The 57671-nt window shown below is 32.8% G+C and carries 56 protein-coding genes and 1 pseudogene (1 of these 57 running past the window's edge); 51 read left to right on the top strand and 6 right to left on the bottom strand.

Going from position 1 to position 57671, the window contains the following annotated elements:
* On the bottom strand, window positions 1-987 hold the 5' portion of the coding sequence (locus KQI38_RS11560) for a sigma-54 interaction domain-containing protein (RefSeq protein WP_216559662.1). 381 nt of this gene lie to the left of the window's left edge; only the first 987 of its 1368 coding nucleotides appear in the window; its start codon is at window positions 985-987; its stop codon lies beyond the left edge, outside the window.
* A gap of 217 nt (window positions 988-1204) precedes the next feature.
* Here KQI38_RS11560 and KQI38_RS11555 point away from each other — a divergent pair, with 217 nt between their 5' ends.
* The 4 genes from KQI38_RS11555 to KQI38_RS11540 all read left to right on the top strand — a co-directional run bounded on the left by KQI38_RS11555 (window position 1205) and on the right by KQI38_RS11540 (window position 6695).
* Window positions 1205-2491, top strand: coding sequence for an aconitase X (locus KQI38_RS11555; RefSeq protein ID WP_216559578.1), 1287 nt, complete (start codon window positions 1205-1207; stop codon window positions 2489-2491).
* An 11-nt stretch (window positions 2492-2502) separates the two neighbouring features.
* Window positions 2503-2946, top strand: coding sequence for an aconitase X swivel domain-containing protein (locus KQI38_RS11550; RefSeq protein WP_094898873.1), 444 nt, complete (start codon window positions 2503-2505; stop codon window positions 2944-2946).
* Between the two features lie 22 nt (window positions 2947-2968).
* The gene (locus tag KQI38_RS11545; protein WP_216559576.1) at window positions 2969-5137 is read left to right on the top strand and encodes an oxidoreductase; all 2169 of its coding nucleotides are present in this window, start codon (window positions 2969-2971) and stop codon (window positions 5135-5137) included.
* An 88-nt stretch (window positions 5138-5225) separates the two neighbouring features.
* A complete protein-coding gene (locus KQI38_RS11540; RefSeq protein ID WP_094898875.1) occupies window positions 5226-6695 on the top strand; it encodes a methyl-accepting chemotaxis protein in 1470 nt (489 codons plus the stop codon).
* A gap of 63 nt (window positions 6696-6758) precedes the next feature.
* On the opposite strand, the gene KQI38_RS11535 is transcribed toward KQI38_RS11540, so the two are convergent.
* Window positions 6759-7430, bottom strand: coding sequence for an RluA family pseudouridine synthase (locus KQI38_RS11535; RefSeq protein WP_216559574.1), 672 nt, complete (start codon window positions 7428-7430; stop codon window positions 6759-6761).
* A gap of 139 nt (window positions 7431-7569) precedes the next feature.
* Here KQI38_RS11535 and KQI38_RS11530 point away from each other — a divergent pair, with 139 nt between their 5' ends.
* The gene (locus KQI38_RS11530; protein ID WP_216559572.1) at window positions 7570-8055 is read left to right on the top strand and encodes an LURP-one-related/scramblase family protein; all 486 of its coding nucleotides are present in this window, start codon (window positions 7570-7572) and stop codon (window positions 8053-8055) included.
* A gap of 148 nt (window positions 8056-8203) precedes the next feature.
* On the opposite strand, the gene KQI38_RS11525 is transcribed toward KQI38_RS11530, so the two are convergent.
* Window positions 8204-8929: a GntR family transcriptional regulator gene (locus KQI38_RS11525; protein WP_094898878.1), complete on the bottom strand. Its 726-nt coding sequence runs from the start codon at window positions 8927-8929 to the stop codon at window positions 8204-8206.
* Window positions 8930-9210: 281 nt separating this feature from the next.
* Here KQI38_RS11525 and KQI38_RS11520 point away from each other — a divergent pair, with 281 nt between their 5' ends.
* The 8 genes from KQI38_RS11520 (at window position 9211) to udp (ending at window position 17290) form a co-directional block, all read left to right on the top strand.
* Complete coding sequence (locus KQI38_RS11520; protein ID WP_094898879.1) at window positions 9211-10317, top strand: BMP family ABC transporter substrate-binding protein; 1107 nt, start codon at window positions 9211-9213, stop codon at window positions 10315-10317.
* Window positions 10318-10351: 34 nt separating this feature from the next.
* Window positions 10352-11872 carry an ABC transporter ATP-binding protein gene (locus KQI38_RS11515; RefSeq protein WP_246565804.1) on the top strand — a complete coding sequence of 507 codons (1521 nt, stop codon included), beginning with the start codon at window positions 10352-10354 and terminating at the stop codon, window positions 11870-11872.
* On the top strand, window positions 11869-12987 hold the full coding sequence (locus KQI38_RS11510; RefSeq protein ID WP_216559568.1) for an ABC transporter permease: 1119 nt from the start codon (window positions 11869-11871) through the stop codon (window positions 12985-12987). Before KQI38_RS11515 ends, KQI38_RS11510 begins: the two co-directional genes overlap by 4 nt.
* Window positions 12988-13011: 24 nt before the next feature.
* Entirely contained in the window at window positions 13012-13932 is a 921-nt protein-coding gene (locus KQI38_RS11505; RefSeq protein WP_216559566.1) for an ABC transporter permease, read from the top strand.
* 19 nt (window positions 13933-13951) lie between these two features.
* Window positions 13952-15007: an S-methyl-5-thioribose-1-phosphate isomerase gene (mtnA, locus tag KQI38_RS11500; protein ID WP_216559564.1), complete on the top strand. Its 1056-nt coding sequence runs from the start codon at window positions 13952-13954 to the stop codon at window positions 15005-15007.
* Window positions 15008-15027: 20 nt separating this feature from the next.
* Window positions 15028-15747, top strand: coding sequence for a purine-nucleoside phosphorylase (gene deoD / locus KQI38_RS11495; protein WP_216559562.1), 720 nt, complete (start codon window positions 15028-15030; stop codon window positions 15745-15747).
* Between the two features lie 79 nt (window positions 15748-15826).
* A complete protein-coding gene (locus tag KQI38_RS11490; protein WP_216559560.1) occupies window positions 15827-16402 on the top strand; it encodes a class II aldolase/adducin family protein in 576 nt (191 codons plus the stop codon).
* 45 nt (window positions 16403-16447) lie between these two features.
* Window positions 16448-17290, top strand: coding sequence for a uridine phosphorylase (udp, locus tag KQI38_RS11485; RefSeq protein WP_216559558.1), 843 nt, complete (start codon window positions 16448-16450; stop codon window positions 17288-17290).
* 165 nt (window positions 17291-17455) lie between these two features.
* On the opposite strand, the gene KQI38_RS11480 is transcribed toward udp, so the two are convergent.
* Window positions 17456-18649 (bottom strand): saccharopine dehydrogenase family protein, encoded by a 1194-nt coding sequence (locus tag KQI38_RS11480; protein WP_216559556.1) that lies wholly within the window; start codon window positions 18647-18649, stop codon window positions 17456-17458.
* A gap of 621 nt (window positions 18650-19270) precedes the next feature.
* Between KQI38_RS11480 and KQI38_RS11475 the strand changes: the two genes are divergently transcribed.
* The 28 genes and pseudogenes from KQI38_RS11475 to KQI38_RS11345 all read left to right on the top strand — a co-directional run bounded on the left by KQI38_RS11475 (window position 19271) and on the right by KQI38_RS11345 (window position 47274).
* Entirely contained in the window at window positions 19271-20572 is a 1302-nt protein-coding gene (locus KQI38_RS11475) for a methyl-accepting chemotaxis protein (RefSeq protein ID WP_216559554.1), read from the top strand.
* 89 nt (window positions 20573-20661) lie between these two features.
* Window positions 20662-21702 (top strand): stalk domain-containing protein, encoded by a 1041-nt coding sequence (locus KQI38_RS11470; RefSeq protein WP_216559552.1) that lies wholly within the window; start codon window positions 20662-20664, stop codon window positions 21700-21702.
* A gap of 179 nt (window positions 21703-21881) precedes the next feature.
* A complete protein-coding gene (locus tag KQI38_RS11465; RefSeq protein WP_216559550.1) occupies window positions 21882-23744 on the top strand; it encodes a sensor histidine kinase in 1863 nt (620 codons plus the stop codon).
* Window positions 23745-23837: 93 nt separating this feature from the next.
* Entirely contained in the window at window positions 23838-24197 is a 360-nt protein-coding gene (locus KQI38_RS11460) for an iron-sulfur cluster assembly scaffold protein (protein ID WP_216559548.1), read from the top strand.
* Window positions 24198-24332: 135 nt separating this feature from the next.
* The gene (locus KQI38_RS11455) at window positions 24333-25496 is read left to right on the top strand and encodes a double-cubane-cluster-containing anaerobic reductase (protein ID WP_216559546.1); all 1164 of its coding nucleotides are present in this window, start codon (window positions 24333-24335) and stop codon (window positions 25494-25496) included.
* A 15-nt stretch (window positions 25497-25511) separates the two neighbouring features.
* Window positions 25512-26267: an acyl-CoA dehydratase activase gene (locus tag KQI38_RS11450; protein ID WP_216559544.1), complete on the top strand. Its 756-nt coding sequence runs from the start codon at window positions 25512-25514 to the stop codon at window positions 26265-26267.
* A gap of 187 nt (window positions 26268-26454) precedes the next feature.
* Window positions 26455-27159: an AzlC family ABC transporter permease gene (locus KQI38_RS11445; RefSeq protein WP_216559542.1), complete on the top strand. Its 705-nt coding sequence runs from the start codon at window positions 26455-26457 to the stop codon at window positions 27157-27159.
* Between the two features lies 1 nt (window position 27160).
* Window positions 27161-27469, top strand: a complete 309-nt coding sequence (locus tag KQI38_RS11440) for an AzlD domain-containing protein (protein WP_094898896.1) — start codon at window positions 27161-27163, stop codon at window positions 27467-27469.
* Window positions 27470-27564: 95 nt separating this feature from the next.
* Window positions 27565-28173 (top strand): NAD(P)H:quinone oxidoreductase, encoded by a 609-nt coding sequence (gene wrbA, locus KQI38_RS11435; RefSeq protein WP_216559540.1) that lies wholly within the window; start codon window positions 27565-27567, stop codon window positions 28171-28173.
* Between the two features lie 287 nt (window positions 28174-28460).
* Window positions 28461-28820, top strand: coding sequence for a CidA/LrgA family protein (locus KQI38_RS11430; RefSeq protein WP_216559538.1), 360 nt, complete (start codon window positions 28461-28463; stop codon window positions 28818-28820).
* A complete protein-coding gene (locus KQI38_RS11425; RefSeq protein WP_246565799.1) occupies window positions 28820-29509 on the top strand; it encodes an LrgB family protein in 690 nt (229 codons plus the stop codon). The genes KQI38_RS11430 and KQI38_RS11425 overlap by 1 nt, the downstream gene beginning before the upstream one ends.
* Before the next feature lie 19 nt (window positions 29510-29528).
* Window positions 29529-29876 carry a cupin domain-containing protein gene (locus tag KQI38_RS11420; RefSeq protein ID WP_216559536.1) on the top strand — a complete coding sequence of 116 codons (348 nt, stop codon included), beginning with the start codon at window positions 29529-29531 and terminating at the stop codon, window positions 29874-29876.
* A gap of 225 nt (window positions 29877-30101) precedes the next feature.
* Window positions 30102-31010 carry an AEC family transporter gene (locus tag KQI38_RS11415; RefSeq protein ID WP_216559534.1) on the top strand — a complete coding sequence of 303 codons (909 nt, stop codon included), beginning with the start codon at window positions 30102-30104 and terminating at the stop codon, window positions 31008-31010.
* A 44-nt stretch (window positions 31011-31054) separates the two neighbouring features.
* Window positions 31055-32671, top strand: a complete 1617-nt coding sequence (locus KQI38_RS11410) for a PucR family transcriptional regulator (RefSeq protein ID WP_216559532.1) — start codon at window positions 31055-31057, stop codon at window positions 32669-32671.
* A 221-nt stretch (window positions 32672-32892) separates the two neighbouring features.
* Window positions 32893-33996 carry a cyanuric acid amidohydrolase gene (atzD, locus tag KQI38_RS11405; RefSeq protein ID WP_216559530.1) on the top strand — a complete coding sequence of 368 codons (1104 nt, stop codon included), beginning with the start codon at window positions 32893-32895 and terminating at the stop codon, window positions 33994-33996.
* Between the two features lie 21 nt (window positions 33997-34017).
* The gene (locus KQI38_RS11400; RefSeq protein WP_216559528.1) at window positions 34018-35232 is read left to right on the top strand and encodes an amidohydrolase family protein; all 1215 of its coding nucleotides are present in this window, start codon (window positions 34018-34020) and stop codon (window positions 35230-35232) included.
* A 14-nt stretch (window positions 35233-35246) separates the two neighbouring features.
* Window positions 35247-36500: a hypothetical protein gene (locus KQI38_RS11395; protein ID WP_216559526.1), complete on the top strand. Its 1254-nt coding sequence runs from the start codon at window positions 35247-35249 to the stop codon at window positions 36498-36500.
* 60 nt (window positions 36501-36560) lie between these two features.
* On the top strand, window positions 36561-37859 hold the full coding sequence (locus tag KQI38_RS11390) for a uracil-xanthine permease family protein (protein WP_216559524.1): 1299 nt from the start codon (window positions 36561-36563) through the stop codon (window positions 37857-37859).
* A gap of 27 nt (window positions 37860-37886) precedes the next feature.
* Entirely contained in the window at window positions 37887-38831 is a 945-nt protein-coding gene (locus tag KQI38_RS11385) for an oxamate carbamoyltransferase subunit AllH family protein (protein WP_216559521.1), read from the top strand.
* A 5-nt stretch (window positions 38832-38836) separates the two neighbouring features.
* On the top strand, window positions 38837-40372 hold the full coding sequence (gene fdrA / locus KQI38_RS11380; RefSeq protein ID WP_216559520.1) for an acyl-CoA synthetase FdrA: 1536 nt from the start codon (window positions 38837-38839) through the stop codon (window positions 40370-40372).
* Between the two features lie 14 nt (window positions 40373-40386).
* Window positions 40387-41802: a YlbE family protein gene (locus KQI38_RS11375; RefSeq protein ID WP_216559518.1), complete on the top strand. Its 1416-nt coding sequence runs from the start codon at window positions 40387-40389 to the stop codon at window positions 41800-41802.
* 9 nt (window positions 41803-41811) lie between these two features.
* Window positions 41812-42723, top strand: a complete 912-nt coding sequence (gene arcC / locus KQI38_RS11370; RefSeq protein ID WP_216559516.1) for a carbamate kinase — start codon at window positions 41812-41814, stop codon at window positions 42721-42723.
* A gap of 123 nt (window positions 42724-42846) precedes the next feature.
* Window positions 42847-44034, top strand: coding sequence for a M20 metallopeptidase family protein (locus KQI38_RS11365; protein WP_216559514.1), 1188 nt, complete (start codon window positions 42847-42849; stop codon window positions 44032-44034).
* 114 nt (window positions 44035-44148) lie between these two features.
* Window positions 44149-44457, top strand: coding sequence for a GyrI-like domain-containing protein (locus KQI38_RS11360; RefSeq protein WP_216559512.1), 309 nt, complete (start codon window positions 44149-44151; stop codon window positions 44455-44457).
* Between the two features lie 71 nt (window positions 44458-44528).
* Entirely contained in the window at window positions 44529-45140 is a 612-nt protein-coding gene (locus KQI38_RS11355; RefSeq protein WP_216559510.1) for a DUF6273 domain-containing protein, read from the top strand.
* A 35-nt stretch (window positions 45141-45175) separates the two neighbouring features.
* A pseudogene (locus KQI38_RS22815) lies at window positions 45176-45439 on the top strand (transposase); the annotation flags it as partial.
* A 313-nt stretch (window positions 45440-45752) separates the two neighbouring features.
* On the top strand, window positions 45753-46853 hold the full coding sequence (locus KQI38_RS11350; protein ID WP_216559508.1) for a sulfurtransferase: 1101 nt from the start codon (window positions 45753-45755) through the stop codon (window positions 46851-46853).
* Window positions 46834-47274 (top strand): hypothetical protein, encoded by a 441-nt coding sequence (locus tag KQI38_RS11345; protein ID WP_216559506.1) that lies wholly within the window; start codon window positions 46834-46836, stop codon window positions 47272-47274. Before KQI38_RS11350 ends, KQI38_RS11345 begins: the two co-directional genes overlap by 20 nt.
* Window positions 47275-47370: 96 nt before the next feature.
* Here the strand turns inward: KQI38_RS11345 and KQI38_RS11340 are convergent, their stop codons facing one another.
* The gene (locus KQI38_RS11340; protein WP_216559504.1) at window positions 47371-47880 is read right to left on the bottom strand and encodes a flavin reductase family protein; all 510 of its coding nucleotides are present in this window, start codon (window positions 47878-47880) and stop codon (window positions 47371-47373) included.
* Window positions 47881-48107: 227 nt separating this feature from the next.
* On the opposite strand from KQI38_RS11340, the gene KQI38_RS11335 reads away from it, so the two are divergent.
* The gene (locus KQI38_RS11335) at window positions 48108-49184 is read left to right on the top strand and encodes a helix-turn-helix domain-containing protein (protein ID WP_216559501.1); all 1077 of its coding nucleotides are present in this window, start codon (window positions 48108-48110) and stop codon (window positions 49182-49184) included.
* A complete protein-coding gene (locus KQI38_RS11330; protein ID WP_216559499.1) occupies window positions 49165-50418 on the top strand; it encodes an FAD-dependent oxidoreductase in 1254 nt (417 codons plus the stop codon). The genes KQI38_RS11335 and KQI38_RS11330 overlap by 20 nt, the downstream gene beginning before the upstream one ends.
* Window positions 50419-50482: 64 nt before the next feature.
* Here KQI38_RS11330 and KQI38_RS11325 read toward each other — a convergent pair whose 3' ends face one another.
* Window positions 50483-51394, bottom strand: a complete 912-nt coding sequence (locus KQI38_RS11325; RefSeq protein WP_216559497.1) for a DUF5692 family protein — start codon at window positions 51392-51394, stop codon at window positions 50483-50485.
* 376 nt (window positions 51395-51770) lie between these two features.
* On the opposite strand from KQI38_RS11325, the gene hypB reads away from it, so the two are divergent.
* The 8 genes from hypB to KQI38_RS11290 all read left to right on the top strand — a co-directional run.
* Window positions 51771-52439, top strand: coding sequence for a hydrogenase nickel incorporation protein HypB (gene hypB / locus KQI38_RS11320; RefSeq protein WP_216559495.1), 669 nt, complete (start codon window positions 51771-51773; stop codon window positions 52437-52439).
* Between the two features lie 21 nt (window positions 52440-52460).
* The gene (locus KQI38_RS11315; RefSeq protein ID WP_216559493.1) at window positions 52461-55148 is read left to right on the top strand and encodes an FAD-dependent oxidoreductase; all 2688 of its coding nucleotides are present in this window, start codon (window positions 52461-52463) and stop codon (window positions 55146-55148) included.
* A gap of 20 nt (window positions 55149-55168) precedes the next feature.
* On the top strand, window positions 55169-55510 hold the full coding sequence (locus KQI38_RS11310) for a hydrogenase maturation nickel metallochaperone HypA/HybF (protein WP_216559491.1): 342 nt from the start codon (window positions 55169-55171) through the stop codon (window positions 55508-55510).
* 13 nt (window positions 55511-55523) lie between these two features.
* The gene (locus tag KQI38_RS11305) at window positions 55524-56063 is read left to right on the top strand and encodes an ECF transporter S component (protein ID WP_216559489.1); all 540 of its coding nucleotides are present in this window, start codon (window positions 55524-55526) and stop codon (window positions 56061-56063) included.
* Between the two features lie 10 nt (window positions 56064-56073).
* A complete protein-coding gene (locus KQI38_RS11300) occupies window positions 56074-56667 on the top strand; it encodes a class I SAM-dependent methyltransferase (protein WP_216559487.1) in 594 nt (197 codons plus the stop codon).
* A 238-nt stretch (window positions 56668-56905) separates the two neighbouring features.
* A complete protein-coding gene (locus KQI38_RS11295; protein WP_216559485.1) occupies window positions 56906-57226 on the top strand; it encodes a nucleoside triphosphate pyrophosphohydrolase in 321 nt (106 codons plus the stop codon).
* A 34-nt stretch (window positions 57227-57260) separates the two neighbouring features.
* Complete coding sequence (locus KQI38_RS22345) at window positions 57261-57389, top strand: hypothetical protein (RefSeq protein WP_276515579.1); 129 nt, start codon at window positions 57261-57263, stop codon at window positions 57387-57389.
* Between the two features lie 35 nt (window positions 57390-57424).
* Window positions 57425-57671, top strand: a 247-nt coding sequence (locus tag KQI38_RS11290) for a hypothetical protein (RefSeq protein WP_216559483.1), incomplete at its 3' end; no start/stop codon positions are given.

Genomic DNA, 57671 nt, shown 5'->3' with positions numbered 1-57671 from the left:
ATCTGATAGAGCAATTATATCTTCTGGCCTTTCCCTCAAAGGTTTTATAGGCAAGTGAATGATACTCAGACGATAAAGCAAATCTTCTCTAAAGGTTTTCTTATTGACCATTTCATAAAGATCCTTATTTGTTGCTGCAATTATTCTAATATCCAACTTCTTAGATTCTATTGAACCAAGACGAGTTACTTCTAATGTATCAAGTAATCTTAATAATTTGACTTGCAATTCAATGGGAATATCTCCTAATTCATCGAGGAATAGAGTTCCATGGTTTGCCAATTCTACTAACCCGGGCTTACCCATGCTATTTGAGCCTGTAAAAGCACCTTTTTCATATCCAAAAATTTCAGATTCAAGTAATGTTGAAGGAATAGAAGGGATGCAAATTGAGATAAAGGGACCTTCTTTTCTTTTGCTGTTTTGATGAATAGTTTTAGCTATCACTTCCTTACCACTACCAGTCTCACCAGTTATAAGAATTGTGGAATCCGTAGGGGCAAATTTTAAAATACTAGCAAATAATTTTTTCATATGATCGCTGGCGAATATAAATTCACTATTAGATAACAGTGTATTTCTTAAATATTCAACCTCTTGTTTATAAACTAAATTAATATCACTTGCTAAGGTTACTTTTTCAAGAAGATTATTAAATCTATCAGGATTTACAGATACAGTTACAACATATTTGATATTCCCATGATGATCGAATATTGGAGTACAGGTTGAAAGAGAGGAGTATCCTTTTTCGGTATAGATTATACCTGATACCTCTTGTTTTGTATTCATTACATCTAGAATATAAGACTTATCATAAATACCTATGGCTAAAATATCTTCTATTCTCTTTCCCGTCCAATCAGATAATGAAGTATTTGTATTATCTCTTACAAATTTATTCACAAATACATATTTAGCATCTTTATCAGTTATTAAAATGGCATATTCAATATGATCTAATATAGAATGAAATAAATTAGTCATGGCAGTCGCTCCCTCTGTAGCAGAATGTATCAAAATGCTTTATAGTTAAATACATTATAGTACAATATGATACAAAAAAATATACCTAAAATCATTCCGATGATAGAATGTGGCAAAAGTCCCAATTTTAGACTTGGCATGTTAATTGCTATAGAAATATACTAAGGAAATTCAATGTTAATATTATAACAATATATTTGATTAAGGGAGTGGTTTTATGGATAGCTACAATATGAAGTTGGCCCCCGAAGAAATTGAAATATTAGATGGAAGGAGAGGGGAAACCTTACAAAAAGCACTTAAATCCGTAGTTCTTTATGGAGAAACCTTTGGAGCGAAGAGATTACTTCCAATTGATGGCTCCATACACTTAGTAACATCCTTTGGCATACCAATGTTAACGCCAGTATTTGATATTATGGATGAATTAATCAAAGAAAATCTTAGGACAAAAGAAAGCTTTACAGTAGATCCAAGACCTTTGGATTATGAAAATGTAAAATGTAATCCTCTGCAAAAAGTTGTATTTAGAATTATGTACGGAAAGCAAGAAATGTATGAGAAGCAATTAAAAGGAGTGGGATTAAAAGATGATAATGCTTTTACATGTACTTGCTATTTGCCAGAGGTTGGTAATACGCCAAAGAAAGGAGATATATTGTCTTGGGCTGAATCTTCAGCAGTAGTATTTGCAAATTCTGTATTAGGAGCAAGAAGCAATAGAAATTCTGGTGTAATAGAACTATTATGTGGCATAGTAGGTAAAGTTCCGGAGTTTGGTCTTTTAACAGATGAGGGTAGAAAGGCAAAATGGCTGATACAACTTAAGACTTCAAAACTTCCTAATGCTCAAATCCTTGGAAGTGCAATAGGTATGAAAGTTATGGAAGATGTTCCGTATATAGTAGGTCTAGATAAACATTTAGGTAAGGGCATTAGTGATACTACTATTAATTATCTTAAAGATATGGGTGCTGCTAGTGCTTCTAATGGAGCTGTTGGACTATATCATGTAGAAAATATTACTCCAGAGGCAATAGATCTAGGAGAATCTCTATTAGTGGATGATTACAAAACATATATTATAGACGATGGAGAATTAAATAGAATATATGACTCTTATCCTATAATGTGGAAAAACCCAAGTCAAACTCCAAAGAAATGCTTTATAGGATGTCCACATTTAAGCCTTAGTCAAATATATGATTGGGTAGAGAGAATAGAAGAAGCAGTTAAAATTAGTGGAAAAAGCAAGGTTTTGATAGATACTATACTGAGTGCTTCACCTGATGTAATCCAAGAATTTAAAAAAGATAAATTAGCACTACAAAGACTTAATAGTATGGGAGTAAAACTAACGTATATCTGTCCGTTAATGTATATGAACAATCCACTTTGTGCTAAGGAGCCAATCATTACAAATTCAAATAAGTTGAGAACATATACAACTGCAAGATTTTATACAGATGAAATCATATTATCTAAGATAACAGGTTTGAAATAGGAGGGATTTGTATGTCTAGGATATTTAAAGGTAGGGTTGTATTAGGTGGAAATTTAAAGGAAGAAGCAGTGGTGACAAAGGAAGGGTTGAATATATTAGCATCTTTTCAAAAAAGCGCTTTAAAGAAATCTAAAAATGTAATATGTTCTGATCAAAATAATAAAGATTTATATAATAAAAATTTGACTAATAAAATAATATGCCTACCGCAAACAATTGGCTCAACAACAGGTGGAATGGTACTTCAAGCTATCGTAGAATTAGGAATAGGACCATCAGCAATGCTTTTCTCTGAGCATATTGATTCCCTTGCAGCGGCAGGAATAATTCTGGCCGAAGTATGGAATGGTAAAAAAATCATTACTATCGATCAGTTGGGAAATGAATTTTTAGAATATGTCAAAACAGGACAAAAAATAGAAATAAAAGATGATGGGACCGTAATAGTCGAATAGAAAATAGGAAAGGTGGATTTTCATGGAATATAATAAAATTTTTGAACCTGGAAATATTGGAAAGCTGAACCTAAAAAATAGAATCGTTATGGCACCTATGGGAAATATTAATATGGCTGATCCTATTGGCAGACCAACTCAAAAGATGATAGACTATTTTGTAGAAAGAGCAAAGGGTGGAACAGGTTTACTTATAACAGGATTAGTTCCTATTTCTCAAGGAATAGACCCTACTACTGAGGAAGATAATGAAACTACTTATTTCCCTAGAATTGACGGATCATCTAGAACTAGAATGTCTGGATGGAGAGATTTGGCATCAGGTGTCCATTCCTATGATGCAAAGATTTTTGTACAACTAACAGCTGGACTTGGGAGGGTTGGTTCACCAGAGCCAGCACTTAAAGGAAAGATATTAAAGTCAGCATCTATTAATAAGAATTTTTATGTACCTGTCTTACCACATATTCCATTATCTGATAGAGCTATTAATAAGATAGTAAAAAGCTTTGGACAAGCCGCGGCTAATGCTAAAATCAGTGGATTTGATGGAATCCAACTTCATGGACATGAAGGCTATCTTATGGATCAGCTTACATCAGCTCCGTGGAATAGAAGACGAATAGGAAGATATAAAAATAAATTTCAATTTGGTATTGATGTAGTCAGAGAAATAAAAAGAAGATGTGGCGAAAACTTTCCAATAATATATAGGATTGATTTGACTCAAGGGCTTCAGGAATCCTATGGAGATGAGGTATTTAAAAAGAACTTTAAAGGGATGGAAAGAACTATAGAGGAAGGTCTAGAATTCTGTAAGGCATTAGCCAATGCTGGAGTAGATGCATTTGATGTGGATAAGGGATGCTATGATAATTGGTTCTTCCCACATCCCCCTGCATATTTCGATGACATGCCATATGTAGAAGAAATAGCAGGAAGGCTCAAAGAATATTTCAAGAAAGAAAATATTGATAAAAGAGTTATAGCTGTAGGAAAGCTGGGTAAACCTGAAATAGCAGAAAAGGTCTTAGAAAATGATTTTGCAGATTTTGTGATGTTAGGAAGACCTCTTCTTGCTGATCCATACTGGCCGCAAAAAGTTAGAGGAGGCAGAGTAAAAGAGATAATACACTGTATGGGAGATCAAGAAGGCTGTATTCAGTCATTTATATTAGGAGGGCATCCATGCTGTACTGCAAATCCTTATACAGGTTTTGAGGATACGAAAAGATTAATGAAAACCGATAAACCAAAAAAAGTAGCAATAATTGGGGCGGGACCTGGAGGATGTGAGTTAGCTAAGACAGCTTTTTTAAGAGGACATGATGTTACTTTGTTTGAAAAAACAGATAAATTAGGAGGGCAATATATCCCCGGTTCTAATATGAAAATAAAACATGATTTAAGCAGATTGCTAGAGAATACAAGGTATACTATGGAATTACTTCAACAAAAAGGATTAAAAATAGAATACAACATTGAGGTTAAAGAAAAAGATTTAAAGGATAAATTTGATGTTATAGTATGTGCCAATGGAATAATACCGTTTATACCAAAAATGAATGGTCTAGATGAAATTAGGCATGTTGAGGCTAGAGATTTTCTAAATAAGAATATGGAATTAGAACCAGATATAAAGAAGGTAACTGTAGTAGGCGGAGGTGTAGTAGGTTGTGAACTGGCTTACTCACTAGCCTATGAAAAGGGTGTGGAAGTTACAGTAGTTGAAATGTTACCTGATTTGATGAGTGGTGTAGTCCACGCAAATCGTTCAATGTTATTATGGATGATGATGGGTAAAGGTTCCCCATCTGGAAAAAAAGCTGATGCTTTAAAGATACCCATAAAAGCATATGTATCTTCTAAGGTAATTGGATTTAACAAAAATCAAGTAATAATTACCGCTAACAAAGGAAGAAAAAATCCTTATGAACCATGGATTACATTAACTCCAGATAATATTCATGTTCCATTCCAAAAGAAGCTAGATCCAAATAATGTAGAGGAAATAAAAATAGATACTGATTTAGTAATACTTTCAATGGGAGGGAAGGCAAATTCGAATCTTTATTTTGAGCTATTGAAAGAAAAGACGGCAAAAGAGATTTATTGTATTGGCGATGCAAGAGAACCTGGTAGAGGCTGGGAGGCCGTAACAGCTGCAAATGATATAGCTAGATTTATATAGTTAGAAGAAATACAAGATAAAAAACCAATTTTAAAATTGGTTTTTTATCTAAGAAATTAAAGTTTATTATAAATGGGGGTTGTTTGTAATGGAGAAAGAAAATCTTATTTATACACGAAACAAATTAATAATAAAGTTAATGTGGATTTCTTTATTATTAGGATTGATAGTTGATATTTTAAATAAAGTTCCTATTAATACTATTATTATTTTAGCATTATCTGGATTGCTATGCGGGGGAATGGCAACGATACTTACTTATAAACATATTTTTGAAACAAAAATTAAATATATTATATTAATAGAGCTGACAATAATTGGTTATCTAATAATAAGCTCAAATCCTCATATCGGCAATTATCTGATGCTATATTATATTTTGGCGATAATTACTTTGTATCATGATTTTAAACCGATAATTATGTCTGGAATTATAAATTTGTCTTTAACTAATTATTTTTTCGTTGCATACAGGGAGACTATGTTTATAGGACTTGATAAGAAACATCTTATTTCAATGAATCTTTTTTTAGTATTGATAACTTTTGTATTGGCATTTCAAAGCAAAATTGGAGTGAATATGAGAAAAAAATTGGAAGATAACAATAAAAAATCTGAAGAAGATAGGTTAAAGATAGCTAATATGTTTGAAAAGATTCAGTATACAGCTAAGGTTTTAAAGGATTTCAGTAAAGGATTAACAGAGAGTGTGAATGCAATAGGAGAAATATCTGGCGAGATAACTAATATATTTTCAGAGATTGCAGCAAGTATTGAATTCCAAGCAAAAAGTGTTGGTGATATAAATAACTCTACAATAAAGTCAAATAAAGAGGTAGAATCTGTTCAGGATGCTTCAACTTCCATGAATGATATAACCGAGTCTACAGCCAAGGTTTCTGATGAAGGAAATATAGAATTAGAATCTTTAAGAAGAGAAATTGACAATGTAAGTGAAAATATAGGTCAAACTTTAACTATTATTGATAACTTAAACAAAGAATCACAACAAATAGGAGTTATATTAAATACAATAAGTGAAATAGCGGAACAAACTAATTTATTAGCACTGAATGCTGCAATCGAAGCTGCTAGGGCTGGAGAAAGCGGTAAAGGTTTTGCAGTTGTAGCTGAGGAAATAAGAAAACTTGCTGAAAACTCAAGAAAATCCACCGATGAAATAGCATCTATTTTGAATGGAATTCAAGATAAGTCGAAACAGACTAAGGAAAAGTTCAATTCGGTTTCTCTTTCTTTTATTTCTAGTAAATCTGCTGCAGAAAAAGTGGATGAAGTTTTTAAACAAATCAATGATAATAATATTAATGTTTTAAATCAAGCTAAGAATATGGACGAAAAAATAAGGACATTAAAAGAAAACTATGAGATAATTGCAAATGAAGTAACTTCCATATCCAGTGTTACAGAGGAAAACTCTGCATCCGTTGAGGAAGTTACTGCAAGTGTAACAGAACAGAATGGAAGAATAAATGACATAGTTGAGAACTTTAGAAAGCTAGAAAAATTGAGTGAGGAATTAGATGGATTGGTAAATTAAAGGAGTTCCAGTTAGATAAAGTAATTATTATATTAAGATGATTCTTAGGATATAAGAATCATCTTAATTGTCTTTCATATCAAAAACATCCCAAGGATATTCATCATAAGGGAGAGAAATAAAAGTAGAATTTGTCTTATTAGTAAAGTGATAAAATCCTATTTTATAAGACCATAGTGAAATTTGAGTCCATTCTTTTTTCTTTACAAAGGTTTTATTATATTTATTATCTCCCCATATAGGAAAGCCAGCATTGGAGAGTTGAACCCTTATTTGATGGTGACGGCCAGTTTTTAAGATAACCTTAAGCAGGCTTAATGTTCCATATTCCTCTGTATCCTTAGACTCTAATAATTCATATTCTAATACAGCTTCCTTAGCACCATTAGTACCCTTATCAACTACCTTACTCATATTTATAGTTCGAAGTTTTTTTAAATAATCTCTTAGTTCTCCCTTCGAAGCTTCAGGTCTACCGCACACCACTACAAGATATTCCTTATATAATCTTCTTGCTGAAACTTCTTTAGAAAGAAAAGAATTGGTTTTTTCATTTTTGGCATATACCATAACTCCTCCTACAGGTCTATCTAATCTGTGTACAAGACCAAGATAGGGTCTATTTAATATGCTCATTATGTCATCGTCAGAAGTTTTATCAGATTGACAGGGAATCTTAGGTGGCTTTTCCACTACTAATATATCTTTATCTTCAAAAATAATTTTAATATCCATTATATCCTCCAAGAAATTTACATTTTACTACATGAAATATATTCTATGGAATTACATATAGAAAATACAAATGTAATAATATATAGTATATTATACAATATAGTATAGAAAGATAATATAGTATTATGGAGGTGCAAATATGAGATATTTAATTAAGGAGAGAATTTTTTCCTTCGCCGATAGATTCACTATTAATGATGAAAATGGAAGTCCTCGTTATGAGGTTGCAGGAAAGATATTATCTATAGGTAATAAATTGGATTTATATGATATCCAAGGTAATCATATGCTTTATATAGAACAAAAGGTATTTAGGTTTTTGCCAGAGTATTCCATCTACAAAGGTGGAAGTCTTGTTGGAAAAGTCTATAAAGAGTTTACCTTATTTAAGCCTAGGTTTACTATAGATAGCAAGTTTGGAAACTTTACTATAGACGGAAATGTTTTTGCACATGATTTTAGTATTATGAAAAACGGTAGACCTGTTGCTTGGATTAGTAAAAAGTGGATTAGTTTTTCAGACACCTATTCCGTTGATATAGCCGATGGAGAAGATCAAGCTTTTGTTTTAGCTTTAGTTATCGTATTAGATCAAGTGCATCATGATAATAGAAATAATCAATAATGTAAAATAAGTAAATGCTCTTTTATGGTTTTTATCATAAAAGAGCATTTATTTTGCCTAAATACAATTTACTCTATAATACAATGATTCATAGTTATTAATTACATTGTATTGTTTTTTATTATTTCTATCCTTAGAAAAGATTTTTTTAATCAATAACTTTTCTTACTAGGTTAAAATCAAATTTATTGCTAAGAAAATAGCTGTCCGAATACATAATTGGGATACCTTTTGTAGAATAGTGTACTTGCTCTAGATGTAACAAGGCTTTAGGCTCTTTTAAAGATAATTTTTTTTGTAGCTTTTCATTACTTATTACAGCATAGATATTACAGCTTGAGAAAGAAATTTTGATATCATAGGATTTTAAAAATTCGAATATGGATTCTGTTTTAATGGAATTAAACCTTTCCATCATTCCATCAATATAAGTAATATAGTCTTCCACATAGATAACTGGCTTACCATCTGCAGTACGAATCCTATCAATATAAAGAACATCTGAATCTTCATTTATATTTAGCTTAGATGCTAAATCCTCAGGGACAGTTCTTCTATCGTGATATAAAGATTTAGTACCTGGTGCATATCCATGATTAGTTATTATCTTAGTGAAACTATCAAGAACAGCTATATTAGATTTAATATTCTTTGAATCTCTAATAATAAAAGTACCTACCCCATGCCGTGGAGCTATGAAGCCTTCATTTTCTAACGACTTTAAAGCTTCTCTTATTGTATTTCGGCTAACGCCTAATCTTTCAGAAAGCTCCTGTTCAGAAGGAAGCTTGGCCATAAATTCTGTACTATTATCAATTATATTAAGAATTGCATCTCTTGCTTGTGAATATAAGGATTTATTTGTTAATTTCATTTGTAACCACCTTAATTATAGAATTATATTCTTTACATATTATATACGATGTATATTTGTATTTGTCAAGTAAGTTTATTAGTAATATATTAGAATAAAAAACGTGTTGACAACGATTTATCACAATGCTATAGTAGTTGTAGGACGACTGACGACGTTGAAATTTTAATAAAAAATGCACTCAGCATAGCAAAAAAATACATAGAAAGGAAGGCTAAAAGTAAACTTTAAAACTTAGGAAACAAGTAAACTTAAGCATGTAAAATCTAGGAGGAAAGAGAATGAACAAAAAAATAATTTCTTTAATGTTAGTATTGACTTTAGTTTTAACTGTTTTAGTTGGATGTGGAGATGGAAAAGGTAAAGATGTAGGAAATACACCTGAAAACGTGACTGAGGATGGAGCAGCTGGATCAGGAGATGAGAAAGTTAAAATTGCAATAGTTCACAAAAACTTAGGAGATTTAGGATTTGTAGATGAATCACATATTGGATTAAATGAAGCTAAGGATAAATTAGGTATAGAATTTGACTATGCTGAAATTGTTGATATTAGTGAAGTAGAGATGCAATTAAGAATGTTTGCTGATTCAGAGGAATATGATCTAATAATTGCTTTAGGTGCTGACTATATAGATCCAATAATAGCGGCAGCAGCTGATTATCCAGAGCAAAAATTTACTTTAGCTGATGGAGTTGTTGAAGGATATGAGAATATACACAGTATAAGGGCTTTAGATCCAGAACAAACATTTTTATCGGGAGTTATTGCAGGTCTTGTTACTAAGGATGAAAGAATGCCTTTAGCGAATAAAGAAAATATTATTGGATTTGTTGGCGGTATGGATACTCCTGTTTCAAGATCAGGGGCAGCAGGATTTATGGCAGGTGCAAAGTATGTTAATCCAGAAGTAGAGTTTATTTATAATATAGTTGGAAGTTATACAGACCCTGGAACTGCTAAAGAAATTGCAATGACGGCATATGGTAGAGGTGCAGACGTTATATCTCACAATGCTGGAGGTTCAGGTCTGGGAGTATTTAATGCAGCAGAAGAATCAAATAAATATGTAATCGGAAGTAGCAAGGCTTCCATTGATCCAGAAAGAAGCTTAGTAACATCACTAAAAAGAATAGATCTATTAATATATCAAGAAATTGAAAGTGTACAGAATGGGACTTGGAAACCAGGAGTTACACTAAAAGGAATTAAAGATGATGTTTGTGGATATGATAGAACTGGAATAAATACGGAAATACCACAAGACATAATAGATATAGCAGAAGAAGTAAAACAACAATATTTCGATGGAAAATTTGAATTACCACAAGATCCAGATCAAATAGATGAATGGACAAAAAATAATAATTATGAAAAAAATAAATAGAAAACATGCCTAGTGGAGGTGGAGTTACGTGGATATGCTTGAAATGAAGAATATAACAAAAACATTTCCAGGGACTGTGGCTCTAAATAATGTAAACTTCACCCTTAAAAAGGGAGAGATAGTATCTTTGTTAGGTGAAAATGGTGCCGGAAAGACTACACTTATGAAAGTTCTTTATGGCATGATTCAGCCTGATTCAGGAGAAATATATTATAAGGGACAAAAGGTCCATATGAACAAACCACTTTATGCCATTAATAAGGGTATTTGCATGGTGCACCAGCATTTTATGCTGGTGCCAGCGTTTACTGTTATGGAAAATATAATAGTTGGCAATGAACCTAAAAATGGTTTATTTATAGACGAAAGAAAATCTCAAGAAAATATAAAAAAACTTATAGAAGATTTTGACTTTAATATAGACCCAAATATTAAAGTAGAGAGGCTTTCAGTAGGAGAGCAGCAAAGAGTTGAAATCCTTAAAGCTTTATATAGACAAGCAGAGGTAATTATATTGGACGAGCCTACAGCAGTATTGACTCCCCATGAAGTAGATGCTCTATTTATTATATTAAAAAAATTACGGGAGCAAGGAAAAAGTATTGTAATCATTACACATAAGCTAAAAGAAACAATGGCCATAGCAGATAGGATAAATGTACTAAGAGATGGAGTAATGATTCATAATAATATAGACCCTAAAGAAGCAACTATAGAGAAATTATCAGAAATGATGGTAGGTAGGCGTGTGGAATTAGGAGTAAAAAGACGGGCAAAAAATATAACGGATATTTGTTTAGAAGTAAAAAATTTAAATATTAAAGAAGATAATAAATATAAAATTAAAGATATAAATTTTCAAATACGTAAAGGGGAAATTCTTGGTATTGCAGGTATAGAAGGAAATGGTCAAACCCAATTACTTGAAGCATTAACAGGACTAAGAGTTCCAGACACTATGGAGCTTATATTAAACGGTAAGCAGATTAGCGGAGATGTTAATAATTTTTTAAGAAGTGGAATCGGTCATATACCAGAAGATAGACTTTCAATGGGTTTAGTAAGCGAGATGAGTGTGAAGGATAATTTAATCTTAGGATATCACAGAGAAAGAAGTTTTACAAATAAAGGGATATTATTAAATAAGAAAATACTGGATTACGCAAATAAAAGCAAGGAAAGCTATTTAATAAAAACACCAACAGTGGATACAGCAGTTAAATCTTTATCCGGAGGAAATCAGCAGAAAATAATCATAGCTAGGACATTCTCTCATGACCCAGACCTTATAATTGCAGCACATCCTACGAGAGGTGTGGATGTAGGGGCTATGGAATATATTCATACTAAATTATTAGATTTGAGAGACGAAGGAAAGGCAGTACTTTTAATTTCGGCAGACTTAGATGAGGTTAGAGCCTTAAGTGACAGAATATTGGTTCTATATGAAGGAGAAATAGTATCCGAAAGCATGCCAGAGGAATATACAGAAGTTCAACTAGGATTACTAATGACTGGAAGCAGTATAGATAGTACTAAAGGAGAAGGGAAATGAAAACAAGTTTAATATCACAAAACAAATATAAACAAGGTTTAAAAACCCTTAAAACATCTTTAATAGCATTATTTTTAACCTTATTAGTAGGTGCTATAGTGATTGAAATCAGTGGTTTCTCTGCCATAGATACGTATATTGCCATATTTACTGGGTCTTTGGGTACAGAAAAGGGAAGAGTACTTTCCCTAAGTCAAGGAACTCCTCTATTACTTACTGGATTATCCTTTGCTATTGCATTTCGTGTAAGAATTATTAATACAGGTGTAGAGGGACAACTTTATATTGGGGCAATTACATCAGCTATTATAGGAGCTTATGTAACCTTTTTACCAGGTCCACTTCATGTAGCGGCAGCGATTCTTGCTGGGATGTTAGCTGGAGGTTTAGTAGGTTTATTTATTGGATATTTAAAAATAAAATTTGATTCATCAGAAGTTATAGTTGGCATCATGCTAAACGAAATTTTAATTTTAGTAACAACTTGGTTGAGTACAGGCCCTCTAAAATCAGAAGGAAGTGCAATATCCCAAACAAATATGATATTAGATTCAGCAAAATTAACTAAAATAGTACCCCGTTCTCAACTGACAACAGCAATTATAATGGCTGTTATAATTGCCATAGTTTTAGAATGGATGCTAAGAAAAACTGCTTTAGGATATGAAATTCAAGTTACTGGTTCAAACCTTCAAGCAGCTAGAACAGCAGGTATACAAGTATCAAAGGTATACTTATTCACCATATTTTTAAGTGGAGCAATTGCAGGATTAGCAGGATGTGCTTTATCTTTAGGTATTCATTATAGATTCATAGAAAACATATCGACAGGACTAGGATTCTCAGGAATTCCAGTAGCTGCCCTTGCAGCCTATAGTCCACTGGGAGTAGTGTTTTCATCCATATTATTTGGAGTATTAAAAGCAGGAGCCATGACTTTAAATAGAACAACATCTATCCCTATAGAATTTGTAAGTATGATACAAGCATTAGTAGTAGTATTTGTTGCTGCACCTAAAATGATTTCTTCTATAGGTTATTTTATTAAAAGTCCATTTACCAAATTAATTAAGAATAAAGGAAATCAGCAGAGCTCTAATGATGAAATTGCATAATGCTAAAGAACAGGAGGAAGATTTATGGGAAACATAAGTAATATTTTATATGTTGTAATAGTATCTACCATACGTATGTCTGTCCCGATGATTTTAGCATCTACAGGAGCTGCATTTTCAGTAAGGTCAGGTATTATGGCAATGGGTTGTGAAGGGATGATGATAGCAGGAGCATTCTTTGGAGTATTCGGCTCTTTCATCAGTGGAAGCCCTTGGATAGGAATATTATTTGGTATAGTATCTGGAGTATTATTTTCATTACTCCATGGATTTTTAAATGTCAAATATAAGGTTAATCAAACTCTAAGTGGAATGAGCGTAAATTTATTAGCAGCTGCTGTAGCTCCCCTTATTCTGCAGATAATGTGGAAATCCAAAGGAATATCACCAAAGGTAGCAAGTTTTGATAAATTAGAAATAGGACTTTTATCAAAGATTCCTTTTATCGGAACAATATTAGCAGAACAAAATATTCTTTTTTATATAACTATTTTAATAGTAATAGTAGGCTGGATTTACATGTTTAAAACTCCCCAAGGTCTTAGAATGAGAATGGTAGGCGAAAATCCAGTTGCAGCCAATACAGTTGGTATAAATGTAGCTTTATATAAATATATAGGAGTTATGATTAGTGGAGCACTGTGTGGTCTAGCTGGTGCATATCTATCATTGGCACAGCTTAATATGTATGTAGATGGCATGACGGCGGGAAGAGGATATATAGCTATGGTAATTGCAACTTTTGGCAAAAACAATCCATTAGGTGCCCTAGGTGCAAGTTTGTTCTTTGGATTCTTTGATTCATTACAGACCATATTCCAAGGTAGCTTTATACCTAGTCATATAGTTAGGACATTACCATATGTGCTAACAATGCTTGTAGTTGTATTTGGATTAAAGAGTTCAAGAAATCCAGCGGGTTTAGGGAAGTATCATGATGAGTAAGACTTTAGGAGGCAGTTAAATGAATAAAATTTATAAATTAACAAATGAATGGAAGGAGCAACAGCTATTACTACCCATATGGTTTGAAGATGGTAAAGTTAGACTTATTGACCAAATTAAACTTCCATTTGTTGAGGAAATATATACTATAAATACGGTTGAAGGATTAGCAAAATCAATTAAGGATATGACGATCCGTGGGTCGGGAGCAATTGGGATTGCAGGAGCTTATGGGATTCTTTTGGCAGCAGTAAATTCAAATGGAAACAGAAACTATATTAAAGAGAGTGGGTTGTTATTAAAATCTACTAGACCTACTGCAGTAAATTTAATGAAAACAGTTGATGAGATGATAGAAGCCATAGATAACTACTCTGGTAAAGAGGTTGTTGACTTTATAGAAGAAAAAGCTTCTGAGATCATAGAAAGACAACTTGGATACGAGAAGAAATTAGGTGAATATGGTGCTGAATTAATTGATGATGGGGACACAATTCTAACTCATTGCCATTCAGGAGCCCTTGCAGGAGCTGGGTATGGTGGCAGAGCTCTATCTGTAATTAGAAAAGCATTTGAGCAAGGAAAAAATATTCATGTATTTACAAGTGAGACAAGACCTTATTTACAAGGAGCTAGAATTACTGCTTATGAATTAGAAAGATGGGGAATACCTCATACATTAATTACTGATGGTATGTCCGGGTATTTAATGAAGTTAGGAAGAATTCAAAAAGTAGTAGTTGGATCAGATAGAATTGCAGCTAACGGAGATCTTTTAAACAAAGTAGGCACTTATATGCATGCTTTAGCCGCGAAAAAGAATAATATTCCCTTTTATACAGCAACATCAAGCCATACAATAGATTATGATCTTGCACATGGAATGGATGCACATGTTGAATATAGAAATGAAAAAGAGGTTACACATTTAAATGGGCAATTAATAACAGAAGCAGCAACAAAAGCCCTGTACCCATCATTTGATGTAACACCGAATGAATTAATTAGTGGGATAATAACAGAAAAAGGAGTTATGATATCTCCTTATCTAGAAAGCCTATTAAAAGTAAAATAATAAATTTGGGAGGAATTAAAATGACATTAAAAGCACCAACACATCACATATCAGCACAACCAGGTGAGATAGCAAAAACAGTTTTAATGCCAGGAGATCCTTTAAGAGCTAAGTTTATTGCAGAGAATTTCTTAAAAGACGCAGTTCAAGTAAATAGTATTAGGTGTATGTATGCCTATACAGGAACATATAAAGGGAAAAAGGTGTCTGTAATGGCAAGTGGAATCGGAGCGCCTACAATGGGTGTTCATGCATGGGAGTTATATAATCTTTATGATGTAGAAAATATTATACGAGTAGGTACAACTGGAGCAATTCATGATGAATTAAAAATAGGAGATTTAGTATTTGCTTTGGGAGCTTGTTATAATACACCATACGCTGATCAATATAAGCTATCTGGAACTTTTTCAGCGGTGGCATCCTATCCATTGTTAAGAGATGCTGTAGATAAGGCAGACCAGATAAAAGCTAAATATATGGTAGGAAATGTATATTCAACAGATATATTCTATCCTGAATATGATAGAGAAGAAAATGAACGATGGTCAAAAATGGGAGTATTGTCAGTAGAAATGGAAACAGCGGCTCTCTATATAGTAGCGGCTAGGGCAGGTAAAAAAGCATTATCCATATTGACTGTATCTGATCATGTTATGACTGGTGAAAAAGTATCAGCAGATATAAGAGAGAAAAACTTTACTGATATGATGAAAATTGCATTAGAAATTGCGGAGTAGATAACTAAATTAAACTAGGCTGCCATCCTTTTATGAGGTTGCAGCCTAGTTTAATAACTAAAAATGAGAGGTGATTTAAATGAGTATTGAACAATTAAAAAAGGATTTAGTAGAAATTAGTAGAAGATGTTATGATAGACATTTAATATGTGCTACAGGTGGAAATATTAGTTGTAGAGTTCCTGGTGAAGATGCTATATTGATAAAAAGTTCAGGTAGTGCATTTAGTGATATGACAGAGGAAGATGTTGTGAAAGTAGACTTAGATGGAAATTTACTAGAAGGAACCAAAACATTATCTAAAGAATGGAAGTTCCATGCAGGAATATATAAAGTTAGGTCAGATGTAAATGTAGTAATTCATGTGCATCCACCTTATGCGACAGCAATAGCAGCAAACCATGAGGAATTACCCTTAATAACAAATCATGCAAAAGGTTATTTAAAGCATGTACCAACCATAGATATAGCATCATCAGGATCTGATAAGTTAGCAAATTACGTTATAGAAGAATATAAAAATCCTGAAATAGTTGCTATTTTAATGAAAGAGCATGGTATTATATCTGTTGGAGAAAACTTCAGCAAAGCTTTCTATTTAGCTGAAATGGTGGAAGATACAGCTAAAATTGCCTTATTTAGTAAATTAGAATAATAATTTATAAATCTTCATTAATAATTAGTAAGGGAGATGTTTTTAATGGAAGACAAAAAAAATTGGGAATCCAAAGCCGATAGACCTGAGTTAGATGGAAACATCCAATACCATATAAGATGTAAACCTGGAGATATAGCAGATATTGTTCTATTACCTGGAGACCCTGATAGGGTTCCCAAGATATCTGAAAAATGGGATGAATTTAAGGAAGTAGGAAGAAATAGAGAACATGTGACTCATACTGGAAAGATAAGAGGAATAGATATTTCAGCTTGTTCCACAGGGGCTGGCGGTGGGTCAACAGCCAGTGCAATGGAAGGGCTTGCAACAATTGGTGCAAAAACATTTATTAGAGTAGGAACTACCTCTGCTATTCAGTCTCATATTCGACCTGGAGATTTAATAATCTCATCAGGTGCAGTTAGATATGATGGAACTAGTGAGAATTATGTAAATCTAAATTATCCTGCAGTGGTAGATTATGAAGTAGTTGCTGCTCTAGTGGAAGCATGTGAAAGACTGGGATACACATATCATGTGGGAATAACCGCCACAGCTGCATCCTTTTTCTGTGGACAAAATAGAGATGGATTTGGTGGATATAGACAAAGCTGGTTTGAAACTAGATATGAAGATTTAAAAGCTGCAAATGTGATAAATTATGAAATGGAAGCAGCTACAGTTCTTACTCTATCAAGTTTATTTAAAATAAAAGCAGGAGCAATATTTACTGTAATTGGAAATAGAGAAACAAATGAATTTGCTTATGATGGCATTGAAAAGAGTATAGCGGCATCAACAGAAGCAGCTATAATACTAGCAGAATGGAATAGATTAAAGATGGAAAAAAATAAGAAAAATTGGTATCCATCATTGGTTAAATAGAGACATTTATTTCGATATTGTATAAATAAAAAAATGTAAATTATATTTTTATAAAAGTAATGCTCTTGTCTGATTTTCACCAGACAAGAGCATTTATTTTGCTTAAATACAATTTGTTTTATACTATTATCTAAACATTCTTTTGGAACTAATGTATCAGTTTTATTAATACTCTTCTCTAACGGTAAGGTCTTCTCTAACAGTAAATCCAAATCCATCTTCACGGATTCTCTTTACTGTTTCTTTTACAAACTTGTCTGCATCTTCAATAGCTTCTTCAGCTACCATAATACCTTTTTTAGATACTTCACCTTTAGCTAACATTTCAGCACCTATGATTAATGGTATTGCTGTAAGTGGAGCCATGTTTCCTGCCACTCTTCCGACATAAGATATGTCTTTACCATCTTTTTTGCCATGTAGTTCTGTAGCTGCACATGCAGTAACTCCCTTTAAAAATTCCTTAAGTTCTTCTTCGCTCATTGCTGGTCGGCGTGCCTTTTGTGCTAATAATACAGCTAGTGCAAAGTCACGAGGTGATACAGGATTGCCATTGATGTCAAGTGGGTAATCAGATGTAAGACCTGATAAGCTCATATCTCTAAAGCCTTCATATGCTGAGAATGGCTCAAGACTGAATCTTATAGATACGTTTTGAATTCCTGGTGAATATCTGGGGAAAGTAAATACTTCAGGATGACCTATTCTAGTAACCTTACGAAGGCCATAGGGTTCACCAAAGTCGAAATCCCATTCTTCACGAAATGAAGGTTCATTGAATTTTTTCCCGTCTTTAATATATGGTGCGTTGTGTATACATTCTAACATATGTCCAAGCACTGCAGGGCCACCTGGTTCTTTCTCATCACATGCAAAATAGAATATAGCTTCATTTAGTGAATCAAAATAACGTTGTTCTGCACTACATGCTAGCACTGATAAAAATCCTGGACTTGCGCCAAGACCCATTATCATGCTAAGCCCTTTTTCCTCAGCTTTCTTAGGTAAGTCTGATTCAAATATCTTATTGAATGCTTCGATATCGTCGCAGAAGTCAACATAGTGCTTGCCAGCTTTTATAGTAGTCTCTATAATCTTATATGCAAGAATATGATAAGGGCCTGTACAATTAGCAACTACGTCACAATCCTTTATAAGTTCATATAATGCTTCTTCGTCAGCAACATCAACTTCTGCAGCTTTAACTATTGGTGAATTAAGTTTTTCCACAATTTTCTTATTTTTTTCAAGGTTACGGGATGAAATAATTACCTCATCGAAAATGCTACCATGATTGATTAAATCCCTAATGCCATAAAGTGCTTGAGAACCTGCTCCACCTAATACGACTAGTTTCATAATAATCCTCCTTAAATAGCTTTGACATATTTTACTAACACCTTATTGTTAATATTGTATCACCAGTAATTGGAAAAGTCTAATAAATTCTATCTATGCCATTTTCAGCACACTAGGTCCTTACTGGCGTACTACTGTTTCGACATCTAAGGGTGGTGTTATCCTATTCCCTAACTAGAGCCTGATGTTTCATAGACCTAATGGCATACTGTATTCCTTCTGATACTTTATTGTCCATTGAGCGGTTCTCTTGGAAAGGTATCTTTCATTTTATGTTACGTCTAATTTAGTACATTGGTCAAAAAATATACAATCAATTATGAATATAGTAAATAAGTCCCGAACTGTAAATTTTAAAATAAATTAGGATAGGGTTTGCTCTATACTGCTGATAATATGTGGGTTTTAGAAAAAGACAATAAAGGTATAGATGGTATCTAAGATTATATTATATGTTTATACATAAATATCGTAAATTGTCAAGTATTGCCAGTAATTGTAATAAAATATATAATAAATTTTATGAGAAATACAATCTTTGTCATATATATAACATACCTAAAGAGGAAAGCAACAAATAAATAGATTAAATTATTAGCTAAATTAAACGGAGGTGTCTAAATGAAAAGTATTAAAGTAAAGCTTATTGTTTATTTTTCCATTCTACTTTTAGTGGCAGCTACTTCCACGGGACTTATAACTATAAGAACAGCGGAAAAAATACTTACAGCAGAACTTGGAGAAGCATCACATATAGTTTCAATCCTGCAAGGAAAAATTATAAAAGATACAATAATTAACGTCATATGTGGCATATTCATCGTATATTTCATAGGAAATGCGATTACAAAACCAATTGTTGCAGGAATAAACCATTTACAGAAAATAGCAAGCTATGATATAAGAGAGAATATACCAGAAAAGTATATAAAAAGAAAAGATGAAATTGGAAGACTTGCTAAAGGATTAGAAGATATTACAAATAATCTTAGAGAAATTATAAATGATATAAATAGATCTGCCGAACAAGTCGCAGCTGCATCGGAGGAAATGATGGCTATTACTCAGCAATCGGCTATTGCTATAGAGGAAGTAGCTAGGACTACAGAGGAAATATCAAATGGTGCTTCTGAACAGGCCCAGCATACAGAAGAAGGTTCGACAAAAGCAATTTCATTAGGAGAAATTATCGAGAAGGATATTGCATATATGAAAGATTTAGTTAATGACTCAAGTAGGATAATAGAAGTTATTGATGAAGGTCTGATAGAGATTGAAAAATTAACTAATATAACAGAGGAAAGTAATAGTGCAACAAAAGAAATTTATACTGCAATATTAAAAACAAATGATAGCTCTAATAAGATTGGGGAAGCAAGTAATATAATTTTATCTATAGCAGAACAAACGAACCTACTAGCTCTAAATGCTGCAATAGAAGCAGCTAGAGCAGGGGAAGCAGGGAAAGGATTTGCAGTTGTAGCAGAAGAAATTAGAAAATTAGCAGAGCAATCTTCAAATTCTACGGATTCCATTAATCAAATAGTTAGTGAATTACAAGGCAATGCAAAAAATGCAGTAACAACAATGGAAAGAATAGAAGATATAATTAAAGAGCAGACGGTAAGTGTTGTTAGTAGCAAAGAGAAATATATGTTAATATCAGAGGCAGTGAAAGATACTGAAAGGACTGTAGATGAACTAAATTCTTCAAGTGTAGATATGGAGAATATGAAGGATGAAATACTTAGCGGATTACAAAATCTTTCAGCAATTGCTGAAGAAAATTCAGCTGCCACAGAGGAAGTAACGGCTTCAATGGAAGAACAAACAGCTTCAATGGGAGAAATATCTAAAGGAAGTGAAGATCTGGCGAATTTAGCACAAGATCTACAACTAATTATTGGAAGATTTAAGATTTAATTAATGTAACCATATTGTAAACCTAATGTAACCATTTCGAACTAAATCCTTGATATACTAAGGACGTAGGAGAAAGGAAGTGGATTGAAATGAAGAAAACTAAAAAATATATAATATTATCATTGGCAACTTGTATTACATTGAGCCCAATTGCAGTTAAAGCTGATAATGGATCTGATGGAAAAGAAATAATTCCCATATCCGCGCCAATTGATAAAGTAGATCAGATTGAAGATGTAGTAATGGCAGATTATATCAAATATGAAGGAAAAATTACTGAAGTAAATAATAATGGAAAATATCTATCTATATTAGTAAAAAATGATGAGAGTGATCCATATAATGGAATGGTATTTCATATAAATGAAGAAGTGATTCTTTTGAATGATAAAACTAAGGATTTTATAACCTCAGATACTCTTAAAAAAGGAATGACTGTTTCTGGATACTATGACAAAAATACTATAATGACAATGAGTTTGCCACCACAATTAACACCAGATGTTATTGTAGTGAAAGAAGCTGAAGAACCAGGAACTATACATGTATCAAAGTTTAACGAGGATTTGATAAGTTCTGATGGAACATTGAAGCTAAATGTAGATGCCGAAACAGTTAGAATAGATAGAAATGGTAACCAATTAGAAAAGGGAGCTATAGGGGGTAAAGATTTAATCGTTTTCTATACCATATCAACAAAAAGTATTCCCGCTCAAACAACACCAGAGAAAATAATTGTAATGGGTGAGGATGAAGAAGTAAAAGTAGAACCAGAGATTACCGTTTTAGATAAATTAATTGTCAATGAGAAGGAAATTACTTTAAATAAGTCGCTATATAAAAATGAAAAAGATGTTATGATGATACCTCTCAGGGATATAGCTGAGGCCCTAGAATATGAGATAAAATGGAACAATGAATCAAAAACAGCAGAATTAACAAAAGGGGCACAATGGACAGCTATAACTATCGGAGAAGACAAGTATAATTTTGCAAAGATGCTAATAAAACTTGGTACAGCACCAGAAGTTAAAGATTCATCTACCTATGTACCTTTTAGTTTTTTAGAAGAAGTATTGAAGGTAAGAGTAGAAATAACAGAAAAGGGAATGATAGAAATAGGTCTGTAAAATAGACCTCCTTTAAGATCAAGAGCGCTCATGAGAAATCATGAGGCTCTTGATTTTATTTTACCCCTGGAACAACACCCGTTGCTAATTATTTCAAGAATTGCTATAATGTTATTAAATTAAAGCAACATAGTAGAGATATATTTATTTTAAAAATATGTTATCTAGGGGGATAGATATTGAAAATAAATCGTATCAAACTAAAAATAATATTACTGATTTTTACCACATTAATACCTTTATCTATACTAAAGATTACAGAAATAAAAAGGGGGGTAGAAGCAAGTATTGAAGCGGAATTAGAAGTATGTCAGGATTATGCAGAAGCAATTAATTTAGCCTTCATGAACTTTATAGAGAGAACATGGTCAAGCCAGTATATACTGGGAAGGTCTCTGATTGCACATCCCGAGAGAGGAAACGAATATATAGAAGATCACCTTAAAAGTATTGCTTCAGATAATCAGCTATTTGAGATACACTATTATTGGTCGACTCCTGAAGGAATTGTGAATATAAGTTCACATGAAACGGATATGGTGATAGATATAAGTGGGAGAAACTCTTATAAAGAGATCATTAGTGGAAAAGAGAAGGTCATAGGAAATTTGGAATATAGTGCTATCAATGGTGAATTGATAATTTCTATTTCTAGGGCTATTAGGGTTGATGGGGAATTAAAAGGGATAGTTATCAATACAATAGAAGCTAAGGATATGAAATATATTTTCCCAATAAATAGAATAGGAGCTGGAAGTACATTTGGATTAGTCGATAGAGATGCAAATATTGTATATCAACTTATAGGTGATAACGTTCAGATTGAAAAAAGAAAGGCAGGCGAAGACTCACCTGCAAGACGAGCATTGAAAGGGGAAATTGTTAAAACCCGTGCTAGGTATTCTGAACAAGATGGAGTAGAAAGAATGGGAGTTGACTATCCTATTAAGGAGATTGGATGGAGTAGCTTTGTAACTACTCCTGTGGAACAAGTATTAGCAAGTGGAAGACAGTTATCCATAAAAAATATAGTAATATTTGTTTTAATTTATATAATATCTTTCATTATAGCTATGATGCTATCTAGTGGTTTTGCTGAATCAATAGATAAGTTAAAATTAGCAGCACAAAAAGTTAAAGCAGGAGATTTAAACGTAAAGACAGGTATTAGTGAAGGGGATGACTTAGGTGATGTTGGACAAGCCTTTGATAGTATGGTGGAGGCCCTTAATATAAAGGCTAAAGAAGAAGAGGAGTATAATAATTTAAAATCTGAATTTTTAACTACAATATCACATGAATTTAAAACACCGCTAAATATTATATTAGGAAGTATACAGTTGTTGGAAAGCTCCGATATAACTAATCACGAAGAATTTTATGGTATTTTTAATAAGTATATTAAGCTGCAAAAGCAAAATAGTTATAGATTGTTAAGATTAATTAATAACTTCATTGATATAAATAAGATTGAGGATAATCATATTAAAATTAAATTGTGTAACAATGATATCGTAAAGGTTGTTGAAGATATAACTATGTCTATTGTAGAATATACAAAGTTAAAGGATATAAGTATTATATTTGATACAGATGTAGAGGAAAAGATAATTGCCTTTGATGCGGATATGATAGAGAGAATCATGTTAAATTTATTATCAAACTCAATTAAGTTTACGGAAAGGGGAGGAGAGATAGAAGTCAATATTTATAATGAAGAGGGAAAAGTTAAAATTTCTGTGAAGGATAATGGCATAGGCATTCCAGAAGACAAATTAGAAATGATTTTTGATAGATTTGGTCAAGTTGAGAATTCTCTTAGAAGAAGGACAGAGGGGTCTGGAATTGGTCTATCTCTAGTTAAATCCTTAGTTGAGTTACATGAAGGAACTATATCAGTGCAGAGCGAATTTGGTAGAGGAACTGAGTTTGTAATAGAATTGCCGGATAAGGTTATTGAAAATGATTTTATAGCCAAAAATGAAGAAAATACATTTAATGCGGAGAGAATACATGTAGAGTTTTCAGATATTTATGTTTAAATTATTATATTAAAATATTATTCTGTGGTAAAATAAAGATGATAACCACTATTATATAAACAGGAAGTGATAAAGTTGTATTCAGAGTACTCAATGAAAGTAATAGAGCACTTTATGAGCCCAAGAAATGTAGGTAGTATGAAAGATCCTGACGGAGAAGGTACTTATGGAGATTTAAAATGTGGTGATTCTTTAACCATTTATATTAAAGTTAAGGATAATATAATAACAGATATTAGCTTTTTAGTATTTGGATGTACGGCATCTATAGCTACAAGTAGTATGATAACAGAAATGGCAAAAGGTAAAACTATAGAAGAGGCTCTAGCCATAACGGAAAAAGAACTTATCGATGCCTTAGATGGACTACCACAAAGCAAGATTCACTGCTCAGTCCTAGGAGTTAAAGGACTTCGAGCGGCGATAAATGATTATTTGAAGACAAATAATTAACGGGTATCCATATTGCTTCTTATTAATATTACCTATACAAGACCATCAACCTATTGATAAAAATAATTGGTAGATGGTTTTTTTACATGATAAACTTTAATATGTATGTAATCTTATAAAAGGAGCGTGTGAAATATGAGACCATCGATAATGGAAGAAGTTGAAGGTTTAAGAGGTGTAAATTCAGTAAAAATCAAAGAAGCCCATGAAACGGGTAAAAAAGTTGTAGGGATGTATTGCGTGTTTTCACCTTCAGAAATAGCATTAGCAGCAGATTCAATACCTGTAACTCTATGTGGTACAACCCAAGCACCTATTGAAGATGCAGAAAAGGAATTACCAAGAAATCTATGTCCATTAATTAAATCTAGCTATGGGTTTGCAATTACAGATAAATGTCCATATTTTTATTTCTCAGATGTACTTTTAGCAGAAACTACATGTGATGGAAAGAAAAAAATGTATGAATTAATGGGAAAAATAAAACCAATGCATATTATGAATCTGCCACAAACTGCAAACGATGAAGATTCACTGGATTTATGGAAAAAAGAAATGGTTAAATTTAAAAATTTCATAGAAGAAAAGCTTGGAGTAGAAATAACAGATGAAAAACTAAAAAATGCTATAAAACTTATGAATAGAGAAAGAGATGCAATGAAAAGGTTACATAAACTAAATGCTCATAAACCAGCACCATTATCAGGAATGGATATGATGTTAGCTCAATGGTTAAAAGGTTTTAATGTAGATAAAGAATCAGGAATTAATTTAATTGAAAGATTAATAGCTGAAATAGAAGATAGAATGGAAAAAGGAATATATGCTTTCGATGAAACAGCACCTAGGATATTACTTACAGGCTGTCCAATAGGAGCTGGCTCAGAAAAGGTACTGAAAGCTTTAGAAGAAGCTGGTGCATCTGTAGTAGCCTTAGAAAATTGTACTGGATATAAGGGATTAGATGTTATGGTAGATGAAAATAAAGATCCTATAACTGCTTTAGCAGAAAAATACCTTTCTACTCCTTGTTCATGTATGACAAATAATAATAGAAGATTAGATTTAATCGGAAGATTAGCTAAGGAATATGATGTAGATGGAGTAGTAGATTTAACTTGGCAAGCATGTCACACATATAATATAGAATCATTTACAGTTAAGAAATTTGTTCAAGAAGAATTAAAACTTCCATTTATTCAGATAGAAACTGACTACTCAGATTCAGATACAGGACAAGTAAAAGTAAGAGTTGAAGCTTTTCTAGAAACAATAGAAAGGCCGGCTACTGCAAAATAGTAAAGGATGATAAGAATGCATTACATTGGTATAGACATAGGTTCTACCGCTGCTAAGGTTTCAGTATTTAATGATGATAAATTAATAGAAAATTTCACTATGCCTACAGGGTGGAGCAGTATAGAAACTTCAAAAACAATTAGAGAAAAGTTAGAGAAAGAAAATATAAAAATAGACGAATCAAAGGTTGTAGCTACTGGTTATGGTAGAATATCCGTACCTTATGCAAATAAAACTATTACAGAAATTACTTGTCATGGTAAAGGAACTCATTATCTATTAGGTAGAGACTCTACAGTAATAGATATAGGTGGACAAGATACGAAGATAATTACTTTAGACAAAGGTAAGGTATCTAATTTTACAATGAATGATAAATGCGCTGCAGGTACTGGTAGGTTTTTAGAACTAATGGCAAATACCTTAGGAGTTAGTATAGATGAACTAGTCCAAATGGCATTATCAGGAGAAGATATAAATATAACTAGTATGTGTACGGTATTTGCGGAATCTGAGGTTATAAGTCTTATAGGATCTGGAACTAAAAGAGAAGGTATAGCCAGAGGTATAGTAAACTCAATTACAGGAAGAGTATATGCTCTTCTACACAAACATGGTGCTACAGATACTATATTTTTAACAGGAGGACTATGTGAAGTAGAACCCTTTGTTGAACTTCTCTCAGAGAAACTGGGAACAAAAGTACAAACAAGTCCATTAGCTAGATATGCAGGCTCCATCGGGGCAGCGTTGCTGGCTAGAGATATGTAGGTAAAAACAAACCGTTTTTATCTGATATAAAAAGTTAGACAAATTTACTATTCAATAGAATAAGTATCAAAAATGGTGCCTGGCACCATTTTTGATACTTATTTCATTTTCCTTGAATTTTTGTGAGAATACTAATATAATATTATTAATTTTCTGTTACAGTAAAGTACAAAAGGGGGAAGGACATATGACTAAAGAAAAGATTGAAATAGATAAAATAAAAGAAGGATTTGTAGCTGTATTACCTATAGTAATAGGATACTTTCCCATAGCTATGGCCTTTGGTCTACTATCAAAGAATACTGATGTGACCTTTAGAGATACAAGCCTTTTATCTATGATGGTATATGCAGGTGCTAGTCAATTTATGGCATTAGATTTTATAAGAGCTGGAGTCTCTATAGGCAGTATAATACTTGCAACATTTTTACTAAATTTAAGACATATGATGATGTCAGCATCATTAGCAGTAGAGTTTCAAGATATGAATAAGAAGTTTCTGCCAATAGTAGCCTTTGGAATTACCGATGAGACATTCTCGGTAATATCTTTCAATAAAGATAAGATTAACCTAGCATTTGTATTAGTCATTAATATATTAGCCTATAGTTCTTGGGCATTAGGTACAATGGCTGGATATTTAGTAGGAGAAATACTTCCTGCTTCTTTACAGTCTAGTTTGAGTATAGGATTATATGCAATGTTTGCAGCATTGCTTTTTCCAGAAATAAAGAAATCAAAGAATATTTTATTTTTATCTATAATATCAGCAGTAGTTTATGTAATATTATTTTATTCTAAGATATTCACTTCAGGTTGGGACATAATTTTTGGAATTATTATATCTTCTTCTATGGGAGTGGTTATCTTTAGGAAAAATGAGGAGGAATAAGATGAAAAGCTATTTGCCACTAATAATAGGTATGACTTTAGTTACATATCTACCGAGGTTAATACCATTAGCATTATTGAACAATCGAAATATAAATAAAAATCTGAAGGAATTCCTCTTATATATACCCTATACCTCTCTAAGCATTTTAATTATAAGAGGAGTATTGACTGCTGCTGATGGGATGAAAATAGCAACTGTCATAGGTATTGGAATTGCAGCTATTATATCATATATAAAAGGAAATTTAGTCTTATCAGTTCTAGCTGGAATATTATTATCATTTCTAACAATAAATACCCTGGTATAGTATGAAAGGTGTTTAGTGTCTTTTCTTTAAGGGTATATTATCAATACTTAAGGATAATATCAAATTGACATATATTTTTGAAAGGAGAAATGGTAATGGAAAAAGTTAAACTAGCAGTAATATACTATAGCTCAACAGGAACAAATTATAAATTAGCGAAAATGGTGGAAGAAGGAGCCTTAGAAGCAGGTGCAGAGGTAAGAGTCCGAAAGGTTCAAGAGTTAGCACCAGACGCTGCTATAGACTCCAATCCAGCATGGAGAGCCAATATAGAGGCAACGAAAGATATACCAGTAGCTACATCAGAGGATTTAGACTGGGCTGATGCTATAATCTTCTCAATGCCAACTAGATTTGGGAATTTACCATCACAAATGAAGCAATTTTTAGATATGCAAGGTGGGATATGGTCACAAGGAAAATTAACGAATAAAGTGGTATCAGCTATGTCATCAGCAGGAAATGCTCATGGAGGCCAAGAGGCCACAGTAAAATCATTATATACATCAATGATGCACTGGGGAGCAATAATAGTACCACCAGGCTATACTGACGACTCAATATATAAAGCAGGGGGTAATCCTTACGGTACCTCCGTTACCCTAGATCAAGATGGAAATATGATTGAAGATGTGAAAGATGCGGTAAAACATCAAGCAAAGAGAACAGTAGAAGTAGCTGGTTGGATTAAAAAAGGGAAGTAATAATCAAATAGAGAACTAGGAGATTATCTCCTAGTTCTCTATTTAATATGAAAGTAAAAGAGTTTGAACCATTAATTTGTTAATTGTTATCAATGGATTAATCTTGTATTTTATCTATGATTGTTAGCATTTTATAGAGAAATTATTGTATAAAAATAGGAAACTTCATATAATCAATATGGGGACAATACTCTACTATAATAATATTATCTATTTATCTCTTAGAAATAAATAGATAAGGAAAGATGAAGTTAAATAGATTTTACTAAAATTAAGGGGTGGTATTAATGAAAATTCTTAAAGAACTAGGTATCATACTTGGAATATTGTTTATAGCACATATTATTCAACAAATAGCAAAAATACCTATTCCGGCCACAGTCTTAGGAATGATAATACTATTAATTTGTCTACTTACTGGAATACTAAAATTAGAAAAAATTGAAACTGTATCTGAATTTTTCCTAGATCATTTAACTTTTCTATTCATTCCAGGAGGTGTTGGATTAATAGCATCTTTGGAACTAATAAAGGAGCAATGGCTACCAATTCTAGTAGTTATAATCTTAACAACAGCATTAACAATAGTTGTTACAGGCCTAACTGTCCAACTATTAACAGGCAGAGGAAAGGAGGAAATTAAATAATGGCTTATTTAGATACACCTATATTTGGATTCGTTATTTCAATCATTGCTTTTCAAATAGGACTTTTTATAAATAAGAAAACTAAGAAGGCAATATTCAATCCTTTAATTATAGCAATAGGATTAATAATAATCTTATTAGCATATTTTGATATTGATTATGAGGTTTATAATAAGGGAGGCAGTATAATTACTTTCTTTCTAGGACCTGCAACGGTGGTTCTAGCAGTGCCATTATATAAACAAATAGAAAGACTAAAGAGTAGTGGAGTTCCAGTATTAGTGGGTATAATAGTAGGATGTACCACATCAATAGTTAGTATATTTTACTTAAGTAAGTTATTTGGATTAACTGGACCTGTATCCATATCACTTATACCAAAGTCTGTAACAGCAGCTATTTCTAGCGAGATATCCGCCCAAATAGGAGGGATACCAGCTTTAACTGTGGCCATGACAATACTTACGGGGATTATAGGAAATGTTATAGGATCATATATCTTTAAAGTATTTAGAATCCATGACGAAATTGCTGTTGGAATAGCAATGGGAACAGCAGCTCATGCTGTAGGAACTGCAAAGGCTATAGAATTAGGAGAAGTACAAGGAGCAATGGGTTCGCTGGGTATAAGCGTTGCAGGCTTGATTACTGTATTTTTAGCACCTTGGTTGTTGCAGATATTAACTTAAAAATAGGGGGTAGTTTTAAATGATGAAAAAATCGGATGAATTAAGAACAGATGCAGTTGTAAATTTAATGCAAGGAGAAGGAGAAATTAAAAGGACACATTTATTAGAAGTGGAAGATTTTTGTGGACATGGTAGATTATTTGCAAAGCATATAATAGAACCTGGAAACTCTATAGGATTTCATAAACATGAAGGAGAGCAAGAGGCTTACTATATACTTAAAGGGCGAGCTCTTTATAGTGATAATGGCAATGAAATATCTATAAAAGAAGGAGATTTCACTCTATGTAGAAGTGGCGAAGGTCATTCAATAAAAAATATAGGAAATGAAGATTTGGAGTTCATAGGCTTAATTATGAAGGCTTAAATAATAGATAGGAGAGGATGGTGATAACCATCTTTTTTCTTTTAAGATAAACTTTGTTGCTTTGGAATTAACCAGAGTAAAGGAAAAGATATCTATTAGTCGAAGTAAATTGAATGAATTTAAAGATATAATGAAGATATAGAGTCGAAAACTAGGCGTTCTCCACCTAGTTTTTTAAATAAAATCAATATATAATAGAAGTAATTGAGATTGAGGGGGAACAATATGCAAACATCTTTTGTAATACAGCAAGTCACAGTATTAGCAATATTAATGGCAGTAGGATATATAGCAACAAAGAAAAATATAATAAATGAAGATATATCCAAGGGTATGACCCAAGTACTTACAGCAATAGCCTTACCAGCACTTATAATTTCGTCCTTTAATATGAGTTATTCAAAGGATACATTAAGAGGAGTATTATTAATATTTGTATATTCCGTAGGAATACATGTTATCACCGTGTTAATATCTAAGATTCTTTTTATAAGATATTCTAAAGAGAAAAAAGCTGTTTTAATATTTGGTACAGCATTTCCTAACTCAGGATTTATGGGACTTCCATTGATATTTGAATTATTTGGACAAGAAGCAGTACTTTACGCTTCTGTATTTATGATACCTTATCATACTATATTGTGGACTTATGGAGAAAGAATACTTTCAAAGGAAAAAACACAATCACCATTTAAAATATTAGCGAAAACTCCAGCATTAATTGCAGTATTTCTAGGTACAATAATGTTTATACTAAAAATAGAGATGCATTATGTAGTTAGTAAGCCTCTTTCAATGTTGTCAGCACTTACCTCACCATTATCAATGTTAATATTGGGTGAAAAAATGACTAAGCTGAAATTAAAGGAAATAATAGGAGATAAGGATATATATTATGCTTGTTTTATTAAATTAATTGTAGCTCCAATTGTGGCATTATTATTACTTAAGTTTATAAATGCACCACAGCTCCTTACAAGTATAGTAGTTACAATGCAATCATTGCCAACAGCAATATTACTTGTAGTTTTGACTCAAAAGCACGATTGCGAAATAGAGTTTGCTTTAAAATTCAATATAATAAGCCATATATTATCTATATTGACTATACCAATAATTTCAGTACTGCTATAAAAAGATCAATAGATGATTATCTAAATTAGAAATGGGTGATTAATATGCTTATAACAGTAAAAGATGTACTAGAATTAGATGGATTTAAACATGCCAGAATAGTTGCTGGTAAAAAGGGATTATCCAATATGGTAAATAATGCAACCTTAATGGAGGTTCCAGATATATTTCCCTATGTAGATACCCATAGCCTGCTGATTACTACTTTATATCCAATATATAACAATGAAACCGCTACCAATGAACTTATTCCGAAATCAGTAGAACTAAATTTAGCTGGCATATGTATAAAACCTATTAGATATATAAAGGAAATACCACCAGCTATGATAAAGAAAGCCGATGATTTGGATTTTCCAATTATAGAGTTGCCTCAAGATGCCAATTTATCTAAGTTGGTAACGGAAATACTTGAATTGTCCCTAAATAAACATATAAATATATTAAATTTTAGAAATCATGTCCATGAAAGCCTAATGAAGCTTTTCCTAAAAGGAGAAGATATAGATTCATTAGTAAATAATTTATCTGAAATAGTAAAGTTTCCAGTTCTTTTATTAGATAATGATTTAAATATTACACATATGTCTAAAGATTTGGATGAACAGGAAGTTTCTATAATATCATTTTCTAATAACCATGGAAATAATAGATTTAAAGTTAAAGTAAAAGATATAGAATATGAGGAAGAATCCTATATAAAACATTATATAAATGCAGGAAAGACTAGATTTGGATACATCGTACTGTTAAAAGGAGAAGTTAATAATCAGAGTTTAATAGTGGCTGTCGAGCAAGCTTCTCTATTGATAGCATCTGTGTTCTATAAAAATTATGCCGTATTAGAGAAGGAGAAAAGCTTTCAAGATGCATTTATTAGAGATATTTTACAGGGAAAGATAGATTCCCCTATAGATACTATCAATAAAGCTAAAACCTTTGGATGGAATATGGAATTTCCAGAGGTAATAATGATTGCAAAATTATTAATGGAAGATGATAAAAAGAAAAAGATATTATATGAATATATTTTAGATTCGAAGTATATAGAAAAGATTCTTGAGGAGAAATTATTAATAAATAGCAATAAAATTAAAACTGTGTATATAGATGATTCGATTGTAATTTTTATTAATGTTATATTTATGAATAATATTAAGGAAAATTGCATAGAAGTGGGAAAGCTAATCGTTGAAAGACTAAGAGATAAGGTTAAGATAGGGATAGGGATATCTAATACGGCAAAGGATATGGACGGTTTTTCCTTAGCCTATAAAGAAGCTCAAAGCAGTGTAATTACAGGTTCTATTTTAAATCAAAATTCCTTTGTCAGTCATTATAATGATTATGAGATGTTTAATATTATAAAAGAAGTAAAGGATATAGAGATTCTAAATAGATATGTAAATAATAAGCTAGGGAAAATAATAGAATACGATAAGGTAAATGATATGAGGTTAATGGAAACTTTAAAGGTTTTAATAGAGGAAAACTTTAATGTTAAGAAGTCAGCAGAGAGTTTGTTTATACACTACAATACTTTAAGATATAGAATAGATAGAATAAAAGAATTAGGAATAAAAATAGATAATGGATTTGAAGTTGGAGAATTAGTATTAGCATATAATATCTATCTATGGCTTGCGTCAAATCAAAGATAATTATATATATATAATAATGGAAAGAGTAATAAAATGGGTACAATTGTCAATAGTTGACAATGGGACCCATTTTTTTTGGCTAGATATAATGATGACTATAAAAAAGGTGTATGATATGCTTTTGTCAAGGGAAAAATTAAAATATTTTTTAATTTCAAATAAATTATTAAATTTCAACAAATGAAGGAAAACTAATCAATATGAATAAGGAGGAGAAAGCAATGATGGATGTAAAAGTGTATAAGATTCCTATGGCAGGACCAGATGATGTAGTTGGTTTGAAAAAATTAATAGAAACGGGTGAGATTATACCTGAAGAGATTGTGGCTGTTTTAGGTAAAACGGAAGGTAATGGTTGTGTAAATGACTTTACCAGAGGATTTTGTACAGCTTCCTTCAGAAGTTTTTTAGCTAGAGAGTTAGGAAAAACTGAAAAAGAAGTAGAAGAAAAGGTTGCTTTTGTAATGTCTGGTGGAACTGAAGGGGTAATGACTCCCCATGCTACTATTTTCACTAAAAAAGAAGTAGAAGAAGTAAAAACAGAAGAAAAATCTTTAGCTGTAAGTGTAAGTTTTACTAGAGACTTTTTACCTGAAGAAATGGGTACTTTAACTATGGTTAAAGAAGTAAAAAGAGTAGTTTTAGAGCTTATGGAATCAGCGGGAATTGAAGAAAAGGAAGATGTTCATTTTGTACAAATAAAATGTCCTTTATTGACTTCAGATAGGATTATAGAAGCAAAATCAAGAGGAAAATCTGTTGTTGTGGAAGACACTTATAAATCAATGGGATATACAAGAGGAGCTTCTGCTTTAGGAGTAGCTGTTGCTTTAGATGAAGTAGAAGAAGTAAAAGTTACAGAAGAGACTATATTAAAAGATTGGTCTTTATATTCAAAGGTGGCTTCAACTTCTGCAGGAGTAGAGTTAATGAACTGTGAAATCATATTGATGGGTAATTCTAAAAAATCCATTAGTAAATATAGGATAGGTCATAGTGTCATGAAGGATGCCATAGATCTAGAAGGGGTTATTGAGGCCATGATTAATAGTGGATTAGACATAGATAAATTACCAACTGAAGAAGATAAGAAAAGAATAGTGAATATACTTGCTAAGGCAGAAGCTTCTCCAGATGGATATGTAAGAAATAGAAGAAACACCATGTTAACAGACTCAGATATAAATCATACTCGCCATGCTAGGGCAGTAGTAAATGGTGTTATAGCTTCAATTGTAGGAGATCCTATGGTTTATGTATCAGGTGGTGCAGAACATCAAGGTCCAGCTGGTGGAGGTCCTGTGGCTGTTATTATTGAAAAATAATATAAGAATTGAGGTGGCTAAATGGATTATATCTTGAAAAATGGATATTTCCCTTTCGTTAATGAAATACAAGATGTCTATATTAAAGATGGATTAGTTGAAAAGGTCGAAAAAGATATTGAATCTATAGACTTAGATACTCAGATTATAGACTTAGAAAATAAGATAGTTATAAATGGATTTGTAGATGGTCATATGCACCTTGATAAAGCTTTAATAGGAGAAAAGGTAATAAATAAAAGTGGTACCTTATATGAAGCAATTGAAATCATGAGTAAATATAAACATAGTATGACAAAAGAAGATGTAAAAGAAAGATCTAGGAAGATCTTAGATCTTTCTTTTAGAAATGGAACTAGATTCCTTAGAACTCATATAGATGTGGATGACAAGATTCAACTAAAATCAGTTGAGGCTTTATTAGAATTAAAAGAAGAATATAAAGAATTAATGGATATTCAAATAGTAGCTTTTCCTCAAGATGGGATAATAAAAAATAGTAGGTCCTATTTTTATCTGGAAGAGGCCTTGAAGATGGGAGCTGATATAGTTGGTGGAATACCTGCAATAGAAGAAGACCCAATAAAGCATATGAATATGATATTTGATTTAGCGATGAAATATGATGTAGATATTGATATGCATATAGACGAAACCGATGATGCTGATTCTTTAATAGTCAATGATTTGGCAAGCTTGACTATAGCTAATGGATATATTGGTAGAGTGACAGCAGGTCATTGCTGTAGTCTATCGGCAAATGAAGAAGAAATTATATTACCTATTGTTGAGTTAGTTAAAAAAGCAAAGATAAATATAATTTCATTACCTTCTACTAACCTATATCTACAAGGAAGAGGAGATAAAATAAATATTAGAAGAGGCATAGCACCAGTTAAATATTTATTAGACCATGATATACCTGTAGCAATTGGTTCTGATAACATTAGAGACCCCTTTAATCCTTTTGGAAATGGAAACTTATTGGAAGAAATATTAATAGCTGCTCATGGATGTCATATGGGTGGAGAAAAAGACCTAAATAAATTATTTGATATGGTGTCTATTATTCCTGGAGAAGTCTTAAAATTTGATTATAATATCAAAGAAGGAAATAAAGCAAACTTCATAGTTATAGATGCCAGAACTAAAGTAGATTCAATAATCAGACAAGCTAATATATATGGATATTTTAAAAATGATATTTTTAAAACTAATGTAATAAATAATCAATAAGGAGGCGACCAGGCATGAGTTTGTTAATAAATATAATACCATTAGTTGTAGTATTAGCACTTTTATTTAAAAAGCAGCATATGCTTTTTGCAGGATTAATAGGAGGAATTCTAGCCATTTTAATAGGTGGATTAGAGATGTCAAAAGCAAGCCAAATGTTTGTAGGTGGTATAACTAACATGTTAGGCATTACAGTTCCAATAATCTATGCTGCATCAGCTGCAATGGTTTCAAAAGCTGGAAGTATAGAATCTTTAGTAGAATTAGCTAGAAGAAGTTTAAAGGGAAAGATAGGTATACTAGCAGGAATTATAGTTTTGATACAAGGTTTTGCAACATATATGGCAGGAATGGGTGCAGGGAATACCATGGTCACTGCACCATTAGCGGCTGCTGCAGTAGGGGCAATTCCTGAAGTTATTGTAGCAATGGCAATCGTTTCAGCAGTAGGATTTACTACATCTCCAGCCTCGACAGAAACCGTATTAGCGGCAGAAAGTGTGGGAAGAGATGTAATATCTCATGCAGCGGCTATGAGACCATATACTATAGCTTTTTATTTACTAGCTGCTGGACTAGCTATCTATGGTGTTTATAAAAGAGGCGCTTTAACGAAAGAAAATATTAACAAAGAAAATAGTGATAAGAACAAAAGTAATGGTACTTTACTAAAACAATCTATACCAGCAATTGCCCTATTAGTAATGGTAGTAGGTGGAAATACGTTAAATTCATTAATTGGAATAAATCTATTTACACCTGCAACAGCGGTTATCTTCACAAGTATTTTAACAGTGCTCTTAACTCCTCTTAACATAGATGAAACCTGTGAGGCATTGATTGAGGGTTCCAGATTTATATTAACTACTTTATTTGCAGTAGGAATGTTCCTAGCATTCATAAATATGATTGGAGAACTAGGAACCTTTGAGCAAATAGCAGCTTTAGCAAGTAATGTTCCAGAAGCAATAATACTACCTGTAGCAATGATTATAGCATTTTTAATAGCTATTCCTTCTGGAGCATTTGCGGCTGGAGTTCTAACATTAATACTTCCTACTTTATCAGCATTAGGACTACCTTCAGAAGCCATGGGTTTTGTAGCCATAGCAACGGGACTTGGAACTCAAATAAGCCCAGTTCAGATAAATGTCGCAGCTTTATCAAAAGGTTTTGAAATAGACATAATTGACGTCATAAAGGGAAATCTAAGATATATATTAGGAGCATTAGTCTTACTGATTATAATTGCAGTTGTAGTAATATAAAAAACTATATGAAAGGGATATAGTTATGATATATCCCTTTCATAAAACAGAGGTGATATTATGGAAAATAAAAAAACCGAAATGGATATTGTTTATGGTATTGAAGATAAGCCAGAGCTATCCAAAGCCATACCTTTAGCATTTCAACATATATTAGCTATGTTTGCTGCCAATATTACTGTACCCCTTTTATTATCAGCTTTATTAGATTTACCTCCAAGTGAAACAACATTTTTAATACAATGTGCTTTATTTATGGCTGGAGTAGCAACCTTTATTCAGATAATGAAATATAAAGGAATAGGCTCTGGGCTTCCTATAGTAATGGGGACTAGCAATGCTTTTATATCTACAGTTTTAGCTATAGCTAAAGATTTTGGAATAGGTGGAGTTTTAGGTGCTAGCTTTATCGGAGGGCTATTTGAGATATTTTTAGGGAAAAACCTCCTAAGATTAAAGAAAATATTTACGCCTTTAGTAGCAGGCATAGTAGTACTAACAATAGGAATAACACTTATACCTGTTGGTATAAAGCAAGCAGCAGGTGGAAGTGCCAATATGGGGGATTTAAGAAGCTTACTAATTTCAGCAACAGTTTTAGTCATAATAATTCTATTTAATCAGAGCAAGAACAAATTCTTAAAATCCTCATCAATACTAATAGGATTAGTATCTGGATATTTAATATCTTATTTTCTAGGAATAATAGATATAACTCCAGTGATGGAATCAAGCTGGATTTCACTACCTAAGCCTTTTGCATATAAATGGTCATTTAAACCAACTGCTATTATAGCCATGCTTTTCATGTATATTGCAACAGCAATAGAAACCATAGGAGATATATCTGCTCTTACTGTTGGAGCAGAAGGTAGAGAAGCCACTGACGAAGAAATGAGTGGAGGAGTAATTGCTGATGGATTAGGAAGTAGTATAGCTGCTTTATTTAATGGATTTCCCAATACTTCCTATACTCAGAATATAGGAGTAGTTAACTTGACAGGTGTATTTAGCAGACATGTGGTAAAGATAGGAGCAATTATCTTAATAGTTCTGTCTATATTTCCTAAATTTGGTTCCTTGATAGCCATAATGCCAGAACCAGTATTAGGAGGGGCAGCTATTGCCATGTTTTCTATGGTAGCTGTATCTGGTTTATCTTTATTAAGAAATATAAAAATGAATAGTAGAAACATGCTTATAATAGCAATATCCTTAGGACTTGGTATAGGATTAAATATAGTACCGGAAGCAACTCAAAATTTGCCTAGAGATATACAACTTTTCTTGACATCTGGAGTAGTTCCAGCAGGATTAGTGTCAATAATCTTAGATTTATGTCTACCAAATAGTGAGTAAGGATTAACTAAGAGGAAGGGACGAGCTATGGAGAGAGATGGATATGAAATCATAAGCTTTAGTGCTTGGGCTTATGACAAACACTTCATTGAATTTTTTAATGAGAATAGGAATTTAGAGATAGTAGGCAAAATCCACAGCATCTACTCTAGAACTATAAACTTTTTAGATAATAAAGACAATATGTATACCATAGGATCTAAAAGTATAGATAATAGTCCCTTCACCTTGAGAATAGACAATAGAAATATAAGTTTTGAAGATTTGGATTTAGAAGAAGGAAATAGATTATTTAAAATGGACAACAGCTTGATTATAGAGGATAAAGTAAGGATAAATTTGGGATTTAATTGTATATTGTGGAATCCTAATGTAGAAAAGAGAAGAGATTTAAATAAGGACTTAATAATGAAAAATATAGGATATTTTAATGATTTTATTTTAGAAAAGGGTTCAAATGGTGGATGTAGACATTTTTATTTAGAGAATTATTTAAAAGTAAAAGCTTGTAATCCCGGGTTAATTGAAAAAGAATTATCAAGGAGAATAGAAGTATTCTTAGATGCTTTAAATGATGGAAATATAGATGAAGTTAAGATTAACTCCTTAATCGGATTTGGAATTGGGTTAACACCTTCTGGTGATGATTTTCTAACGGGTTTCTTATCCACATTAAATATAATCTCAACAGATTATTCCAATAAAATAAAAAGAAAATTAATAAATTTAATTCATATAGATAAGATCTCAACTACTGATGTAAGCAAACAAATGCTTTCAATTACTTTAAGAGGTGAATCCAGAGAATACATTTTAAGTTTTATAAATGCATTCTTAGATGGAGATAAAGAACAGTTCCTTTTATTTTTGGAAAGATTACTGAATATTGGGTCTTCTTCCGGGACTGACTTAGCTGTTGGAGTAGTTACTGCATTTATTTTATTAATAAACAATTTCAATATGGAGGAATAACAACTATGAAAAATACAATAATTAGAAAAAATGCTTATTATGACTCTGTTACTTTGATGTCTTTGTCTAGTAAAATACTAGATGTAAACGGGGTAGAAGAGGCAGTAGTATCTATGGCAACAGAAATGAATAAACAATTGCTACAAAATGTTGGACTAGCTACAAAGGAATCAGATAATGCTGGAAATAATGATTTAATAATTGCTATAAAGGCAGAAAATGAGAATAGTTATGAGGAGGCTTTAAGGTTAGTAGAAGAGCTTTTAAGTCCAAAAAATAAAAAGAAGAAAAAAGGAGAATTAGAAAGTCCCAAGACAATCGATGCAGCATTGCAACAAATGGAAGATGCTAATTTAGCAGTGATTTCAGTACCGGGGCGATATGCAGCTAGGGAAGCAAAAAAAGCTTTAGAAAAAGGTCTTCATGTAATGATGTTTAGTGATAATGTAACTCTAGAAGAGGAAAAAGAGTTAAAGGAAATAGGTAGAGAAAAAGGACTTTTAGTAATGGGACCTGATTGCGGCACTGCTAGTATAAACAATGTTGGATTGTGTTTTGCTAATGAAGTAAGAAATGGAAATATAGGAATAGTTGGAGCTTCAGGCACAGGACTTCAAGAGGTCATGGTTCAAATTCATAGACTTGGAGGTGGAATCTCTCAAGGAATAGGAACAGGAGGAAGAGACCTTAAAGAAGAAATTGGTGGAATTATGATGATAGAAGGGCTAAAGGCTTTAAGTAGAGATAAGGATACTGAAGTAATAGTTTTGATCTCTAAGCCGCCAGCAAAATCTGTAGAAAAGAAAATACTGGAGGAAGTAAAGAAGGTAGATAAACCAGTAGTTATATGTTTTATAGATGGAGATAAAGAAGATGAAAAGGATTCAAAGGCCGCATTTGTTTATGGACTTTATGAAGCAGCAAAGAAAGCTGTGGAGCTATCAAGTGGATGTGAAGAGGAAATTGGAAAAGAGAATAATTTATTTATAGATGTTAAAGAGTTGAAGAAGTCATTAAATCCAGGACAAAGGTATTTTAGAGGATTATTCTGTGGAGGTACATTATGTGCTGAAGCACTATCTATTTTAAGGGGAAGCTTTGATTCTGTTAGAAGCAATGTAGCTAAAAATGAAAACGAAAAGCTTGAGAACATAAATGATTATCATGGGAATGTACTATTAGATTTAGGAGAAGATGAATTCACTGTAGGAAAACCTCATCCGATGATAGAGCCTACTTTAAGGCTTGATAGGATAATAAAAGAAGCAAAGGATGAAGAAGTAGGAGTTATACTCATGGATTTTGAACTAGGATATGGGTCTCATGAAGATCCTGTAGGAGTTACTATAAAATCTATTAAAGAGGCAAAAAATATTGCTAATTCCTATGGAAGAAATTTAATATTTGTAGCTTATATTTGTGGTACAGATATTGATAAACAAAATTATGAAAATCAAAGAAAAATGTTAGAGCAGGAAGGAGTATTAATTGCAGAAAGTAATATTGAAGCAGCCAATATAGTAATAGAAATATTATCATAATAGGAGGGTTTGACATGAGTGGTATTAATAATTTGTTTTCACAAGAATTAAAGATATTAAATATAGGGACAAGCAAATTTAAAGATGATCTAGAACTTCAGGGGCAAGATGTATTGCAATTAGACTGGGTACCTGCTGCTGGTGGAGATATAGAATTATTAAATATAATTGATAAATTATCTGGTAGAGAAGACATAAAAGAAGCTAATAAAAAGGCAGTAGAAAGAATGATGAATTCTCATCCTATGCTCATAGATATAGATAAGGCAATAAATGTAATCCCAGGGATGAAGGAAAATATGATACTTCATTCGGGACCACCTATAGAATGGGAAAGAATGGCTGGACCAATGAAGGGAGCAGTAATAGGAGCTTTAATTTATGAAGGCAGAGCTAAAAATGAAGAAGAAGCAATAAAGATAGCATCGTCGGGAGAAATTGAGTTTTCACCTTGTAATGAACACTGTACTGTAGGACCTATGGCAGGTATAGTATCTCCTTCTATGCCGGTACATGTAGTATATAACAAGACATATGGAAATTATGGTTATTGTACAATTAATGAGGGATTAGGAAAGGTTCTAAGATATGGTGCATTTAATGATGAAGTTATAGAAAGGCTTAAATGGATAGAGGAAGAGTTTGGGCCTACTATGAAAAAGGCTTTAAAGAGTATTGATGGAGGAATAGATATAAAGTCTATAATTTCTCAAGCAGTTCATATGGGAGATGAATGTCATAATAGGAACAAGGCTGCTACTAGTTTATTCTTTAGGGAAATAACTTCTTATATCATAGATACTGATGTAGATATAGACATAAAAAAGAGAGTGTTAAATTTCATAAAGATGAATGAACATTATTTTCTAAATTTGTCTATGCCATCCTGTAAGGTTGCAACAGATGCAGCTCATGGAGTAGAAAATTCTACTGTGGTAACTACAATGGCCAGAAATGGTGTAGATTTTGGAATAAGAGTAAGTGGTCTTGGTGAAGACCAATGGTTTACTGCTCCTGCAAATATGATAAAAGGACTGATGTTCCCAGGGTTTAAAGAGGAAGATGCTAACCCAGACATAGGAGATAGTGCTATTACAGAAACTATGGGAATAGGAGGATTTGCCATGGGTGGCTCTCCAGCTATAGTTCAGTTTGTAGGAGGAACTGTAGAAGATGCCATTGGATATAGTGAAAAAATGTATGAAATAACTGTAGGTGAAAATACAAATTATTCTATTCCAACTTTAGATTTTCGTGGTTCTGCCATAGGAATAGATATAGTTAAAGTAATTGAAAAAGATATTTTACCTATAATCAATACTGGAATGGCTCATAAGGTTGCAGGTATAGGACAAGTTGGTGCAGGTTTAGTAAGTCCACCAATGGAATGTTTTAAGAAGGCAATTATTGAGTTTAATAAAAATAACTAGGAGGGAAATATGAGCAGGATATTAATTGCTTTAGGAGGAAATGCTTTAGGAGATACTCCGAAGGAACAATTTGAGCTAGTAAAGGAAACGGCAAAACCAATAGTAGACCTTATAGAGAAAGGGCACGAAGTAATAATTGCTCATGGAAATGGGCCCCAAGTAGGTATGATTAACCTAGCTATGGAAGAAATATCCATGCCTTTTCCAGAATGCATTGCAATGAGTCAGGGATATATTGGATACCATCTCCAAAATAGAATATATGAAGAATTAAATAGAAGAAATATAAATAAAGATGTGGTAACTATAGTAACTCAAGTTGTAGTAGATGAAAATGATGAAGATTTACAGAATCCTACAAAGCCTATAGGAAGATTTTATTCTAAAGAAGAAGCAGAAAAACTAGTAATAGCAAAGGGCTATAAAATGATGGAGGATTCTGGAAGAGGATATAGAAGAGTTGTAGCTTCACCAAAACCTATAGATATTGTTGAAAAAGAATGTATAAAAACTCTAGTGAAGGATGGACATATAGTAATAACAGTTGGTGGCGGTGGAATTCCAGTAGTTAAAAAAGACTTTGGTTATGAAGGGGTTAATGGTGTAATAGATAAAGATTTCGCTAGCGGCAAAATTGCAGAATTAGTTGATGCAGATTATTTATTTGTCCTAACAGCTGTAGATAGAATAGCCATCAACTTTGGAAAGGAAGATCAAATTAATTTAGATAAGATGTCTATAGAAGAGGCTTATAGATATATAGAAGAAGGACAATTTGCACCGGGAAGTATGCTTCCAAAGGTAATAGCAGCAGTAAATTTTGCTAAATCAAGAAAAGGAAGACAAGCGATAATAGCTTCATTAGAAAAAGCAAAGGAAGCATTGGTTGGAGAAAGCGGAACAATAATATATAATAGTTAGAGTAATACTAAGATGGATTATATGATATAATTAGAGACATTACAGATATAAGAGATATAATGAAATGAAGATAGCTTTATATACGGTATAGTTTGCTAAATTAATCATTGAGGTGATGTAGATATGCTCAATATAATCCAAGAAGTAAATAGAATAGAAGAAGATATAATTAGCTGGAGAAGAGAACTTCATCAAATACCAGAAATAGGACTGGATTTACCAAGGACCACAAAATTTATAATGGATGAGTTAGATAATATGAATATAGAATACCATACCTTAGTAAATGGAAATGCTATCGTAGGATTAATAAAAGGTAAAGAAGAAGGAAAGACCATAGGATTAAGAGCGGACACCGATGCTCTTCCTGTTAAAGAGAAAACGGGATTAGAATTTGCGTCAAATAATGGATGTATGCATGCCTGTGGACATGATGGACATACTGCCATCTTGCTAGGAGTAGCTAAGGTATTGAATGAAAATAAAGATAAATTTAAAGGTAATGTAAAGTTATTATTTCAACCTGGAGAGGAATATCCAGGTGGTGCAAAACCTATGATAGAAGAAGGTGCTTTGGAAAATCCTAAGGTAGATGTTGTAATGGGACTGCACTTAGGAAATCTAGGAAAGGAAATTCCTAAAGGAAAAATAGGAGTATCTTATGGAGCAATGATGGCAGCAGTAGATGTAATGTATATTAAAATAAATGGGAAGGGTTCTCATGGTGCATACCCTCATCAATCTATAGACCCTATTGTTACAGCTTCAGAAATTGTTTTAGCATTACAGACAATAATCAGCCGCGAAGTAGATCCAGTGGAACCAGCAGTAGTATCTGTTACTAGAATAGACGGGGGATTTAACCATAATATAATTCCAGATTCAGTTGAAATTCAAGGAACAATAAGGACAGTAAATGAAGAGACTAGGCAGAGAATCTCCAGAAGAATAGAAGAAATAGTAAAGGGAATAACCCTAGCCCATGGAGCTAGTTATGAGATTGATTATGAATTCTGTTATCCGGCACTTATAAACTCAGAGGAGTTTACTAAGGGATTTGTAGAATCGGCTAAGAAGATAATCCCAGAAGAAGATATAATAGAGATGAAATCGCCTGTAATGGGTGCAGAGGATATGTCCTTTTTCTTACAAGAAGTTCCGGGAACCTTTTTCTATCTTAGTAACATGGCAGAAATAGACGGAGAATTTCATCCACATCATAATCCTAAGTTTGATATTGACGAAGGAGAAATGTGGAAGGGTGCAGCCCTTATTATACAGAATACAATAGATTGGTTAAATAAAAACTAGGCTTATGCCTAGTTTCAGGCCATCGACATTTTATATGTTGATGGCTTTTTAATATCTATGATTAGTAAAAGAATTATGCTATACTAATTATTAGTCGGATAATATACACATTACTTGCCCGAATTTTTTGGTTTTGACTGCTCTAAGGAGGCAATAGTACTTGGAGAACCTTCTCACATATATGAAGGTTGGGTATCTGTTCCAGATGACATAGAAATACCCATGCCTTTAGTAAAGCGAACCTTTAGTGGTGGGTTATATGCCGCACATGTATTGAGGACATGGGATTTTGAGGATTGGCGTTTATTAAGAGAATGGGTCAACGCCAGCGATAAATATGATAACGACTGCGATTCCCCACGCTGGACATCGCCTGAAACTGTTGCGGGGCAGGGATTTGAAGAAACGTTGAATTTTTTATAATTTTATACAAAAAGGCAGTAAAATGGAAGATTTACAACTTGATTTATTATTCCCTATTAAGGAGAAGGACAATGGAAGATTATAAAATTGGCTCGATAATATCATTCGGTGACTACAACTGGCGTGTGCTTGACATACAAAATAACTCGGCTTTGGTTATAACTGAAGAAATAATAGAACAACGTGCTTACCATGATGCTTATAAAGATATAACATGGGCTGACTGCGCGTTAAGAAAATATCTTAATGGTGAATTTTATGACAAATTCAACGCAACTGATAAATCAAGGATAATTCCGGTAATAAATAAAAATCCTGATAATCAGTGGTATGGTTCAAAGGGCGGAGCAGATACGCAAGACAGTATATTTTTATTAAGCCTTGAGGAAGTGTGCAAATATTTCGGTGATAGCCGTTCAAAACTGCAAAACCGAGGAAAAAATCAAAGATATTGGTTTGAAAGAAAAGATGAAAACAACAGTAAGCGAATAGCAAGACTTCAGGGTAAAGAATGGAGTTGGTGGTGGTGGCTTCGGTCGCCCGGCCGCGTTAATGTAAAAGCCGTGTACATCTTTGGGACTGACGGTAATATAGGTATCCAAGGCAACAATATATTGAAAGGCAACATCAGCGATGGCAAATGTACAGGCGGCGTTCGTCCCGCTTTATGGTTAAATATATAATTTGAATTATGGCTAATGAGCATAATACTGTAGGAAGCAAGGAACTCTATGCACTCCCAAGCCAAACCATTGAACGAGTCTTTGCAGATGCTAAGGAGCTTCATGGTATGCGTTATGTCAAGCATAGAGGTTTAGACTGAGTGAAAATGGAACTAAACCTCTTATTTGCCTGCATGAATCTCAAAAAATTGGCGAATAGGTTGTGGAAGAACGGCTTAACCCCTTTGCTTTTTGGCTTGTTTGTGTCAATATTTGAAGTTTTTGAAAAAAAATTTTGCGAACTTGAAATTGCTTCTTGATTTTTGCAAACCAAGAAGCAATAAGTCAACAATCTGAAACTAGGCTTATGCCTAGTTTTTTTAATAGTAGATATAGACTTAGAGATAATCGATATAATTATATCTACATTACTATTATTGAGACTTCCATATTAATAGCTAGAATTATTAACTATACTAGAAACTTTTTCTATAGATTTTATCTATATCCTTAATTTTATTTATAGATTTTATTAATTAGACTTTATAAAATAGAAATGCTACACTTTTAAAGATATTTAACTTTATATAGATATAAGGATATTATAATAAGATACTAGTAGGAGGCTTTTAAATGAACAAGAAATTTTTTACTTTGTTACTTGTAGCTGCATTAATGATAACAGTATTTACAGGATGTAAACAACAACCTAAGAAATCAGATAGTAATCTGGTAAATAAAGAATCAGTAGCTAAGGATGAAGATACACAGAAGTCAGAAGTTGAAAAGGTTGAAGCTGTGGATGTAAAGAAAGTATTTGTTTCTCCACAGTGGGTTAAAAGTGTTATTGATGGGAAGCAGGAAGAATCAAAGAAATATATAATTTTGGAAGCTTCTTGGGGATCAGCTGATGATAGTCCGGATTATAATACTGGTCACATACCAGGTGCTGTGCATGTAGATATTGCAAGCATCGAGGGAGAACCTTATTGGAATCTAAAATCTCCAGAAGAAGTTGAACAAGCAATGCTTGAACTTGGAGTTACAAAGGATACTGCTGTTATTCTATATGGATCTGATGTTTCTGGTACTGCCAGAGTTGCATATGCATATTTATGGGCAGGAGTTGAGAATGTTAAGGTGCTTAATGGAAGTCTTGATGCGTGGACAAAAGCAGGATATGAATTAGAAACTACTGCAAATGCCGCAACACCTGCAACGGAATTTGGTGCAAAGGTTCCGGTGAATCCGCAGTTTTGGATATCAGTTGAAGATGTGGATAAGAAATTAAAAGATGATTCTAATTTCCGTTTAGTAAGTATTCGTTCATATAAGGAGTTCAATGGTGAAACAAGCGGTTATTCTTACATTGATAAAGCTGGAGAGCCTAAGGGGGCTGTATGGGGTAAAGCAGGTAGTGATCCATACCATATGGAAGACTATACCCATGAAGATGGAACCTATATTACAATGGATGAAATGAAAGAGCTTTGGAAAGGACTTAACTTTACCTTGGATAATGAGCTTTCTTTCTATTGTGGAACAGGTTGGCGTGCATCAATTCCGTTTTTAATTATGTACGAAAATGGATATACCAATATGAGTATGTATGACGGTGGATGGTATCAATGGCAAATGAATGATGATCATCCTGTTCAGGTGGGAGATCCAAATACTGGTGAAGTCGTTTATACGACAGTAGGTGAACTTTCAAATGACAAGGCGGCAAAATAGAAGTAAATATATATGCGCAATTTTGTGTGGCATCTTAGAGTTTTTAGCAATAATCGGAGCCTATGCAGCTCATTATTTTACTAAAACTCGAATGGGAATGCTTCGTCATGTGATATATCTTAACGGTAAATGGCAGAAGACATTTCCTATTCCAACGATGAAATGGATTGCTATAAGTATTATCATTGCTCTTGGAATCATTGCATATCTGCGTTACCGTAAGGGAAATACAGGCTATAATATTAATATTCCTATAATGCTATTGACTATTATCATGAGTATATGGACAGTATATTTTTTGCTTGTCTATAGTACAGAAAAGAATCGTGCTTATTATATTTTAAGTATTTGTTTCCTATTGGCAACAGTATTTCAAAATATTTTATATCATTGTATTTTTTCAATTAAATCAAAAAGATAAATTTAAAAGAGAGACTGAAATTATTTCAGTCTCTCTTAGTTATATAATCCATTATAATTAAACCTATATTTTCATGATGTGTATGCTAGATATTTATTATTCTCTCACCAATATCTTAGTTACTTCTCCAATATATAATGTATGATGGTCAGAATTAGGATAGATTTTTTCATTAAGTTCCTGATCAATGAATGACTCAGGTTTATATTCCTGAGCAAATAATTTCTTACAGAAGATTGCTATATTTGCTTCTTCAAAATAAGGAATATTATTATCATGTAAAACTGTAAAATTAGATTTTTTGATTTTATCTTCATCTCTACCAGATTTTGTTCCAAGATAAGATAATGTTTCTCTAAAACTATCATCAAAGTAGGTCAATGAGAATGAATCTGAATTATCTATAAACTCCTTAGTATAGCGTTGTGGACGAATAACTATATATGCCACATTCTTATTCCACATAACACCTAAACCACCCCAAGAAGCAGTCATTGTATTAGTTTTTCCATCCTTTTCTGCAGTAATTAGCATCCAATCCTTGCCAATTAATTTAAATGGGCTATAGTTAAATTCTTCAGGTCTAATTTCTTTAAATTTAGTCATATATAATCCCTCCATATTTATCATTATACTTATTATTATATAATAGATGAAAGTAAATTCATATTATGATAGGTACATTTAACAAGAAATAAATAGAGAAAATAAGGAAAAAATTGGGAAATTCTTGAGAATATAGTATAATGATGGTGATATGATAATGTGAAGTAAATTAGTAGACATGAAGGCTATATCATTGAAATGCTCATTAAAGGAAAGGAGGTACTGTTATGAAATCCAAAGGATTTAATGCACATAATAAATATATGATATTGAAACATGCATTGAAGGAGAATAACGTTTCCCGGACCTGTGAGCTGTTTGGTATTTCTAGGACAACCTTTTATAATTGGCAAAGGGCTTATCAGAAGTATGGCATGGTTGGACTGGAAATAAAGGAACCACAAAAGCCACAAATGCCTAATAAAGTCAATAAGACTATTGAGCAGGAAATATTAGCATATGTAAGCAGTTATCCTGCCGATGGACCTAAAAGAATTTATTATGAACTAAGAGCTGAAGGAATTGATATTGGAGAGACAGGTATTTATAATGTCTTAAGGCGAAATAATTTGACAAGAAAGGCTCAGAGAGTGCAATATTCTAAGAATAAAGCATTTCATATGAAAACTAATCGAAAGGATAGTAAGGAAATACTTGGATTTTTTAATAAACAGGAGATTTATCCAGGGTATTTAGTTATCCAGCGGATTAACTTTATGGGAACTTTTGATGGTATTGGAAAAATATATCAATATAGTTTCTACGATGCTGCTTCAAAATGGATAGCGGTAAAACTATACAATAAAAAACAGGATATTGATATATGGAATTATTTTGAGCGTAAATTAGTTTATTTATTGAAGCTATTCAATATAAATATTACAAATTTAGCTACTGACAGAAAAAAGGAGTTTTTACCTTACTTTGTAAAGGGTAATAAGTATAAAGAAGTTATAGAAGAGCTTCATATAAATCATATATTTATTTCTCCTGAGGATAATACGGCATTAGAAGATATGATGTCATTAAATAAGTTTTTGGTTACAGAGTTCTATGATAAAATTGGTTTGAATCATGAACTTGATTCATTTGCAAAGGTTGAAGGTGCACTTAATAAATTTATAAGGGAATATAATTTTTACAATATAATCCTAAATGGTCATAATATAGGTAGGACACCTGTTGAGGCAGTACTTGAAAGGGCATCACAAAATAATGTAGATTTAGATACATTGCCACTTTGGATTCTGGCATTGATAAATTATTCAAGGCGGGGTGAGAAAAGTGAACAAGGAAGACTGTAAAATTGCAGTAGTTGGTGGAGGACTTTCAGGACTTGTTATAGCCGAAGGTCTGCAAAAAAGGGGATATAAAAATATCACTATTTTTGAAAAAGATGAACGGATAGGTGGTAAATTGTATACCATCTGGCATAAGGGAAAATCTCACGAACTTGGGGCCATATTTGGCCTACCTTCTCAACCATATCTTAAGGCTTTGATGAAACGGCTAAATATCAAAGCAGATGGACCAAAATTATCTCGTACTAATTATAATACTAATGGTCAAAAAACTATACCAATACCGAAGGAAAAATTGGAAGACTTTGTGGATGAACTGGATCGATTGCCAGATGTATTAGAGATGTATAAGTCACTTAAAAAATCAAATATTGAAAATGTTGAGCCTGTATTAATGCTTCCATTTTCAAAATGGTGCGATATACATGAATTTCGGATTTTAAAGACCATCTACACCCAATATTTTACTATCTTTGGATTAGGCAATATTGATGAAGTACCAGCCCTATATGTACTTAGAATCTTAAACTACGACCATTTAATGTCCTTTATGGAGTTACCAGAGTTTGCTACCTGGAAGAATGGGGTTTCTTCATTGACAGAACGACTAAGAAAGGAAATCAAAGATATCCGGCTAGGTCAAAAGGTAATAGATATTTCTTTGTCTCAGCGAGAAACTCTATTGGTACAAACTCAATTTGAAATTCTTGAATTTAATCGAGTTATCATTGCCGCTCCCTTGGATCAATTTTCAAATCTTCATTTTTGGGATCAAGATATGAAGCGACACCTAAGCAGTATAAGATATCAATCATTTAATGTTTATGCATTCATAGCTGATAAAATCCCCAAGGGCTGTGGATGCGTATTAGAAAACTTATCACCCAATCGGCAAGGACATATTACCATATGGAACTCTAGGTGGGATGAAGAGGATAATGAAGGGATGGTGATGCTTTATGCATATAATCCTAATGATAGCTCTAAAATTTCTGCTTTAGATATTATTAAGGAGGACTTGTTAAAATTAGGTATACAGAATCCAAGGCTTTATCAGGCTAAAAATTGGCAGCATTGCCCCTATGTAGATACTTATGCCTTAGAAAATGGATTTTATGATAAAATGGAATCCATGCAAGGTAAACACAATGTATTTTTAGCAGGTGAAATTATGAGCACACTTTCAATGGAAAACTGTATACGGTATTCTATAGATTTATTAAATCGTTTTTTCTAGCCAATTGATTAATTATATTAAAAATCTCCTTAAATCAATAGCGATTAAGGAGATTTTCTTTAATTTATATAGATTCTAGCTTTGAACTTATTTTTGAATCCTTCCAAATCTGGTCCTTTAAAGGATTGAGACCATATTTAGCGATTCGGTAGAACTGCCAAACTCCCAATATTATATTAAGACTTAAAGATAGTATTGCCAGAGTCCAGTTAGCTTGAGGATTGTAGCTTACCTTTACATTAAAAATACTGCCTGTAGCAAAGAAATATGGGAATGTCATGACCCATGACATCCAAAATAACAATGTATGTGCACGGTTTTGCATCCAAGTTCCTTTTGACCATAAAAGTGCAGGAATAGTGGGTGCAAGATTTAATGCTAATCCTGAATACAAGGCGTTGCCGGGTGCACAGGAATATACATAGGATATATTCCAAACTCCATAAGCTATAATATAAAGGAGATTTTGGTCAGGCCATATCATATCTCTACGTTTACCTGAAGTAGAGTAGATACCAAACCAACCGCAAATCACCAAAATATTTAGAATTCCGGCTATTGCATTTAAATAGTTCCACCCTCCGGATATATAATACATACCGTCAACCATTCCATTAAAGCCAGCTATACCAACTTGAAATTCTCGTGCTACAGCTTCCAAGATATTGATAGCTAAGATAGATGGAATAAGTATTAGATACCATCTGTGTTTCTTATGGTAGTCTGTAAATCGAACGACCATATAAATAAGGCAACCTGCTAGTGCTGAATAAACCTTGACCCAAGTAAACCAAGATGTAATTTCATTAGGGCCTCTGGTGACCCAAACTATAGTAAGGATTATCGGTAAAACCATAAACATAAAAATACTTACTCTTTCACTTGTGCGCGAAAGCTCATTCAATCCTATGAGAATGCCAAGAACAACAAACCACATAATTATGTTATACCAGGGAAGCGTTTCAAAAAAGAACATAACCAAAACCCCTTTCATATAAATATAATGATTTGATACTTTCAAAATATTACGTTAAAAAAATAACGTAAATTCAACTATAGTTTATCATTAATTTAATTCCTAATCCATAGTATTTCAGCACATTCCAATGACTTTTTTACATTCAAGTAATGTTTACATATTTTTTTATAAGAAGTGCTTAGAATCAGGATTATATAATTTATAAGTGTAAACAATACTTGAAATAGAAAGTCGATAAACATTGAAATCTTACTGTCTCCCCTTTTTTGACAGTAAATTTTATTTTAAATACAATGAAAGTGACAAAATAGTAACGATTTTTATAGAGCTGTATTGTAAATGTAATGAAAATTTGTAGGGAGGCGGGTAATAAATGGAGAAATTTAAAGTTTTAGAAATCAAGGAAAATATTTTCGAAGATAACAATCGACAAGCAGATATTCTTAGGGATGAATTGAAAAACAAGGGAATATTTCTGTTAAATCTCATGTCATCACCAGGATCAGGTAAAACAACTACAGTTTTAAGGACTATTGAAGCCTTGAAATCGGATATGAAAATTGGAGTTATGGAAGCAGATATAGACTCTGATGTGGATGCTCATGCAGTAGCTCAAACAGGTACAAAGGTAATCCAATTGCATACGGGGGGAATGTGTCATCTAGATGCTGATATGACAAGACAGGGGCTAGAAGGATTAGGAACAGAAAATCTTGACTTTATAATACTGGAAAATGTAGGTAATCTTGTATGTCCGGCAGAATTTGATACAGGTTCATCTAAAAATGCTATGATACTAAGTGTGCCAGAGGGTGATGATAAGCCACTTAAATATCCCTTGATGTTTTCAATTGCAGATGTTTTACTTATTAATAAAATAGATGTAATAGATTATTTTAACTTTGATTTAGAGGCAGTAAAGACTCGTGCAAAGAAATTAAATCCAAATATAAAGATCATTCCTATTTCTGCAAGGACTGGAGAAGGAATTGAAGAATGGACTAATTGGATTCGTAATGAGGTAAAAAGCTGGCAGGAATAAAAACATTAAGGAGTGAGATTTATGGGAAAGCCAAAAGTATTGGATTTAGCAAATCATATTGGTAGAAAGAAGCCTAATTCAAAGTCAGCATATAACTATAAAGATCCTGAATATATGATATTAGAACCAGTAGTCACAGATGAAATGGCAGAAGTAGGATTATGCTTAGAATTTCGCAAGCCAAAGAGTGCAAAGGAAGTAGCACCTTTATGCAGCCAATCCCTAGAGGATACAGAAAAACATTTATGGGAATTAGCAGTTGCTGGTGCTTGTTTTGTAAATAAAATAGATGGAGAAGATAAATACTGGCTTGATACTTGGGTGCCAGGAGTTATGGAAATGATGGTTAACAATAAGGAAAATGTAAAGAAATATCCTCAAATAGCAGAAGCTTTCGAGGCTTATGGTAGAGTAAGAGGGCCAAAAACAGCAGGAGCATTTCCGGTGGGGAAAGGTCTGATGCGTGTTATTCCTATTGAAACAGCCATTGATGGTGAAACAAGAAGAGCATCTTATGAGGAAGTATCAAAATATCTAAATGAAAATGAAATATTTTCAGTATCTGATTGCTCCTGTCGTACGGCTAGAGAGGTTATGGGAGAAGGCTGTGGACATTTAAAGGAGGACATGTGTATCCAATTGGGACATGCAGCGGAATATTATATCCGTACAGGAAGAGGTAAGCAAATAACTAAGGAAGAAGCCTTTGAAATCATAAAAAGAGCAGAAGAAAATGGTTTGATGCATCAAATACCAAATTTAGATGGTTTTGGAAAGACTCATGCAATATGTAACTGTTGTGGATGTAGCTGCCTATCTTTAAGAACTGCAGGGATGTTCTTAAATAATGATATGGTCAGATCAAACTATGTATCTCATATTGATAAGGAGAAATGTGTTGCCTGTGGAGAATGTGTCCAAGTTTGTCCTGTAAATGCATTAAAGCTAGGTCAAAAAATATGTGCTAAAACACCAATTAAAGAAAATAAAAGAATAGATTTCCCATCTAATACAGAATGGGGACCAGATAAATGGAATCCTGATTATCGTATAAACAGAGAGAATGTAGTGGATACAGGAACAAGCCCTTGTAAGACTCAGTGCCCGGCTCATATTTCTATCCAAGGTTATATTAAGTTGGCTTCTCAAGGAAAATACAAGGAGGCCCTTGAACTGATAAAAAATGAAAACCCATTCCCTGCAGTATGTGGACGTATATGTCCAAGAAAATGCGAATCTGTATGTACTAGAGGGGATATAGATGACCCAGTAGCTATAGATGATATTAAAAAATTCATAGCGGAACAGGACTTAAACAAGGAAAATCGTTATATACCAAAAGTTAAACATAATTATGGAAAGAAAATAGCCGTTATAGGAGCAGGTCCTTCTGGTTTATCTTGTGCATATTACTTAGCCATCGATGGATACAAGGTGACAGTATTTGAAAAACAACAGGCTCTAGGCGGCATGCTTACTCTCGGAATTCCATCCTATAGATTGGAAAAAAATGTAGTAAATGCTGAAATAGATATTCTAAAAGAATTAGGGGTAGAGTTTAAGACGGGTATTGAAGTAGGAGAAGATATAAGCCTCAAGGAATTAAGACAACAAGGATACAAGGCATTTTATCTTGCAATAGGAGCACAATCAGGAAGAAAATTAGGAATTGAAGGAGAAGAGGGAGAAGGGGTTATTACAGGAGTTGATTTCCTTAGAGATGTAAATTTAGGAAGAGAAGTAAAGCTTGAAGGAAATGTAGTAGTCATAGGTGGAGGGAATGTGGCTATAGACGTAGCCAGAACAGCTACAAGAGTAGGAGCATCAAAGGTAGATATGTTCTGTTTAGAAAGTCGAGAGGAGATGCCCGCTCTAGATGAAGAGGTTGATGAGGCAATGTCAGAAGATATCGTAATAAATAACTCTTGGGGTCCTAAGAGAATTGTCACGGAAAATGGCCGTGTAGTAGCCATAGAATTTAAGAAGTGTACTTCTGTATTTGATGAGAACAAGAGGTTCAATCCTAAGTATGATGAAAACAATACTATTACAGTAAAAGCAGACCATATATTATTATCCATAGGTCAAGGTATTGAATGGGGAAATCTATTAGAGGGCTCAAAGATAGAGCTTAATCCAAATAAGACTATCAAAGCTGATTCCTTTACTCTTCAAACTGCTGAATCAGATGTATTTGCAGGTGGTGATGCTATGACAGGTCCTAAATTTGCCATAGATGCAATTGCTCTAGGAAAAGAAGCTGCAATTTCCATTCATCGTTTTGTTCAACCGGGGCAAAGCTTAGTACTTGGACGTGATAGAAGAGCATATCATGCCTTGGACAAGGAAAATTTGATACTTGAAGGATATGATAATGCTCCAAGACAGAGGACAACTCATGTAGATGGAGCAAAGGCTAAGACTTCCTTTAATGACCTAAGAGAGACTCTTACAGAAGAACAAGTAAAGAAGGAAACAGAGAGATGCCTAAGCTGTGGAGCTACAACAGTAGACGAATATACGTGCATAGGATGTGGGGCATGTACCACAAGATGCAAATTTGATGCTATATCTCTCATAAGAAAGTATGATGAAGAAAATGTATCCTTTGAAGATCTTAAACCAATAATAGTCAAAAATATGATTAAGCGTAAGGGCAGAATGGTTGTCCATAAGGTTAAGAAATCTATAGGTGTTTATACTAAGTAGAATGTGTGGGAGTGAGCTATTTGCACGAATTAGGCGTAGTTATTAAAGTAGTTAAAACAGTAGAAAATTTTGCTAAAAGCAATGGAATAACAAATATAGATACTTTGGTGCTTCAAATAGGACAATTATCATCCATGATACCGAGATATATTGAAGCCTGCTATCCAGCTGCAGTAGATGGAACTATGCTAGAGGATACTAGGCTTGAGATAGAGATTCTACCGGGAAATGGCATGTGTAAATCTTGCCATAAAGTATTTAATCTGATTGAAAATAAATACTGCTGTCCTTATTGCGGAGGAGAAAACATACAGGTATTAAGTGGTAAAGAGTTTATGATTAAAGAGATTATCGCTTATTGAAGGAAGGGATATTATGAAAAATAAAATGATAAAGAGCTTGGTATTATCGGGAGTATTTATAGCCACGGGGCTTGTATTGCCCATGGCATTTCATGCTATAGGAGGGGCAGGTCCAGTGTTTTTGCCTATGCATATTCCTGTACTAATTGCTGGATTTTTTCTAGAATTACCATTTGCAGTTGCAGTAGGTATATTGACTCCCCTTTTGAGCTCATTATTGACGGGGATGCCACCATTTTTTCCAGTATTGCCCTATATGATTCTTGAGCTTGCAACTTATGGAGCAATAGTAAGTCTTCTTTATAGAAAATCAAGGGTGAATGTCTACATGTCCCTTATCATTAGTATGATATGTGGTAGAATTATGGCTGGTGCTGCAGTATGGGTACTGGCAACAATTTTTATGGTACAGCTTCCTAGTCCGGTTGTGTTTGTGCAAGGTGCAATCATTAAAGGGATTCCAGGGATTGTCATACAATTAATCCTAATACCTTCAATTGTATTAGGGGTGAAAAGATTCAATCCAACTAGCGAGTTTCATAAGTTCACATAGGTGAATTTAAATGGAATCGCAAAAAGATTTTTTTAATAGATTAGCAAACACTTGGGACGAAATATGTAACCACGATATGATAAAAGTAGAGTCTATACTGGATTTAGTTGAAATAAAAGCAGGAACCCATATTTTAGATGTTGGAACAGGGACTGGTGTACTGATTCCTAGCTTATTTCAAAGAGTAACCCAGTCAGGTTACATCAAGGCAATTGATGTAGCTGAAAAAATGATTGAGGTTGCTCAGAGAAAAAACAAATATGAGAATGTAATCTTTGAATGTGTAGATGTACTGGAGAGCAAAGATGATGAAGACATCTATGATCATATAATCTGCTATTCCATGTTTCCTCATTTTAAACACAGAAAATCAGAAGTGATTACAAGTCTGGCACAAAAATTAAAAGCTGGCGGAAAACTTACAATTTGCCATTCTCAAAGCAGGGAGTCCATTAACAATCTTCATAAAGGAGCAGATGAAACTGTAAAAGAGGACAATTTACCTCCAATGGCAATACTGAGGCAATACTTTTTAGATGCTGGGTTGGAAGTTCTAAAGGAAGTAGATAATATGGATATGTTCGTAATAATCGGATGTAAATAGTTAATTGAGGATAACCATTCTGATGTGATTCACAGCAGGGTGGTTATTTTTCCTATGAAGAAGTATGGTGGTTGCATATCATTTTTTTATTACCTTAATAAGGTATATATCTAAAATAAGAAATAAAATACTATAATATAGTAAGGAATAAATACAAAATAACAGATAAAAAATTGGGGATTTTTTAATAATATAGTATAATAGGGGTAATATGATAAGGTGAGGTATATTGGTAAGTATGAAATCTATAGAATATAATAAGTTAGTAAGGGATAGAATACCAGAAATAATTGAAAAGGCAGGGAAGCAGGCAATAGTTGAAAAAGTAGGTGAAAGTCAACTTATTAAGCTATTAAATAAAAAGCTTGAGGAAGAATTAATCGAATATCTTGAAAGTGGAAATGTAGAAGAACTTGCAGATTTAGTAGAAGTAGTATATGGAATTCTTGACCATAAAGGAGTATCAATTGAAGAATTTGAAAGAATTAGACAAGAGAAAAATGAGAAAAGAGGAGCTTTTAGAGAAGGACTTGTACTTATAAAGGTAATAGAACAATAATATATTATAAATGAAGGTTTTAGGGAAATAATTCTTGAGATCCAAATCTATAGATTTTTATATAAGAAATGGATTTAAAGTAAATGGAATTGATCTAAGCTGTTATACTAATGATGATATTGGGAAAAATGAAGTAAGGATAGAAATGGTTTGTAGAATGTAATGAGAGGTTGTTAGTAATTTCTAGGAGGGAAAATCATGAAACTTATAAAATTTATATTGATTGGGATTATATTTATCTTGATATTTAATGCTCTAGGTATGTTTAATCCTGAAACAAGTAAAAAAGTAGATAATGCTGTTGAAATAACTAAAATTAAGATAAACGAATTTAAATATAAGGATAAGCCCCTTATTGATATGTCGTTAAAAGAGTTAGCCTCTAATATTTCTTCTGACATTAATTATTTAAAGGAAGAGGTAATTACAGATGAAGGGGTTAAAT

This window comes from Tissierella carlieri (genome assembly GCF_018917285.1).
Classification (GTDB): Bacteria; Bacillota; Clostridia; order Tissierellales; family Tissierellaceae; genus Tissierella; species Tissierella carlieri.
This window is presented reverse-complemented; position numbering and strand designations above follow the sequence as displayed.

Bases quoted from the DNA above. Each gene is read 5' to 3' on its own strand.
- deoD (WP_216559562.1), top strand. From the start codon at position 15,028: ATGACATTAAAAGCACCAACACATCACATATCAGCACAACCAGGTGAG.
- KQI38_RS11355 (WP_216559510.1), top strand. From the start codon at position 44,529: ATGGAAGATTATAAAATTGGCTCGATAATATCATTCGGTGACTACAAC.
- KQI38_RS11525 (WP_094898878.1), bottom strand. From the start codon at position 8,929: ATGAAATTAACAAATAAATCCTTATATTCACAAGCAAGAGATGCAATT.
- udp (WP_216559558.1), top strand. From the start codon at position 16,448: ATGGAAGACAAAAAAAATTGGGAATCCAAAGCCGATAGACCTGAGTTA.
- KQI38_RS11440 (WP_094898896.1), top strand. From the start codon at position 27,161: ATGAAAAGCTATTTGCCACTAATAATAGGTATGACTTTAGTTACATAT.
- KQI38_RS11420 (WP_216559536.1), top strand. From the start codon at position 29,529: ATGATGAAAAAATCGGATGAATTAAGAACAGATGCAGTTGTAAATTTA.
- KQI38_RS11295 (WP_216559485.1), top strand. From the start codon at position 56,906: ATGAAATCTATAGAATATAATAAGTTAGTAAGGGATAGAATACCAGAA.
- KQI38_RS11450 (WP_216559544.1), top strand. From the start codon at position 25,512: ATGCATTACATTGGTATAGACATAGGTTCTACCGCTGCTAAGGTTTCA.
- KQI38_RS11410 (WP_216559532.1), top strand. From the start codon at position 31,055: ATGCTTATAACAGTAAAAGATGTACTAGAATTAGATGGATTTAAACAT.
- KQI38_RS11365 (WP_216559514.1), top strand. From the start codon at position 42,847: ATGCTCAATATAATCCAAGAAGTAAATAGAATAGAAGAAGATATAATT.
- KQI38_RS11305 (WP_216559489.1), top strand. From the start codon at position 55,524: ATGAAAAATAAAATGATAAAGAGCTTGGTATTATCGGGAGTATTTATA.
- KQI38_RS11415 (WP_216559534.1), top strand. From the start codon at position 30,102: ATGCAAACATCTTTTGTAATACAGCAAGTCACAGTATTAGCAATATTA.
- KQI38_RS11490 (WP_216559560.1), top strand. From the start codon at position 15,827: ATGAGTATTGAACAATTAAAAAAGGATTTAGTAGAAATTAGTAGAAGA.
- KQI38_RS11520 (WP_094898879.1), top strand. From the start codon at position 9,211: ATGAACAAAAAAATAATTTCTTTAATGTTAGTATTGACTTTAGTTTTA.
- KQI38_RS11340 (WP_216559504.1), bottom strand. From the start codon at position 47,880: ATGACTAAATTTAAAGAAATTAGACCTGAAGAATTTAACTATAGCCCA.
- KQI38_RS11425 (WP_246565799.1), top strand. From the start codon at position 28,820: ATGGCTTATTTAGATACACCTATATTTGGATTCGTTATTTCAATCATT.
- KQI38_RS11375 (WP_216559518.1), top strand. From the start codon at position 40,387: ATGAGTGGTATTAATAATTTGTTTTCACAAGAATTAAAGATATTAAAT.
- KQI38_RS11395 (WP_216559526.1), top strand. From the start codon at position 35,247: ATGAGTTTGTTAATAAATATAATACCATTAGTTGTAGTATTAGCACTT.
- hypB (WP_216559495.1), top strand. From the start codon at position 51,771: ATGGAGAAATTTAAAGTTTTAGAAATCAAGGAAAATATTTTCGAAGAT.
- fdrA (WP_216559520.1), top strand. From the start codon at position 38,837: ATGAAAAATACAATAATTAGAAAAAATGCTTATTATGACTCTGTTACT.
- KQI38_RS11385 (WP_216559521.1), top strand. From the start codon at position 37,887: ATGGAGAGAGATGGATATGAAATCATAAGCTTTAGTGCTTGGGCTTAT.
- KQI38_RS11455 (WP_216559546.1), top strand. From the start codon at position 24,333: ATGAGACCATCGATAATGGAAGAAGTTGAAGGTTTAAGAGGTGTAAAT.
- KQI38_RS11540 (WP_094898875.1), top strand. From the start codon at position 5,226: ATGGAGAAAGAAAATCTTATTTATACACGAAACAAATTAATAATAAAG.
- KQI38_RS11390 (WP_216559524.1), top strand. From the start codon at position 36,561: ATGGAAAATAAAAAAACCGAAATGGATATTGTTTATGGTATTGAAGAT.
- KQI38_RS11470 (WP_216559552.1), top strand. From the start codon at position 20,662: ATGAAGAAAACTAAAAAATATATAATATTATCATTGGCAACTTGTATT.
- wrbA (WP_216559540.1), top strand. From the start codon at position 27,565: ATGGAAAAAGTTAAACTAGCAGTAATATACTATAGCTCAACAGGAACA.
- KQI38_RS11300 (WP_216559487.1), top strand. From the start codon at position 56,074: ATGGAATCGCAAAAAGATTTTTTTAATAGATTAGCAAACACTTGGGAC.
- KQI38_RS11345 (WP_216559506.1), top strand. From the start codon at position 46,834: ATGACAAGGCGGCAAAATAGAAGTAAATATATATGCGCAATTTTGTGT.
- KQI38_RS11505 (WP_216559566.1), top strand. From the start codon at position 13,012: ATGGGAAACATAAGTAATATTTTATATGTTGTAATAGTATCTACCATA.
- KQI38_RS11475 (WP_216559554.1), top strand. From the start codon at position 19,271: ATGAAAAGTATTAAAGTAAAGCTTATTGTTTATTTTTCCATTCTACTT.
- KQI38_RS11445 (WP_216559542.1), top strand. From the start codon at position 26,455: ATGACTAAAGAAAAGATTGAAATAGATAAAATAAAAGAAGGATTTGTA.
- KQI38_RS11325 (WP_216559497.1), bottom strand. From the start codon at position 51,394: ATGTTCTTTTTTGAAACGCTTCCCTGGTATAACATAATTATGTGGTTT.
- mtnA (WP_216559564.1), top strand. From the start codon at position 13,952: ATGAATAAAATTTATAAATTAACAAATGAATGGAAGGAGCAACAGCTA.
- KQI38_RS11480 (WP_216559556.1), bottom strand. From the start codon at position 18,649: ATGAAACTAGTCGTATTAGGTGGAGCAGGTTCTCAAGCACTTTATGGC.
- KQI38_RS11430 (WP_216559538.1), top strand. From the start codon at position 28,461: ATGAAAATTCTTAAAGAACTAGGTATCATACTTGGAATATTGTTTATA.
- KQI38_RS11550 (WP_094898873.1), top strand. From the start codon at position 2,503: ATGTCTAGGATATTTAAAGGTAGGGTTGTATTAGGTGGAAATTTAAAG.
- KQI38_RS11400 (WP_216559528.1), top strand. From the start codon at position 34,018: ATGGATTATATCTTGAAAAATGGATATTTCCCTTTCGTTAATGAAATA.
- KQI38_RS11315 (WP_216559493.1), top strand. From the start codon at position 52,461: ATGGGAAAGCCAAAAGTATTGGATTTAGCAAATCATATTGGTAGAAAG.
- KQI38_RS11535 (WP_216559574.1), bottom strand. From the start codon at position 7,430: ATGGATATTAAAATTATTTTTGAAGATAAAGATATATTAGTAGTGGAA.
- KQI38_RS11350 (WP_216559508.1), top strand. From the start codon at position 45,753: ATGAACAAGAAATTTTTTACTTTGTTACTTGTAGCTGCATTAATGATA.
- KQI38_RS11335 (WP_216559501.1), top strand. From the start codon at position 48,108: ATGAAATCCAAAGGATTTAATGCACATAATAAATATATGATATTGAAA.
- atzD (WP_216559530.1), top strand. From the start codon at position 32,893: ATGATGGATGTAAAAGTGTATAAGATTCCTATGGCAGGACCAGATGAT.
- KQI38_RS11510 (WP_216559568.1), top strand. From the start codon at position 11,869: ATGAAAACAAGTTTAATATCACAAAACAAATATAAACAAGGTTTAAAA.
- KQI38_RS11530 (WP_216559572.1), top strand. From the start codon at position 7,570: ATGAGATATTTAATTAAGGAGAGAATTTTTTCCTTCGCCGATAGATTC.
- KQI38_RS11555 (WP_216559578.1), top strand. From the start codon at position 1,205: ATGGATAGCTACAATATGAAGTTGGCCCCCGAAGAAATTGAAATATTA.
- KQI38_RS11515 (WP_246565804.1), top strand. From the start codon at position 10,352: ATGCTTGAAATGAAGAATATAACAAAAACATTTCCAGGGACTGTGGCT.
- KQI38_RS11460 (WP_216559548.1), top strand. From the start codon at position 23,838: ATGAAAGTAATAGAGCACTTTATGAGCCCAAGAAATGTAGGTAGTATG.
- KQI38_RS11545 (WP_216559576.1), top strand. From the start codon at position 2,969: ATGGAATATAATAAAATTTTTGAACCTGGAAATATTGGAAAGCTGAAC.
- arcC (WP_216559516.1), top strand. From the start codon at position 41,812: ATGAGCAGGATATTAATTGCTTTAGGAGGAAATGCTTTAGGAGATACT.